Raw genomic sequence first — 57,671 nt, forward strand, 5'->3', positions numbered from 1 at the left:
AAACCGTTGTAAACCACGGCGCGCGGTCAATTTCACTCACTCACCCACTGAGTTGAATTTATTTTTGGTAAATATAATGCGAATACAACCACTTTTACCTGCTTCAATGGCGTTAGATCAAAAGCTGCAAAGGTCTCATTTTCTGGAGGGTATATCACCTTGCCTTGCTGGCGCTCTGTCGCTAAAAAATTCATTAATTCAAGATAATAGCCTTGCTGTTGTTGCTCATTAAACAGCTGCTGCCAATTCGCATATTTCATCTCATACCTACCTATAACCCCTAAACCAATCTACAATTATTTAACAACACATTACTAAAGATGCCTAAATGCAAATTGAAAAGCTCAAAATAACTCAAACTGGGTTTACGCTTATTGAACTGGTTGTCGTCATTATTATACTGGCTATTTTAGCCGTCATCGCTTTGCCTAAGTTTATCAACCTTCAACAAGATGCGCATGTGGCAAATGTAAAAGCCACTGGCGGCAGCTTCGCAACCGGTATCAGCCTCGCGCATATAAAATGGGCTGCGTTAGGCTATTCAGGCCCTGCTGATAATCTGCCAATATTTGAAAATGCCGGTACTGATGGCCAATTAGATATTAATGAGTGGGGATATCCAGCACAAAACTGGCCTCCGTTTGAGCCATCACCAAGGCTAAACAACGTCGCTGATTGTATATCGGTATGGGAAACCGTACTACAAGATGCCCCCAGTGTTTCCACCACTGCCGATGAAAACGTATCAGATTACCAAGCCACCTATATAAATCCTGATCAATGTCGCTATTTTTATAACTCTCTAACGACTTTATCTATTTACTATGACTCTCGAAATGGTCAAGTGATCACTGACTCTGACCCAGACAGTTAAAATGACGTTATTGCTTAATAATTGGATCGAATCCGCAAACTCAATGGTTTTTTACCTGAATTTAAGTTTTAAAGTGGGTAAACTAATTGCAATTAAACCAGTACTAAAAAGTGGAAAATATGTCAGAAGAAAAAACTGAAACAACAATGTACCAAATTGCTGATCAATTTATCGCGCTAGCAAACCAACTTAGCCAGCAAGAAAACGATATTGGCAAAGTCGGTACTGCCCTTCGCTTTGCTGCAGCACGTTACAATGCATTTGAAGCTGCAATTAAGTCTTCAAATTTAGAAGCTGAAAAAGATAATGCCTTAGAGTGGTTTTCTGAGGAGTTCAAAGGAATGTTAAGTGAAAACTTAAATGACCATATAAAGAACCCACCAGGAAGCCAGCAGGCATCAGAAGAGGACGTTGTAGAGAAAGACGATTCAGTACAAGTATTTAAGAACTAACAACTGCTTTAACCAAAAAAAGCCATCGCAAGATGGCTTTTTTGTTCTCTCTATCTGTAATAAATACTATTTAAAATAGATTTATCAACACCCGAACTGCCAGCAAGATAAGTACCACACCCGATAACTTATCAATCAATGCCGCTTTGTTTCGTAACCGATTTAAGATCGGCCCATGGGATAACACCACGGCAATAAGGGTGTACCAAAGCCCATCAACAACCAAGGGCGTTAGCACAATAACGGTTTGACCTGCCATGGTTTCAGCTGCAAGCACAAACTGACTAAATAATGCTAAAAAGAATAATAAAATCTTTGGGTTAAATAATGATATCGCTAAACCGTCTCTTGCAGCCTCAAGTAAAGATGCTGGCACTCCTGCTTGTAGCTTTTGCTCCATACCACCTTTAGAGTTTAGTGCTTGAAACCCCATCCAGGCCAAATAAAGCGCCCCCAGAATCGCAATACCGTTAAACACAATTGGCGACTTTTCTAGCACCACTGCAAGCCCTAATATGGTCACCAAAGCATAAACACCAATACCTATTGAATGTGCCCAGGCACAAACAACACCATGTAATCGCCCACCAGATAAAGTATGTTTTAACACCATAGCTAAACTAGGACCTGGAGACATGGCTCCTAAACAACAGATAGCCAATAGACCTAACCACGTACTAAACGCCATTTTATTTCCCAAATCATTAATGAGTGAATATTCTTACAATTAAATACAGATGATTATATTCATTTAATTATCTGCAGTTTAATAAAGGCGTAACGTTACCATGAATGACCACTGACAACATGGGTTTAACCTCAAATTAAGTAAAACTTGATATAGTCGCCTATATCTTCTGCATAATTAACTGAGAACACATCCTATGGCCTTATTGCTGCCAATATTACTTGGATTACTACTAACCGGTATCGGTTTACTGATTATCCTAAAAATAAAAGGGAATAATATTCCTACTGCGATCATCGTGTTACTTAGTTTTATGACCTTATGTTTTGGCGGGGTGTATGCTTTTTTACAAAAAGATGAAGATTACAATGCTTATAAACGCTTGCAGTGGCAAACGCTTAACCCAAGCCAAATAGCGCCTTTAGTTGAGCAAGGCTATACTGTATTTGTGGATGTATACGCGGACTGGTGCTTGCCTTGTCGAACCAACCAAGCCAATGTCACCCATAGAGAAAAAGTCGTTAATGTACTTACTGCAGATAATATCATTTTAATGCAAGGCAATTGGACTGAACCTAATGCACTTATCGAAACCTATGTAACCAATGAAGGCGGCATGGGTACGCCATTCAATAAAGTTTACGGCCCTAAGTACCCACAAGGGGTTAAGCTGCCAACAGTGCTCACCATTGAATCATTGTTTGATACTTTAGATGCGGTTAACTGATTCGATTAGTGTTTAGCAAGTTCAACTCAATAAATTTATCGCAAAAAAAAGACTGCAGATGCAGTCTTTCTTGTTCAAGTTAAACGCTTAAAAGCTGTAAGTTAACTTACCGTAGTAGAAGCCACCGTTATAATCGAATGGACCACTTTCATAGTAAACTGCACCTAGAGCACCTAAAGTACCGTCTTTAAGCTTTTGAGCTTCTTGGTCGAAGATATTATTCGCACCCACTGAAATAGTTAATGCATCAACTACCGTATAACTCACTTCAAGGTCAACAGTGAAAGCAGAATCTGCCGTTTCAGAACCCCAATCAGACGTATCATCAGCATGGGTTGCATAGTATTCACCAAAGTAATTACCACGTAACGATACGTTTAAATCGTCCCAGGTTTGATTCCACGTTAAGGTCGCACGATGAGCAGGAATACCATCTTCTAAACGACGCACTTTACCTTCGTCAGTAGTATCTGGATCAAACTTATCAACGTTTGTATCCGTCCAGCCATAGGCAAGACTGAACATTGAGTCACCAGACATCAGCTCTGTTTCATACGAACCCACAATATCAATACCTTGAGTTGTAGTATCAAAGTCATTGGTATAATAAGTAACCGCCGAAATTAACTCAGGAAACTCTACTCCCGCCGCTCTTAACGCATCATAATCATCCGCTTGTACTTCAATTTGACTTGACTGCGCCAGACGACCTGTCACTTCAATATTGTAGTAATCAACCGTTAAGAAAAAGTCTTCATACTCAAATACCGTACCTAACGCATAGCTGATGGATTCTTCCGGTTCTAAAACTTCACCACCATAAAATGCCGCTAATGGATCCGTTGGTGGAGCAATAAATGTCTGGATCAAATCACCGTTTACAATCGAGGTTTGAGTGTTAACCACATTCTCTTGACCGACTGTTGGTGCTCTAAACCCAGTGCTGTGTGAGCCACGAATTGACAAGTAATCATTCACTGAGTATTGGGTTGAAATCTTATAATTTAAGGTATCGCCGAAAGTAGAAAAGTCCTCATAACGCAGCGCTAAACCCAATAACCAATCATCAGTTAAATACGCTTCAACATCGGCATAAATACCAATATTGGTTCGAGAGTTTTTACCCGCAGCTTCAGGACCAAAACCTTTAAAGCCATGGGAACCAATATTGAAACCTTGATCTGCGTATGGGCCAGCTAACCAAGAAGCTTCTTCACCTTGAGTAATTTCAAATGACTCTTCACGCCACTCAAAACCCGTTGCAAAGCTAATATCTTCAATTGAGCCAATGGTGAAATAACGCGAGAAGTCGAGGTTGACTGTGGTTTCAACTTGCTCGTAAGCACCGGTATCAAAATCAGTTTGAGTATCTTCAGGGTTAGCCGCTAAACCTAAAGAAGGGTTAAGCGAGTTCCTTAAGCTAAAACTTGCTTTGTTGGCACCGGTACCTGCACTGGCATCATAAGCCCACTCACCAAATTCGCCTTCAAAACCTAAGAAGAAAGACATATCTTCAATGGTCCCAGCAAATTGAGGGGTATAACCACCTGGGCGCACTTGGTTCATTGAGAAACAGTTAGGATCTGCAACCATTGCTGCATATTCAGGGGTATCAAGTACATTAGGTACATTTGCAGGCACAACATCACATGTTGATGGATCGCCATTTACTGCCCCCACTAGCAAGGTTTCGCCGCCATCAAGGGAGTAAACATTGCCACGGTTATGGGGGTTACGGTAATAGAAGCCACCCACAGCATCTCTTGACGATACGTTACCAAATGCATAAAGGCTGTGCTTGTCATTAAAGTCAAAGCCAAGATTCGCAAATACAGTGTAATCATCTTTAATTTCTGGGTTACCCCATATTTGGGCAGGATCATTAACGAATGTGTTTCCTCCCGCAATTAAACCCGCAGCATCAGGGCGCTGTACACTGCGACTGGTTGCATCAGCAGTTTTGTATTGCGCACTAATATTAACGAAGCCAGCATCTGTTAACGGCAATCCGATGTTGCCATCCACGGTTGTCGTTGCACCATCGCCTTCATAATATTCACCGTGAGAAACAGAGACAGAGCCACCTTCAGCGCTATCTTTTAATTGGAAGTTCATTACACCTGCAATGGCATCAGAACCATATTGCGCCGCGGCACCATCACGCAGCACTTCAACTTGCTTTAACGCAATACTTGGAATCACCGAAATGTCAGGCCCTTGAGCACCATCATTTATGCCACCTCCTTGGAATGCAATGACAGAAGCACGATGACGTCGCTTACCATTAACAAGGATTAAAGTACTGTCTGAAGGCAATCCACGTAAATTGACTGGGCGTACAAGGGTTGCAGCATCACTAATCGGCTGAGCGCGCGAGTTAAATGATGGTACTGAGGTGACCAACATATCAATCATGTCGGTAGAGCCATTCTTCCTTAAATCATCAGCGCTAATGATATCGATAGGTACAGGGGACTCACCCACTGAACGAGGTGCAGCGCGGCTACCTACAACAGCAATTTTTTCTACATTGTCTGCAACTTCTTCCGCAGCTGCGACTTGAGTAGACATGACTGAACCAGTCAATGCTACTGTAATTGCGAGGCTTAATGAGCTAAAGCCAAACTTGGTTGTTTTCTTTAGATTGGTCATCATGTGGTCTCTTTATTTATTATATTTTTGCTTGTGACTCATTTTTATTCATAAACATATGATTAAAAATCGTCTCTCCCAAAATGAAATACATCATCTCAGTTACATTTCCATAACAAATGCAAGCTAATTGCGAACAATTTCGATTACCTCTCAAAACAATCTACGCATTTCGAGGTAATAACAGAGTAAAAGACTAAAACACTAACTAAATGAATAGCAAGGCAGTTGATAACGCTGACTTTATACTTACAAACCAATTAACCATGAGGCTCAAGAACACCTTTCTAGTTCAAAAAACCATCAAAACTGAACGAATAGATAATGCTAACCATCAGCCATTATAGAGCAAAAACTCCATACTTTTTAATACTATAATTTTACAAAGCTATAGAATGTTGTTGACCTGTTAACTAAAACCACTCTAATCTAAACGCCTGTTTGAAATGCAGCAAAAAAACAACAAAGGGGATAAGCATGGGGTATGACGCAGATAAAGAACTCAATCTACAGCAATATGATTCATTGGTAGATTTGATCGAACAAACTTGCCAACGTTATGGGGATAATGTGGCTTATGCTTGTTTGGGGAAACAAACCACCTTTAAAGAACTCGAACTTGCTTCACGTCAGTTTGCCGCCTACATGCAAAACCATAGTCAGCTAAAACCTGGGGATCGCATCGCGATTCAGTTGCCAAATATCACTCAATTTGTGATTGCCGCATACGGTGCAATTCGTGCGGGGCTAATCATAGTCAACACTAACCCGCTGTATACTGAACGTGAGCTAATCCATCAGTTTAATGATTCCGGCGCAAAAGCCTTGGTGGTGTTATCTGACTTATTACCCACATTAAATAATGTAGTTGCGAAAACTGATATTGAATTAGTCATCAGCACCCATGCACTGGATTTAATTAATCCTCAGCCTCAAGCCGACACCCCTTTTGCAAAAGTCGAATTTAACCACATGCTCGCCTTAGGTGAACAATCAAGCTTTAGTCCTTACAAACCTCAGCAAGAAGATCTAGCCGCGCTGCAATACACTGGCGGCACCACGGGCTTATCAAAAGGTGCCATGCTAAGTCATCGCAATATGTTGGCTAACTCAGGCCAAGTAAAATCGCGTATTGCCAGCACTATGACTGAAGGCAAGGACATTTTTGTCGCGCCGTTACCGATTTATCATATCTATGCCTTTATGGTGAATTTAGTCCTGTATTTTGAATCTGGCAGCTGCTCAGTGCTAATCCCTAACCCACGCGATATTGCAGGCTTAATAAAGACTATGGCCAGTTATCCGTTTACTGGCTTTGCAGGGCTTAATACTTTATTTGTTGGCCTATGCCACCAACCAGAATTTCAAGCATTGGATTTTAGTAAGTTAACCATTACGCTCTCTGGCGGCACAGCACTGACAAGTGCTGCGGCAAATATTTGGCAAAAAACTACTGGCAGTTTGATATCTGAGGGTTATGGCTTATCAGAAACCGCCCCGGTAGTGAGCTTAAATGCGCCGGGTTACCAAAAGTTAGGCACTATTGGTAAACCTGTATTGGCCACCGAGGTTAAAATATTAGATATAAACGATGAAGAAGTGCCATTAGGTGAAGCTGGCGAACTTGCAGTTAAAGGCCCACAAGTGATGCAAGGCTATTGGCAAAAGCCTGAAGAAACCGCCAAAGTCATGACCCGTAACGGTTATTTTAAAACCGGCGATATTGCAGTCGCTACTGAAGATGGTTTTCACAAAATAGTTGATCGTAAAAAAGACATGATTATCGTTTCAGGTTTTAATGTTTATCCCAATGAAGTGGAAGATATTTTATCCCAAAACGAATTAGTGCTTGAGTGCGCGGTAGTAGGTGTCGAAGATGAAAAATCCGGTGAAGCCGTTAAAGCAGTGATCGTATTAAAAGAAGCATCTGTTGATGAAGCGCAAACTAAACAACAGCTCTCAGATTACTGTCGCAGCCAATTAACCGCCTATAAAATCCCACGCATTATTGAGTTTACCGAACAGTTGCCTAAAAGCACGGTAGGAAAAATCTTACGACGTGAGTTAAGAAAATAGCGCTGCGCAGCAGCTAACTTAACAATAAAAATATATGTAACAACACCAAAATGCCTTCAATATTGAAGGCATTTTTTATCACTAGTAGCGCTTAAATAAGCCGGTTATTTATCAGGGTCTATATCTGTCAATAGCTGTAAACTGGCAAACTGATTATATATATCGCTAGTTTGCATAAGTTCTTTGTGCGTACCAATAGCAACCACTTGACCCTTTTCCAATACCACAATTCTGTCGGCATTAATCACTGTGGCCAACCGATGGGCAATAATCAAGGTGGTTCTGCCCTGCATCAGGTTATCCAAACCTTGTTTTACATACACTTCACTCACCGCATCTAATGCACTGGTGGCTTCATCTAATAATAAAATTGGTCTGTCTGCCAATATGGCTCTGGCAATGGCGATACGCTGTTTTTGACCACCTGAGAGCTTAACGCCTCTCTCACCTAAATAGGTATGATAGCCGTCAGGTAACTCATTAATAAATTCATCAGCTTTAGCTGTTTTACAAGCGTTAATAACCTCATCTTCGCTGGCATCAACCCGGCCATAGCGAACATTTTCAAGTACGTTAGTGGCGAAAATAACTGAGTCTTGTGGCACTAATGCATACTGCTCGCGTAATTGGTTTAAGCTCAACTGCGAGATATCAAATCCATCTAACTTAACAGCGCCTGAGCGAGGTTGATAAAAACGTAGCAGCAATTCAAATAAGGTACTTTTACCGGCGCCGCTTTCTCCTACCAACGCAACTCTTTCACCCGCCTTAATCTGTAAATCAATGCCTTTAATGACATCATCGGCAACACTAGGGTAAGCAAAACGTAACTGCTCTAGACTCAGTTGGCCTTTAACCTCATCAGGTAGCATCTGAGGCGTTGTAACTTGTGGTAAATCAATAGGAGTGTTCACTAACTCAACTAATCGCTCTGCAGCGCCTGAGGCGCGCTGAATTTCACTGAACACTTCACTAATGGTGGCCACTGCACCTGCTGCCATTACCGCATAAAACATAAAGGCGGATAATTCACCAGCGGTAATATTTTGCGCCATCACATCTTGCGCCCCAACCCACAGCACCAAGGCAATAGCGGCAATACTTAAAAACATTACTGAAGATATTAAAATAGAGCGATAGAGAATACGGCTTTTAGCCGCGGTCATCACAGCTTCAACTTGCTCATTGAACACGTAGCGATCTTTACTTTCATGGCCGTAGGCTTGCACGGTATGAATTTCATGGAGGGTTTCATCGATATACGCCCCCAGATCGCCCACTTTATCTTGGCTGGTACGTGAATACTGACGCACTTTTTTACCAAGAAAAATAACCGGAACAAACACCATAGGCACAGCCAGTAACACTAAGCCCGTTAACTTAATACTGGTCAGCGCCATCATCACTATAGCGCCGAGCACGGTAACACTTGAGCGAAACGCCATCGACAAACTACTGCCCACCACACTTTGCAATAACGTGCTGTCAGCGGTAAAGCGTGAAATCACTTCACCAGTGCGCTGCTCGGCAAAAAATGCCGGCGATAATGACAATAAATGGTTATATACTTTCAAGCGAATATCAGCGATAACCCGCTCACCTAGCCAAGTCATTAAGTAAAAGCGACAAAAGACCGCCGTGCCACTTACTGCGGTTATCACTAATATAAACAAGACGATTTCATTGAGCCGGCCAGCGTTATCAGCCACAAAGCCTTCATCGACCATCATCTTCACTCCTTGGCCTAGTGATAACCAAGCAAATGAGCCGATAAATAAAAAGATAATTGCCGCTACCACTCTCATTCGATAAGGCTTAAGAAATGTCATAATCCACGGCAATACTGGAAATGCTTGTTTAGACGATGGCTTTTGTTCAAGTGGCTGTGAAGGCGAGTCAGTAGTCAAAATAGATACCAATAAAAACTAAGTAGCCAAATAGTACCAATAAACAATCAAGCAGATGAAGATAAATATAGCATTGACAATACTGAGCCAATTATTGAACTCAGCATTGTTGCAAAATGGTGCAGGGTTTTACTATTGCTTGCAGTAAAACAAAACAGTAGATTAGCTCAAGCTGTTACTGTCGATGGTTTTCAGTGAGCGTAAAAATATCCCTAAGCCGCCAACACTCAGCACTAAGATAACAATTAATTCGAACGCGCTCATTTGGGTAAAGCGAAAATTAATTGAGCTAATCACGCCGAAGATAAGCGCAACCAGTGAGCCAAAGGTTAGGATCCAGCCAAAAATATTTTTGGCATTGTAAAACATCAAACCTACTCCAAACATAAATGGGATCATGATCATGCCACTGGTCAGGTTCATACCGCCCATTCTGTATAGACTATGCCCCATACCAAATGAACTGGTGATTTTAATGGCATTCAGTAGCATATAAAAACCACCGCACATCATAATCAAACCAATAAAAAATGACCCAATTCCACCTGACGTTCCACCTGCACCTTTCATACAATTCCTTTGTAAATGTTAATGTTATTAGCGCGTTGAGCTTAATCTATTGCCTATGTAATCTAGCATCAGTCACCTTGGCGCTGCAAACCTTATCAGCCTATGTCGAACAAATACGCCACAGGGCAATTTGGGTGTAAGGCGTCATCATTTTAGATATGGCGATTAAACGGGGCGATTAACTGCAGATAAGCCCTGAGTTCCTCTCGCACAATAAACGCTTATCTGCGATAATTATCGGCTATTTTGATGATGTTGATGACAGGTAATTATAATGACGGCAAACCAATTCTCATGTGAAGGAATTGAGTTAACACTTTTTCGCTATCCAAAGCAGCAAGAGTCCAACCTGCAAGCTTGGGATGCCGCCGATGAACACCTGATAAAACATATTATTGAGTCAAGCCAGATTCAGTCAAACACGAGCCCAGTTAATACCGCCATCATTAATGATAATTTTGGGGCGCTGCAATGCGGCCTTGTTGCGATTGAGCCAAGCTGGCCTTTATTTGTGGAAACCGACGCGAAAACCAGTTTACTGGGGGCTGAGTTAAACTTAGCAGCCAATCAACTGCCATCAGATAATATCCAGCGTTTTCATAGCCGTGAGCTATTACCTGACACCTTGCAGCTAGTGTTAATGAAGCTGCCAAAAAACCTCAGTTATTTTGCTCATCAATTGCAGCGCTTATCTCAGGTTTTACCAAAAGGTACTCAGGTACTCATTGGCGCTAAAGCAAAAACCATCAATAAAGCGATTTTAGCCGTCATTGAGAAAAATTTAGGCGCTGCTAATGCTAGCTTAACTTGGAAGAAAACCCGCGTAATCACTTGTATTGCTGACGGTAATAAACGCCAACTTCCACAAGCTGTCAACTGGCCTGTTGATGAGTTATCACTTAACATCAGTAACTTAAGCAATGTATTTGCCGCTAACAAGCTCGATATTGGTGCTCGTATCATGCTAGATAACTTGCCAGAAGGTGAGTTTAATACCGTTATAGATCTTGGTTGTGGTAATGGTATTTTAGGCCTGCGAGCCGGACAACTTTACCCGCAAGCAACTATCCACTTTGTAGACGACTCAGAAATGGCCGTTGCATCGAGTCGTCACAATTGGCAAGCAAATGGCTTTGCTCGTGAAAAAGCGCAGTTTCATTGGGATGATTGTTTAACCCACTTAGATGCTGAAATGGTGGCTGATTTGGTGTTGTGTAACCCTCCTTTTCACCAGGGGGAAGCAATAACCGATCACATTGCATGGCAGATGTTTGTTGATGCCCGTAAACGTTTAGCCCCTGGCGGCATGTTACAAGTCGTGGGCAATCGGCATTTGGCTTACCATGTAAAATTGAAGCGTTTATTTAAAAACTGCAACACTGTGGCGTCAAATGGTAAGTTTGTTATTTTACAAGCAATTAAGTAAACCCTGCCAGACTCAACCTTTGTTCAAGCTTCGATTAAGCCTTTAACTTAAAGGCTTAATCGCGCTAACAGTTAAACGACTAATTCTGGCTAATCAGTGCAGTTAATCTGTGCCGCTAATCTGTGTTAGTCATATCAGGCCCTAGTTTCAATACTTCTCCCCCACAGATACTTTACTCGGCCGAGTCAAAACAGTTAACCGCCAAGACGAGCATTACCACTTAAGTTGTTACTCATGTAAGTTTATTACCAGCTGTAACAATCGAGCTTACCATAACGGCTAATGATCGAAGACTGGCTATAAAATAAAGCGCCTAATAAATCGATATTGATATGACACCCTATAGCAAATTATAACGCTATTAACTAACCCGAGACGCTATTATTCAAGCTAATAAGCTGCCACCAGCCCCTAAATAAAAGCTTAGATAAGGCAATTGAATTGGTAATAACAACAGAAAAAATTGGTATACCAATAGACCAGCTAGATGATCTTCGTAACCAACGCCAAAAATACAAACAAATATCATTCTCAGAAAATTTGTTACAATTTAGTAATAAAAAAACTTTTAAGATAGCAAGGTAATTACATGCTTTTTAAGCACCTATCATCACTTTTTCACTGTAAATCAATAAAAGCTTTTCCCGAAGGTTTAATATAATGTCCAATAAACTGACAATCCTTGTTAATTGATAAGGTAAAATATCACCAGGGTTAGACTCTAGACCAACTCGGCTTAAGTCATTAAATTAGTGATTTGAATTAGCGATTTGAATTAGCGATAAGAGTAAAAAAGACAACCTTTAACCGCAGCCCTTGCTTTGGCCGCTGATTTTGTACAAAAAAACAAACAGAATTCTCTACAACCATAAAAAAAGGACGCTTAGCGTCCTTTAAAGTGTGTATTGATGGTTAACTTAATCTGTTAACCAAGTTATCAATTGAATATAAATCACGCTTCTCACTGTTTTTACGTTTCACTTCTTCAAGTGATTTAGCCTCAACAGTATCAAACAATACATTAATCAAGCGATTAAAGTGTTTGTGCATAGCTGCACGCGCCTCTGAAGCATCTGCTGCGGCGAGAGCCTCATAAATGGCAGTATGTTCATCTAAGGTCTTCTGGTTGTCTTTGCTACAAACGCTATCATAGTCGTCAATAATTTTTGGACTTGATGCCCGCAGTGCCCACAAGCTTTCAAACATTTTGATTAATGCACCGTTACGAGTGGAGCTAGCAATGATATTATGAAACATTTGATCTGCTTCTTCTACATAAGACTTATTTTCCATCATAACCAACGTCTTATTTAACTCTACCAATTCTTCTTCGGTAATAGTATTTGCAGCAAGTGCCGCTATCTCACCTTCAACAAGTGCTCTAGCCTGGGTTAATTCAAAGGCGTTTATTTTGTTTTTTAGCTGGGACTGATTGACTGATTGTAAGACGTAAACACCCGAACCCGTTTTAACTTCAATTTTCTCTCGCACTTCCAGTGCAATAATCGCCTCACGAATGGTTGGACGGCTAACATCAAACTTTTCAGCTAGCTCCCTTTCTGGAGGTAAACGACTACCAGGTACATATTCGCCGCGAGTAATAGACGCTTCAATCTCTTCTACGATGCGCCAAAACATACGTCTATTTTTCATGTTTGGTCCTTCAATATTCTAAAAAATAACAATTTGCATAACCTACATCATATCGATTTAGTCATTCAACGCAAAGCCTATTTATCACTTTAGAGTGCAATTCAGCAATCATACAAGTAGTAATCATTGTTACCTTAATGTTATTGGTAATAACAAAAAAGTAAAGTCAATTTAATATTGGTAACACAAAATGGTTGACACGCACCATGACCATTGGTTAGTTTCTATGCAGCGAAAGGTTGTATTTAAAGATCATGTTTAAAGGATTGTGTTCGCATTTAAATACAATATTTTATCTGGGGAGATAAACGTGAAACTTAATAAAATAAGCGACGCATTAAGGTTAAGTAAGCTTAACTGGCAGCCAAAATATTGTGCCTGATGCAAATCTATTTGGTTTCTCACCACAAGTGGCATCTGCGTCAGTGTATTGGGAAGGTGATTGGGCAACATTCAGAGTACTTTATAAGTACCGAGAATCGTATTTCCAACCTAATAACTTGCCGTTTCCAGATAGTTCAAACCGTTATGTGCAAGATTCTGATTACTTATCTGTATCACTTAAAGCGCTAAACCTGCTAGACGAGCCACAAATCATGACTCGTGGTAATGACACCACAGTTTCTGACTACTCTCGTTCAGAGCCTAAGTACTTCCTTGGCGCGAAAGTTAAGTTTTAATCCGCATTAGAAACTTAGCATTGGCACTCCTACCCCACTATTGAGCTAGGAGTTTATTTACGATTAAAACAACACTAAAACTCAGTATAAAAATAACAATGAGCGTACTAATGCAATATCAATATTTACCTAGCAAGGATAAAAACTTAAAACATATTGCTCTTATGCTGTGTCTATCGGCATTAAGCCCTTTCTTATCGCTCAATGCAGCCACTTACACAGTGAAGACGCCTGTGGAATATAACCAAACAATAAAAAATATTGTCGCAGGTGATGAAATCATCTTGGCTGACGGTATTTGGCAAGACTTTGAAATCAACTTTAGCGGTCAAGGCACAAAAGCGGCCCCCATCACACTGTCAGCGCAAACCAAAGGCAAAGTCATATTATCAGGCCAATCTAATTTGCGTTTATCTGGCCAGTATTTACATGTAAGCGGCTTAGTATTTAAAAATGGCTACAGTCCAAGCCGTGAAGTGATTGCCTTTAGAAGCAGTGATGATGATTTTGCTCATCATTCGCGAGTATCTGAAGTGGTCATCGACAACTTCAATAAGCCAGAGCGATTTGATTCTGATCAGTGGGTGGCGCTGTATGGTAAAAATAACCGCTTCGACCACAATCATTTAGTGGGTAAGCGTAATAAAGGCGTGACCTTAACGGTGCGATTAAAATCGCCGTTAAGTCAGCAAAATAATCATCAGATTGATCATAACTACTTTGGTCCTCGGCCAACCTTGGGATCCAATGGCGGTGAAACAATCCGCATTGGCACTAGCCATCATTCCATGTCGGCATCGCAAACTGTCATCGAAAATAACTACTTTGACCGCTGTGATGGCGAAGTAGAAATCATCTCCGTTAAGTCCGGCAACAACACCATTCGTAACAACACCTTTTTTGCATCCCGCGGCACCTTAACCCTACGTCATGGTAATGCTAACCAAATAAGCAGCAATGTATTTTTAGGTAATGGCGTAGAGCACACTGGCGGCGTTCGGGTGATCAATCGCGATCAAATCGTCACCAACAACTACTTTGAAGGCTTAACGGGTTATCGCTTTGGCAGTGGCTTCACCATTATGAATGGCGTACCTAACTCGCCTTTAAATCGTTATCACCAAGTGGTTAATGCCAATATTAATCACAACAGTTTTATTGATGTAAACCATATTCATTTAGCTGCAGGTAGTGATGCTGAACGCTCTGCTGCGCCGCTAGAAACTAAGTTTTCAAAAAACCTGTTAGTTAATCGCAATCAACTATCACCATTCGCCATATTTGATGATATTTCAGGGATAAGCTTTACTAACAACGTTTCTAATAAGCTTAACAATAACAGCATTACTCAAGGCATTGATGCGCAATCGATTAAACTCGTGCGGGCTGAAAATGGCCTGTTATATCCAAGCAATAACGCCTTAAGCACCTATGGCATATCGACCTCACTCACTCCCACTTTAAAAAGCGCAACTGGCGTGAGTTGGTATCCGAAAACAGAACCAGAAATCGCCTTTGATTCAGGTAACCAAATCGCAGTTTCAACCGCGCAAGAGCTTAAGCAAGCCGTTAACCATGCAAGCGCTGGCGATGTTATCGCACTCAATAACGGCGAATATCAGCTTGAACAAGTGTTACTTATCAATAAGCCGCTCACCATCAAGGCACGAGTAAAGCAACAAGCCAAACTGAGTTTTAGCCAATCCAGCCTATTTGAAATTCAAAATAACGGCAGTTTAAAGCTCGATGGTTTAGTCATTAGCGGTAAAAATAGTACCAATATTGCAGGTAACGATATTGCAGCTAACGATGTTGCAGAAAACAGTGTGGTAAAAACCACCAGCTCCGGCATGTTAACCAATTATCGATTCAGCTTATTAAATAGTGAAATCAAACAACTTGATAACCAGCCTTCATTTCACTTTTTTGACTCAGGTGCGCGAGCTTTTGCCAATAATATTGTCATTAGCAATAATCACTTTATCAATATCAGCGGTGATATTTTAAGGCTCAATAAAGAGACTGATGATAAAGGCATTTATAACGCTGAGTATGTACAAGTAAACAACAATCAGTTTGAGCATATTCAAGGCTCACTGGTTAATTTATATCGCGGCGGTAAAGACGAAAGTACCTTCGGCCCTCACCTTACATTTGTGAATAATCACATCAATCAGGTTGGCCTTGGAAAACGTAATCCCTTCAAAGCCAGCTTATACCTTCATGGCGTGCAAGTGACCGATATGGCTAATAATCAATTTACTGACAGTGCCGCAGTCAAAATAGAACACACCACAGGTGACCCCGTCACTCAACTCAGTCATAACCAATTTACTCATACGCTACTACCAACCATTAGCGCGCTTTATGAAAACCCTAAATTTATCCATAAAAACCAATAACTAAAAATAAGCAGTAGGAGTCACAATGAAACAGAGCGAACATTTTTCATTTGGAAATGAAACAGAAATTGAAGACATTGGCGGCGGTTTAAAGCGTCAAATGCTTGGGTTTAATCAAGAGCTAATGGCAGTAAAAATTTGGTTTGAGAAAGGAGCCATTGGTTACAATCATGCCCACAGACACTCACAAGTTTCATACGTTGTGGAAGGTGAATTTCACTTTAATATCGATGGCGTCACTAAAATTCTAAGAGCGGGTGATAGCTGTATGATCCCGCCTCATGCAGACCATGGGGCCACTTGCCCAACAGGCGGTATTTTAATTGATACCTTTAGTCCCGCAAGAGAAGATTTCATTGAGGGACTAAAATGAAAATAAGAAACTTACGCTGGTGGGTGATTCTACTCATCGCATTAGCTACGGTAATTAATTATATCGACCGTTCAGCGCTAAGCGTGCTTTGGCCTGATATTGTTGAAGATATATTTCCTAATGAAACCGCACTAGAGCGCAAACAGATCTATGCCAATATTTCTATTGTATTCATATTATCTTATGCCTTTGGTCAGGCGATATTTGGTAAAATATTTGACTGGATTGGTACCCGACTAGGCTTTGTGCTCTCAATTGGGGTGTGGTCTATTGCAACAGCTGCGCACGCATTCGCACAGGGCATGCTGAGTTTCAGTATCTTTAGAGCAATTCTAGGTCTGGCTGAGGCAGGTAACTGGCCAGGCGCAGCTAAAAGTAATGCTGATTGGTTTCCTACAAAAGAGCGTGCTTTAGCTCAAGGCATTTTTAACTCAGGCGCTGCGATTGGCGGCATTATATCGATTCCACTTATCGCTTATATGACCGTTTATTTTAGCTGGCAAATGGTCTTCGTTGTCATTGGTTTGGTTGGTTTGTTATGGTTAATCCCTTGGATTATCTTAGTTAAAGCACCGCCTAAGTCTCACCCTTGGATTACCGAGGAGGAGCGACAATACATTTTAACAGGTCAGAAATGCACTAACGCTGACGATGAAGTTGATGCAAAAGAATATAACCCGACCACCACAGAGCTACTTTCTCATAAGCAAAGTTGGGGGGTGATTATTGCGTCTGCAGCAATCGATCCTATCTGGTGGTTGTTTGTTTTCTGGATCCCTATTTACCTCAATGAAGTGTACGCCATGGATGTTAAGTCTATTGGGATATACGGCTGGGTGCCTTATGTGGGAGCAATGCTTGGGGCATGGTTTGGTGGCTTACTGGCACAAAACCGTTTAAAAGCAGGTTGGGATACCAATAAAACCCGTAAGCTGACGATTACCTTAGGTTGTTTGATTATGTTGCCATCGCTTTTATCTATGGCAAACCCAGGTGGGCCAACGACCGCGGTAATGATCATGGCGGTGATCTTGTTCGGCTTTCAAACGGCTATTGGTAATGTACAAACACTGCCCAGTGATTTATTTGGGAAAAAAGCTGTGGGTACACTAGCAGGGGTTTCAGGAATGGCTGCCAAGCTAGGGGCATTAGGGTTAACAGCATTAGTGCCCTATTTAACGGCTGACGGTAACTACACGCCAGCATTTGTTATTGGTGCATCTTTAGCTCTCATTGCCATTGCTGCGGTGTGGATATTGATCCCCAGAATTGAGCCTGTTAGCCCCAAAAGCAAATAGCCTCAGCTCAAGATAGATTAACAACGATTTAGCATTACATTATCTAGCAATAAACCTTATGTTCTGAGCAAACATAAAGTGACTAGTTAATTATCGCTGGGGCTGAACCCAAATAGCCCTTTTTTATTTGGTGAGACCTACTTTTCATGTACTCAACCCCTTCCGAGTATCTGTTAAGTAGGTTAAACCTTTCTTTAAAAATCCGTCATCATTATCGAGTCTGGCTCTGCTCTTCCTCAAGATGGTTAAGGTTTTCAGTATGACTATTGGGCTTAGCATCAACTTGAGCCGGCGGCGACAATAACACCGCTAATCTTTGCTTTAATGTTAACCCCGCCATAGTCACTTCCTTAAACATGTCTCGCCACTCAGCAAAGCTCACGATTATAGGATTAAAACTATTAACCGGCTTGGTAATACCATAAATCACCGTGTCATTTTCAGGCTCAAAGGTGTTAAATAACTTATCCCAAATGATCAGCACGCCTGCATAATTTTTATCAATATATTGTGGGTTACGGCCATGGTGCACCCGATGATGTGACGGCGTATTAAAAATAAGCTCAAGCGGGCCAAGAGATTTAATCGCTTGGGTATGCACAAAAAACTGTAACCCCAAATTAAGCAGTACTACAAATACCACCCAATTGGGGTCAAACCCAATCACCACCAATGGCAGCCAAAACAGCCACATTCCCGCTAAGGGGTACATCAAACTCTGCCTAAAAGCAGTGCTGAAATTCATATTTTCAGAGCTATGGTGAACAACATGAGCCGCCCACATCCAGCGCACACGGTGGCTTGCGCGGTGAAACCAGTAATAACAGAAATCTTGGGCGATCATCAACGCAATAAAACTGCCAATTCCCATTTGAATATCAAGTAGCTTCCAATCAAATACCATCAGGTATAATTTTGCGATAAATAATCCGGCTAAAATGTCAGTTAGTTGATGCATTGCGGCAAGGCAAAAATTACACGCAACTTCCATAGGGGCGTACTTGGCTGATTCGGGTAACTTATTGGCTCTAGTGCCTAGATACCACTCCAGTAAAATGCACAGGAAAAATAGCGGCGCCAGCACCAGTAGCAAGATCTCGGGGTGAGTGATCAGTGTATTCAAATCCATTGAAAACCTTCTTTATTTTTTATTATTGTATTTTATGAATCTATTTATAAATGCATTAACCCATTGGCGCTAACAGGCTTAGGTTCATTACCACTTTGCAAAATGATCTTCGGTTAATCCAAGTTGATTTTGTAACTGATGCACTCGGCCATTATTGTCGGTTATCTGGCCACTAAAATAACCAATATACTGCCTGAAATTACTTTTAAGAAACCCAAGGTTAATCTTCTCACTGCGACACTTTAATGCGCGAAAGCTTAAATCAATTTGGTTGTCGCCCCCGGTGATGTACCAATCATCGTCACTGCGCTGGCGATTAAACTCAAACCTTACCGCGGGCATAAAATGGCGTTCACCATTAATCCATAACACGTTCTCGGTGGCGCCTGTTTCATTAACGCCCGCGGCTAAGTTAAGCCCCAACACACCAGACTCTACTTGAGTATTAATTGACGCCCAGCGCCAGCTGGTTTCTCGGCGCATGTATCCGGCAGAAAAATCATAACTCGCTAAAGCCTGATTCAGCGGCTGCGGTTCATCATTGACCGTTAAACTGCCTGATACTTTTAAACCATTGTGTTTTTGGGTATAGGTCCAACCGTTATAGCCGGTTGGCGTGCATAAACTCATCGGCAAACTTAACATGGGCGCTGTTAATGTAAGCTCAGCCTGAATATTGTCTGCGGCGATATATAACTGCCAGACACCGTCTTTAATAACAAATTCAATCTGAGATTGGCGATGCTTAATGCGCGACTGACCATTTTTAGGTGACTGAGACAGTGACATACCCAGCGCTAACGGTTTTAAGGTTTGCGTCTGTGTTAAGCGATTTTTTTCTATGTCATAGAGGTAACAAAAACTGCTGCCAACATAGCGAATATCGGCAATAGCCACCCCAATGATATAACGAGGGGTAGTAATATTAATAAATTGAAATTGCTTAAAATCGACATGTTTTGCAAACCATGAACTGGGCTTATCCATGTCAGTAAAGTAACTAAATTGCTTAACACCAAGATCTGCGACAATGCCATCAAAATGCCCATATATAGGTTGGCCGTCATTTTTAATTAACGATTCTGGCGCTAATGCCGAAGTGGGTTGTCGATGATGTAAAGCCATTTAGCATCCAATGAATAATATGATTAGACTCTAACCTCTATACTTTCAGGGCTAAAGTCAATGGTTTGTTACCATGGGATATCACCACTAATCTCTCATCATCATGGCGAAATAATCCAGACTAATAAATGAACCAGTGAAACTGATTAACTCAGGTTATTGGGCTGGCAAGGCAGTAAAAATCTGTTATTCTGAGGCCATCATTTTTTACCGTTTTGTGACATGAAATCATTACCTTTGTTGTTATGCAGCTCGTTATTTCTTTCAGCTTGCGCCAGTTACACCCCGACCCATATTGCGCTTAACCCCAGTGTCCCCCAACCACTGAATCAAATCGACCAATATGCCACTGTTGCGGTAAACACCATTGATGTCCGCAAAGCTAACTTTATTGTTCGCTTTAATAAAGAAGGTGAAGCAGCAGAATTAATTAGCCCAAGTGAACCTATCAGGCAGCAACTGGACAATGTATTTAAGCAAGCCATGACCAAGGCGGGCTATCAAGTTGACCCTGCAGCGACCAATTCGGCTGAATTTCAATTAGATTATTTACTGACAGATGTCACCGAGTCGACTTTCGGTTTTGAGGCAAAGACGACATTAACCATCAATGTGGTCGCTAAAAATCAAACCCAAGAATTTACTAAGATATATAACGCTAAAGGTTTATTAAAGGGCCCATTTAGCCCAGATTACGCCACCCTTGAGCTGGATATGAATAAGCTCATCGATGAACTGACCAGCAAAATTATTAATGATGCTGAACTGCACCATTTCTTACAACAATAACCCAGGAAGAAGCCATGCTTAAGTGGATGTTAGCCAGCGTACTTGCATTATCAACCATGGTTGCTCAAGCAGCCGTGGATATTCAGCCCGATACGCTTTACCCAAAAGTTGAGTTTGATACCAGCATGGGCAAGGTCGTGGTTGAGCTAGATAGAACCCGTGCGCCACTCACTGTGGATAATTTTTTGACCTATGTGGTCAAAGGCGATTATGACAATACGATTTTTCATCGCGTCATTGCCGATTTTGTGGTTCAAGGTGGCGGATTAACCTCGGAGTTTGAAGAACTTCCATCGCTAGACCCTATCGTTAATGAATCCGGTAATGGTTTATCCAATGCTATGGGCACCATTGCTATGGCTCGCGATAACGACCCCCACTCTGCCACGCGTCAGTTTTACTTCAATGTAGGCGATAATAAAAACCTCAATCCTTCCAAGCGCCGTTGGGGTTATGCGGTATTTGGCGAAGTCGTAGAAGGAATGGCAGTACTGGAAGCCATGTCATATGTTCCAACTGGCCATAATGCCCAACTCAATTGGCCTGATGTGCCCGTTAAAGAAGTGAAATTGAATAAAGCGACACTACTGAAACGATAAACCTTATAAATTTCATGGTTATAGGTGACTCATTTACGTTACGTAAATTCATCAATTATTTAAAAAAGCGGCGTTAAATATACATTTAACGCCGCTTTTTTGTAGTTTTTTACAATGCCTAGCGATGATTATCTAGTCATAAATACTGAATTTCATTTTACTTTGTAAATCCGAGTGAATGTTCAAGATAACCAACTATACTTTAGTCTATCTTGTAACAAACCTTATTGGTCAATAAATGGAATTATAAGGACGCTTCTCATGCCAATTAAGATAACAACGCCAAAGACGATGACGCCCAATGATTTTATAGAAACCAAAGCCCCTCAACTGGCGTATTATGGAAAAGCCTTCTTAGATAACCAACTAGATCACCATGAAATCAAGCTCTACATGTGGGATGTATTGGAAGAGTGGCAAGCCGTCGACTTAGATAACCCTCCTGAAACTATGACTCCAACTGATACTGAAAAAGTATTTTGGCATTTATTGCACTGTTTTCATGAATGGCCAGCAATGGTTATCCGCGGTAATCAATATTTACGTCAACAAGTTCACGATTGCTGTGATTACATTAATAGCGGTGGTGAAGTACCTCAAGGTTGTGTTGGCATTAGACCCACTATTTAGTGGGTCTTTTTAGTTACAACACAGCTTGTTATAAGCGCTATGCTAATTACTTTTTTATTATTTGAATCATCAATATAACCAATGCTCACTCATAGCAGCGTTGAGCTTAAACTCATGGTTTAACAAACCTGAGTATTACAAATACCCTTGTTTATTGACCAAGCTCAAATTGCTGTACTATTAATAACTTGATAATAACTTGAACCATCTAGCGAGCCCGCTTAAGCTAGAGCCATTCTCCTCTTATCTGTTGTCTTATGTCAGAATTATTTAGTCGAACTCGAGAAGCGCTGTCAGTTTATTATCATAAGCGCGTGGTTATTTTATTGTTACTCGGGTTCTCGGCTGGCCTGCCGTTAATGTTAGTATTTTCAACCTTAAGCTTTTGGTTAAGAGAAGCTGGCGTTGACCGCGCCGCCATTGGTTACTTTAGTTGGATAGCCCTCACCTACGCCTTCAAATGGGCCTGGTCACCACTGGTTGACCGCATGTCTTTGCCTATTTTTACCCGATTTTTTGGCCGCCGCCGTGGCTGGATGCTATTTGCGCAGTTATGTCTGGTGGGCGCCATTGCCGGCATGTCATTTAGCGATCCCTTAGTGGATTTAGAGCGGCTTGCCATTTGCGCTTTCTTACTCGCCTTAGCCTCAGCCACCCAAGACATTGTCATTGATGCATTTCGTATTGAATCTGCTCCAGAAAAAATGCAAGCAGCCTTAGCTGCGGCATATCAAGTAGGTTATCGCGGCGCAATGATTGTCGCCACAGCAGGGGCGTTAACCATTGCCGCTTGGGTTGACCCTGGCAATGATGGCTACAATCTTGAATCATGGCAAACCGCTTACTTTGTGATGGCGTTATTAATGTCAGTGGGTATTATTACCACTCTTTGCAGTAAAGAGCCTGAAGTTGACACCAAAAGCGCTGATGAACAAGAGTTACAACTTAAACAACGCTTTGCACAAAAGTATCCGCCTAAACTTGCAGCGCCATTGGCTTGGTTGTATAGCGCCAGCGTATTGCCCTTTATCGACTTTTTTAAGCGATATGGTAAAACCGCGATACTGATTTTATTACTTATATCTTGCTACCGCATCTCAGACATTGTTATGGGAATTATGGCCAATGTGTTCTATGTCGACATGGGCTTTAGTAAAGAGGAAATTGCTTTTGTTAGTAAAGTCTATGGTTTAATCATGACCTTAGTTGGCGCAGCATTTGGCGGGGTATTATTAGTGCGTTATGGCACCATGAAGATCCTTTTCTTAGGTGCATTATTAGTGGCCATTACTAACCTGTTATTTGCTTGGCAAGCTTACATTGGCTACAACATGCCATTTTTGACCTTTGCTATTTCAGTGGATAACTTCAGCGCTGGTATTGCTACTGCGGCATTTATTGCGTACTTATCAAGCCTAACTAGTAGCGGTTACAGCGCAACTCAATATGCCCTACTCTCCTCTATCATGTTGCTATTCCCTAAGTTTATCGCTGGGTTTTCTGGGGTTTATGTTGATGCCTTTGGCTATGTAAATTTCTTTATCGCCGCCAGTTTAATTGGCTTTCCGGTATTGATTTTAATTAGTTTATTACAACGCTATAGCTCGGTTAAACATCAACAAACTGATGAGCCTATACTGTCAGCTGAGGCCGATAAAAACTAATCTATTTAATTCATCACAAGATATTCAGCATAAAAAAAGCCCAATTACATTGGGCTTTTTTATATTAAGAGGCTTATCGGCAGCACAACTTAATGCAGCAGCATTTTACGCTTCAGAAATTTAATCTCTAAAGTTATTAAATTGGAACGGCTGGCCTAAGTCAGCTTCTTTAGTTAAACGCATGACCGCTTGTAAATCATCACGCTTTTTACCTGTCACTCGAACCGAGTCACCTTGAATCGCGGCTTGCACTTTAAGCTTGCTATCTTTAATCGCTTTGACTAATTTTTTGGCGATAAGTGTTTCAATGCCTTCTTTAAACTTCACTTTTAGACTGAAGGTTTTACCGCTATGTACCGTCTTGTCATCCACATCCATGGCTGATGGGTCAACATTACGCTTACTAAGCTGAATGCGTAAAATATCCACCAACTGCTGACATTGGAAATCATCTTCGGCTTTTAAAGTCACCACATGATCTTTGTATTCGATTTCAGCATCTTTACCGCGAAAATCAAATCGTCCCGCCAATTCACGGCGAGAGTTTTCAACGGCATTACGTAATTCAACTTCGTCAACTTCTGATACGACATCCATAGATGGCATAGTCATTCTCCAATAAATTATTTAGGGTTATTTTAACACTCTAAGCCTGTAGGCAAAGCCTAGACTAAAGAGAAAACAATTAATAGTTGGAATTTAATGACTTTGAACGCTGCTTTTTTTATTATTGATTTACTCAAACGACATTGCATCCAGCTAAGATATGTACAGCATGAAAATGAAATTGTTTTTTAGCGCCGCTTTTGCTTTCGCTGTCATCATCATCAGTTACTTGGTTTTCTCTAAACCTAACTATCCAATGACGTTTTCTAATATGGATAAAGTCGGCCATACCGTCAGTTTTTTGGGCTTAACGTTTTTAGCTTATTTTGCCTTCAAGCCTAAATGGTACTGGATGGGTTTAATCATGACGGCCTATGCAATATTGATTGAGCTAGTACAGTCACAAATTCCCTATCGTAGCGCCTCTGTTGCTGATGTAGTTGCAGATTTAATTGGGGTGGTATTATTTTACTTATTGCTATTTGTGTTTAGAAAATATCAAGCTGCAAAGTTATTCAAAAAGGGACCGCTCAAATCTGCCCTATAGCACTCAAGAGAAACCACATGCCACAGCGCACTAACAGCGACCGCAATATCCTTAACACTACCCAAAAGCCAGTTTTTGATGTTAACGACAACCATGTTAACGACAATCATGTGTACCAGACTGATATTGCGATTATTGGGGCTGGCGCTATTGGCAGCTTGCTGTACTGCCAGTTAGCAGCAATCAAGCAGCCATTACTACTCACACGCAGTCGCTCTGTAGGCGCTACAAGCCATGATGATTGCTCTACAATCACTCTTGAAACTCTTAACGGTGACAGTTTGCATCAGCCCTGTATCCAAGCGAACATAAATCAGCTTAACAAGGCTGCGTTAGCCAATATTAAATTAGTCATTGTCTGCGTAAAGGCTTATCAAGTGACTGATGCTATTGCTTCTATATTGGCGCTTATTCCACAGAGTTGTCATATTCTGCTGCTACACAATGGTATGGGGCCACATTTAGAGGTGTTAGCCCTTCTAAAGCAACACCCTCAACTTAAACTGGGGTTATCTTTAGGCACGACATCTCAAGCGGCGTTAAAACTGGCGCCGATGCAGGTGCGCCATACGGGTAAAGGTAAAAGCATTATTGGCCATTTATCTGGCCCAGTAATGCCTTTAGCAATACAAAACCAATTACTGGCTGCTGTTGAAGATATGTCGGTAGTCGATGATATCGTCACTAGTTTGTGGCAAAAGCTGCTGGTTAATTGCGCCATTAACCCACTGACGGCATTAGCCCAATGTGCTAATGGTGAATTGGCCCAGCCGCAATTTCAGCAGCAAATCGAGGCGATAACGCAAGAGTGCATCATGGTCGCCAAAGCTGATGGGGTTAACCTTTCGCTGCTTGATTCTGTTGCCATCATCAATCAGGTAATTAAACTCACAGCCAACAACTTTTCGTCTATGCATCAAGATATTCATCACAATCGCAAAACCGAGATACTGCAAATTAACGGTTACGTGGTAGCCCGCGCAGCCCATCACGGTTTAACAGCTGCGATAAATCAAAGCATGCTAACTGAAATAACCGCGCTAGAAAGTGCGCTATAAACCCAATAGATGAAAAACCATAGCTATGAAAAAACAAGCCGCTAAACTTATGTTATTGCACCCCAAAGCCTTATTACAGCCTCAAGCCCTGCCGTTTAGTGCTCGAGTCGGTTTATTCTACCTTGTTGCCGTTATCGCCATACTGGTAAGCGTAAGCTACATTGATCGACCTTTGGCACAGCTTTTACATGATAGTAAGCAAAGCGACTTTGGATTAACCTCAGTATTTAAACTACTGGCAAATACTCCATTAGCCTTAGAAGTATTGGCAGGCGTGCTTGTTTTAATTGGCTTATTAGGTCGTAATAACGCATTCAGTCATTTAGTTAAGCCCATTGTCTTGGTCGCTATTAGCGCCACAATGGTCCGTTTTGGGGCTAAAATTATCAGCGGCCGCACCTGGCCAGAAACTTGGGTTAATAATAACCCCTCTTGGATTGAGCATGGCGTGGAGATGTTTGCGCCATTTTCACTGTCGCAAAGCTATCATTCGTTTCCTTCAGGGCATGCGCTATTTACCTTTGCCTTCGCCAGTTTATTTTGGCAATACAGCCCAAAGCTTTACTGGTTGTGGTTAACAGCCATGGTAAGCGTTTTTATCGGTCAATTAGGGCAAAACTACCATTACTTAGGTGACTTACTGGCAGGGGCGGTACTAGGAGTATTGATAAGTCAGTTGGTGAGTCATTATTGCCTTGCCCCAATTGCGGGCACAAAAAATCCATAAATAACTGTCTTTGATTAAGTCATTTTTAACCGCTTAAATGTCGATACCAAAGCCAACCACAAATTGATAGTCATCTTGTTTGGGGATCTCGCCATCTGAGCCTGCTTGTGGTTTGTTAATATGATCCCAAATAAACGATAAATCTAAATCAAAAATATCGGTTAACTCTACTTCTATCGTGGCAATGGCGTGATGAGTATAGCCGCCAGACTTATCATCACCGTATTGAACACGATACGAAGAGACAAAATCGATATCACTGGTTATTTCAGTATCATAAACGGTTTCAATCACTAAGGTTACCGAACTACTGTCAGTGTCTTCACCCGCTTCAACATTATCAAATTTAGTGTAGGTATAGGCTGGACCACCACTGATATTCCACTCGGTTTTATTGTTATCGATGATGGTATAACCTAAACCCGACCCCAAGGTGAGTTTGTAATCAATATTGAGAAATTTATCAGTATATATTTCAGCAAACACCGGGCGTAAATAAAACTGCTTCGATATAAACCAATCAAAGTTGGTATTCATACGGTTATTGTTAATCTTTTCTTCGCTATCTGACTTTGAATAGTTACCAATATAATCAAGATTAAAGCGCGACTCTGTGGTGCGGCGAACGGTTTTAGCAATCGCACTATAATCTATTTGCTTGGTATTTCCTGAGCGTAAGTTGGCCCCTAAAGAAATCTTACTAGACCAATAATTTTCTTCAGACTGTAGCCCTGCAATAATGGTTAAGATTTGAGATTTATCAAACGCTTCACCATCAAGATAGCCGATGCCATTTTTGACCAGTAAGCGACCACTCTGCGTCGATAAGTCTGTAAAGCCAATGCTGACAATGCCCGCACTTTGCAACTCTTTGACATCTTCCCAATCAATATAAACAACATTGAGTTCATCACTATCAAATTCTAGCTTACCGTCATAAAGAGTTTTGATTTCACCTTTTAACAATTCAAGTGAGGTTAATTGCAACCAATCATTCTTACTGTCTTGTGGTATGGCAAGTTGTTCTGGAGAAGTGCTGTTAATGATTGTTTCTGCAGCCATAATTTCACTATATAGCGCTGGACTAAAAAATAACGCTGTCGTGGTGCAGCTAACAAGCAAACCCTTTTTAAGGCCAAGTTGTCGCATAAAACGCTCCCAGAAAGTATTTTCAGTGTTTTATATGCCCATATAGTACGATAAAAGCCATATATTAAAGTCATCAAAATGCATTAATATTGTCAAATGAGTCTAAGCCTCTCTTTAGCTCCACATCACCAACATAGCGGCGACTGCGATTAGCACTAACCCTAATACTTCATTTACCTTAATCTTTTGTTTGAGCCAAAAAACGCTGATGAGCATGGTAAAAAACACTTCAATTTGGCCTAAGGTTTTTACATAAGGCACCGCTTGCAATGACATCGCGCTAAACCAACCAATGGATGCGATACAACTGCAAACACTGATCAAAATCGTCAGCCTTGGTCGCTGCCATAATGCCAATAACGTCAGTCGGTCTTTAATCACTAGATAAGTCACTAGAATAATTGTTTGCAAGCCAATCACTGACAGCAGCACCCAAGCAGCGCGGTGAGTAAAAGGAATAGGAGCAGAAACTGCGGAGTCGACAATTAACAGCAAACTCGCCTCTCGCACCCATAGCGAAGTAAACGCAAACGCAATACCGCTACTAATACCCAGTACTATGGTATTAAGCGATAAACGTTTAACCCCTTTTTGCGTACTCAGAAGCATGACAGCAACAGCACCAATAATAACCCCGACCCAGCCTAATAAGCTCAAACTAGTGCAAAAAAATAACACACCTAAAATCGCCGCTACCAGTGCTTCACTTTTCGCCAGCCCTGCGCCAACCGCAAAGTTTTTAATTGAAATAATTTAACCATTAAACCCGTGGCTAAAATCTGCATCAAGGATGCCCCAATCACAAAGCCATAGAACTGATAATTAAAGCTCGGTAAGCTACTGGGTTGCAGCTGATAGAGGCTGAAGAGATATATCGCAGCAATAGGCCCAGCCCAAATAAACCGCGCCAGCGTAACACCACTGACTTTCACTTGCTGGCTCAGCTCACTTTGAAAAGCATTGCGCCAAGACTGCATAAAAGCGGCAAGAATAGTAAGTGCTATCCACATAGATATATGCCCAATAATTCAGAGGTTTGAGGATTGTTCTGAGAACTAATTTGATGACTATTTTAAAGACTATAAAGTATCACAAACTGAGCAGCGGATTGTTGGTAATTTGTTCTAGCTTAGAGTTTCGATGTTGGCTGTTGCAAACATTTAATATGTTCGCTTGTAAACTCATTAATAGAAGGTAAATGATTTAGTTCTGAAATATTTCTGGACAAAAACATTTTAGCGACAGAGCCCTAATTCGTCTATTTGGGATTAGGAAAATTAACTCTTGATGTCATAGTTGTTATACATTTTTTTCTCGAGCTAAACGCCCCTTCGCCTTGTACTCGAGCATCAGTTCCCCAACCATAAGTTGATAATCAGGGTGACTTTTAAAGCTGTAAGATACGAAAAATACTTTAGTGTTCTCGACTGAACTCAAGTTTCTGATTTCACCAACGTCGTTACCCACAACTAAACTAAATTTAATACCCGGTATGTAGAAAATATGATGGTGGTACCCTAATTTCTTTGATGATGTTGGGAAAGAGATCTTCGGTACAATATCCTCGTCAGAGTCTACATAAACAGCAAGGTATGCATTTTTTGGAAAACCTTGATCCCCCAAAAGATAGCGACGAAATTCTTCTTGGTAATGAACACCAAGTGACTTTTGATTCGCATTTTTTGCTACGGGCCATCCAGATGCACGCCATATTATACTTGCTGCAAAATACAGGTATCTTTCAGTATTGGGAAAATTGCACTTTATGGGGTTAAACCACCTCTCACCACGAATATTTGCAAAGTGCTTTGCTTCATTGACTCGATGTAGAAGAGGAAATTTATCAGTGCCACCGTGACACTCTGAGACAACACTGTTCTCTCCTAGGCGAGAAAACAGTGATTCACACTCAGCACAGAGAAAGTGTGCTGTTATTTGGAAATCAGTATATACAGATGATTTGTCGTGACTTTGGTTTAATACCAAATCATCACCATCAAATGCGCCTTTTAGCTTTTTGTACAGAGCCTTTGGCATTAAATGACTATTTTTAAGCTCTTTATTCTCTAAACAAAGTCCGCATCTATCTAACTTCAAGTTACTACCTTTAATAAAATATGTAACAGTTTCAGCCGTGTTCTCAACTATGATGCCGCCTTTCACTTTTGAATTCAATTTATAATCAATTATTTAGTGATATATAAGATTGAATTCGTAAATGGAGAATATCTATACTGTTAGAGCGCTGCTATCGGATAATTTAGGGTTGGGTAAAAACGTTTACGAGCACTAAATTTATATTGGGACAGTTACGGGAAACCATATCTTCAATCTAATCTATTGCCTGCCGCAGGCTTATGTGCAGATACAACTGCGAGACGCTGCAAGTACGTCCCTGTAAGCTCTGCCAAAACATCCATGTTTTGGAAGCTCGCTGCTGCATCTACACTGGGATTATTATTTCTTCGATTTAACTGCATTTGTGACAATATAAAGAACTAGAAAGATCTTAGTTCTAATTAGCTAGAAGATTCAATTTGAATTGAGGACTTTGAAGAAAATAGCATGAGCCTGACAGGACGTCAGGCTAGCTTTCGTCGGGCCATGGATGGCCCATCGGAAGCGTTAGCATTTTCGAATAAGTCTGAAGCAGTCTACAAACGAAGTCAGAAGCTGGATCAATCCCCATCGAAAATTATGCGCTTTTCAGCATTTTTCGTTAGGGGCGCTGGGGGATATCCAAAAGGGGAACAAGCGCTTTTCCCCTTTTGGTCTGGTGTGGGCGAAGCACCACGACTTTGATCTAATCTCAAAAACTAATAAAAAATTCAACTTAAAACTGACCCCACAAAAAAGCCCTAAACTTAATCATAAAGTTCAGGGCTTTTAAAGAATCTCTTATCTACTTACTGGTATCAATTGGTTCAAACGACTTGACCAAATCATCTACCGCTTTCATTTGAGTTAAGTAGTTTTCAAGCTGGTTAAGTGGCAATGCACATGGGCCATCACATTTGGCATTATCAGGATCTGGATGCGCTTCAATGAACAAACCCGCTAAACCTAATGCCATACCACTGCGAGCAAGTTCGGTTGCTTGAGCGCGGCGTCCGCCTGCACTATCAGTACGACCACCTGGGCGCTGCAGTGCATGAGTTGCATCAAAGATGACTGGGTAACCAGACTGCTTCATTTCATCCATACCCAGCATATCCACTACTAGGTTGTTATAGCCAAAGCTTGAACCACGTTCACACAGAATAATGTTGTCATTACCGGCTTCATTAAACTTCTTAATGATATGACGCATTTCATGGGGCGCTAAGAATTGCGGCTTTTTCACGTTAATGATTGAACCCGTTGCTGCCATAGCAACTACTAGGTCCGTTTGACGGGCTAAAAATGCTGGCAACTGAATAATATCAACCACATCAGCCACTGGCTGGCATTGATGAATTTCATGCACATCGGTGATAATAGGTACATTAAAGGTCGACTTAATCTCTTCGAAAATCTTCAAGCCTTCTTCCATACCTGGACCACGATATGAGTTCACAGATGAGCGATTTGCTTTATCAAATGACGCTTTAAATACGTAAGGAATACCCAGTTTTTGGGTTACTTCTACGTAATGCTCTGCAATTTTCATTGCTAGATCGCGAGACTCAAGCACATTCATGCCACCAAATAAAACAAACGGTTTATCATTCGCAATTTCTAGCTCATTTAAACCAATGATTTTATGATCCATAGTCATTTCTCTTTAATCAATACCATGGGATTAGCCGCTGCTAACCCCATTAAAAAATAATGTTATACCGCAAGTATCTGCAGTAACTGGCCACACATCCAAGCCATATATGTGCCTACAGCATAGCCCAATACCGCCAACAATACGCCAACTGGCGCAAGTGCTGGATGAAACGCTGCTGCAACCACAGGGGCTGACGCTGCGCCGCCAACGTTAGCCTGACTGCCCACCGCCATATAAAACAGCGGCGCTTTAATAATTTTAGCCACGATAAGCATAAAGCTTGCGTGTACCAGCATCCAAATAATACCAATGGCGAAATACCACAGGTTTTGCTCATCAGCGAGTTTGGATACATCCATATGCAAACCAATGGTCGCAACAAGGATATATAAAAATGCCGATGCCACTTTCGAGGCGCCCGCAGCTTCTATCTGCTTTACTGGACTAAAGGATAAAGCTAAACCAATAGTAGTGGCGATAACAACCAGCCAGAAGAACTTGGAGGTTAAGCTGTAGTCTTGAGTCCAAGGGTAATTAACTTCAAAAAATGGTCCTAAAAAGTCTGCCGCAAAATGCGCTAACCCGGTAACACCAAAACCTATGGCCACAATCAGCATTAAGTCACGCAGTGAAGGTATACGGGCATTTTCTGCATGGTACTTTTCAACTTTGGCTTTAAGGGCTTCAAGGGCGGTGGTGTCTGCGCCTGTTTTAGCATCAATCTCTTTAGCACGAGATGCCATCAGCAGTAATACTGCCATCCACAGGTTAGCGACAATTACATCTACAGTCACCATCACGGAAAAGATATCGCCGCCCACTTCATAAATTTCTTTCATTGAGGCTTGGTTAGCGCCGCCGCCAATCCAACTGCCCGCAAGAGTGGTCATTCCGCGCCATACTGCATCAGGGCCATTGCCGCCTAATACGTCAGGGTTAATGGCTGAGATAATCAATAACGCAATGGGACCGCCAATCACAATGCCCACGGTGCCGGTTAAAAACATCACAATGGCTTTAGGGCCTAAACTTAAAATCGCTTTTAAATCGACACTTAAAATCAATAACACCAAACAAGCAGGTAATAAGTAACGCGAGGCAACATAATATAATTTTGAGGTGTCACCATCGACGATACCAAAGGTATTCAGTAGTGATGGTAAGAAGTAACACAGCAATAAGGCTGGGATAAACTTATAGAATTTTTGCCAAAATGGGTGTGCTGACGAACTGGTATAGAAAACAAAGCCGAGAATGACGGCAAGTAATCCCAGTGCTGTTGCGTCATTGGTTACCATGGGTGTGGTGGTCATGAAAAAGCTCCCTTGCAAATGCATTTCATAGTGAATTTATTATTGTTATGAATGTACTTTAAAGTACTTATTATTTTAAATTGGCGAAGTTACTGACAGATTAACTGCTTTGCGATAAACAATTCAGGCTCATAAATGAGCCTGAATTTGAATATTATATTAACCACTTAGTGATAAGTCTGTGGTTGTTGACTTAACTCTTTCAGCTGGATTTTGACAATTTCCGTCACCGGGTCGTGTGGACTGCTGTCGATAAAGTGCTGTAAATCTGAAATGGCCACTTTAATGCACCCCAGTTGCTGGGCAATAAAAGCGCGCTCTCGATTTAAGCTCACATCATCAGGATGCCACTGCAGCAATAAATTGCAGCATTCCATCGCTTGTTCAAATTTCTGGGTTACGATGCAACCCGCTTTTAGCTCATGTAACATACGAGTTATTAAGCGTTTTAGGCTGGCTGTTTTTAAGTACTTAGGCTTAAGCATGGCCGAATTACCTAACTCACCACGCACCAGTATATGCAATTGGTGGCGGCTTAATTGCTGCCCCGTTAGCGGATCGATATAAATGACATTATCATTTATATGGCTTCTCACTACGGTGTGCCCCGGTAATAATACCGCTTCTAAGCTAATATCAAGCTGCTTAGCCAGTAAAATTAATACCGTGGCTAAGGTGGTGCTGTTACCTTGACGGGTCATAATGCAGCGACCAAGATCGGCAGCATCAACACTAAAGTAATCATCACGCACACAAAAGCCTAAATCATCATAAAACCAGTGCAATAAACCTTCAAAGCGCTGTTGCTGATCTTCGACATATAAGCTCATCACTGAGCCGGCAATTTCATACCAAGCCCAAAGCGCTTTCTTCTCTTGAGAAAAGCCAAGATGTTGTGTTATTTCAAATGCAGTTTCAGGGATCTTAACTGCATCTTTCATTTGATGTTTTGCCATTAAACTCTATTAACCCATTAATACAACTTGTTTAAAATGAGCCAGCCTGGCAGCTAATACGAGCCATCCGATAGCACCTAAAAAGGCGAAGATTTTGAATAAATTGTTACGGTTACCTTTAAGTGCCATAACGCCCAATCCAATGTAGGCTAAAACTGCAATTAATTTTTCAGTCATCCACTCATCGACAAATGGATATTGTTTGATCATGAAGCACAAGATTAGCCCTGATAACAATAAGAAGGTATCAATGACATGAGGGGCAACTTTAACAAACTTTTTATCCATGATTGGCGACTTGCGCATGTGTAGTACAAAGCGAGTGACAAAAAAGACCACACTTAAAAAGATGAAGGTTAAGTGCGTGTGTTTAACAGCTGGATATAAACTGTAAAAGGTTTCCATTATTGTTTTTCTCTTTGAGCTACCGATAAAATGGCCGCTAGTTTACTCGATCTGGCGGCTTATTAGCAATGTTGTGAAAATCGCCCCATTAGGCCAGTCACTACATGAGTAAATCAGCAACTAACTCAGTATTAACTGGGCAATTAACGCGATGGATCACTGCCAATGATTAACGAACGAAAAAATGGCGGTTGCAAGTGGCTTAAACCTTGTTCCATTGACCTAAGGTGCAACGGTCATTACTGCCAAAGTCTCGCACGGTTGCGACATTGTCATAACCAAGTTCAATGAGCTTTTGTCTTACGACCAGCGCCTGTTCAAAGCCGTGCTCCAGCAGTAAATAGCCACCTTCAGATAAGTAAGCCCGCGCATAGGTTGCGATATGAAATAAATCAGCAAAACCTGCGTCACCTGCGGTCAATGCACTTGATGGTTCAAAGCGCACATCACCCATGGCTAAATGCTCATCGGCTTCGTCAATATAAGGAGGGTTTGAGACAATTAATTGAAATTGCCGGCCTTCAATTGCACTAAACCAATCTGATTGTAAAATTTCAACTTGAGTGAGATTTAAGTTTTGCCGGTTGGCTTTAGCAAGTTCTACCGCATCAGTGACTTTATCAACGGCTGTGACTTGCCATTGTGGTCGCTCAGATGCCAATGACAATGCTATCGCGCCTGTTCCCGTACCTAAATCCAGTACCTTAGCCGTTTCCGCTACAGGCAAATTTAACGCTGTTTCTACTAAAATTTCAGTATCAGGACGCGGGATCAAGGTGGTGGCGTTAACAATAAATGGCAATGACCAAAATTCACGTTCACCAATAATATGTGCCACAGGCACACCTTGCTGGCGCTTTTCGACCATGGCTTTATAAGCTTTGAATTGATCTGTGGTGAGGACTTTTTCAGGCCAAGTATAAATGAAGCTACGCTGCTTATTGATGCAATGCAGAAGCAAGGCTTCTGCATCGATATTGGCCGATTCAGATGAATCGACCAATAAACTGTAAGCCCATTGCAAAGACTCCGCAATGGTAGAGAAAGAAGACTGTGACAAGGTTACTCCTTAGTCGTCAGCTAATGCAGCAAGCAAGTCCGCTTGTTCCTCTTGCATTAATGGCTCAATAATAGCGTTTAAGTCGCCTTCCATGATTTCATTTAAGCGGTATAGCGTTAAATTAATGCGGTGCTCACTCATACGACCTTGTGGGAAGTTGTAAGTTCGAATACGTTCAGAACGGTCACCACTTGCCACTAGATTACGGCGGGTTGATTCTTCTTCGCTACGACGCTTTTCATCTTCAACCGCTTGTAAGCGCGCTGAAAGCACACTCATGGCTTGGGCACGGTTTTTATGTTGCGAGCGTTGATCCTGACATTCCACCACAATACCGGACGGTACGTGAGTAATACGAATGGCTGAATCGGTTTTGTTGACGTGCTGACCACCTGCGCCAGATGCGCGGAAGGTATCGACTTTTAAATCTGCTGGATTAATTGAAATCTGCTCTGCTTCTGGCACTTCTGGTAATACAACCACGGTAACGGCTGAGGTATGTACACGACCTTGGGATTCAGTTTCTGGTACACGTTGAACACGGTGTCCGCCAGATTCAAATTTCAATTTACCGTAAACGCCTTCACCAGTTACGTGAACGATTAATTCTTTAAAGCCACCATGCTCACCTTCGTTGGCGTTCATGATTTCCATTTGCCACTTATTCGACTCACAAAAACGTGAATACATGCGGAATAAGTCACCCGCGAATATAGCGGCTTCATCACCACCGGCGCCGGCACGGATTTCTACGAAGGCATTACGGTCGTCATTTGGATCTTTTGGAAGCAATAAGATTTGTAATTCATCTTCAAGTTCTGCAATGGCTTTTTTGGCTGCTTTAATTTCTTCTTGAGCCATTTCACGCATTTCTGCGTCATCTTCAGTAAGCATTTCTTGCGCTGACTCAAGATCGGCTTGAGCCTCTTGAAACGCTTTAAAGCTTTTTACAATATCTTCTAACTGAGAATATTCTTTTGATAAGCCGCGAAAGCGGTCTTGATCCGCAATAACTTGTGCATCACTCAGTAATGCCAATACTTCTTCATTACGTTCAAGCAAGCCTTCCAGCTTGCGAATAACCGACTCTTTCATTTAGCTTTATTACCTTAATTTTTATCCAAACCAAGCGTGACACGTAATTGGCCTAAGGTATTCAAGTCCCCTTGACGACTAGCAGAAGTTAACGCTTGTGTCGGTGCATGGATTAAGCGATTGGTTAGCCTATTGGCTAGCTCTAAAATCACTTGTTCATTGTCACCACCTTGAGTTAATTTGTTCAAGGCGCGCTCTACTAATTCATCTTTAATTGCCAAACTTTGGCTTCGGTATTCTCGAATACTGTCTACAGACTCTAACGAACGCACCCATTCCATAAAGATATGAGATTGTTCATCGGCAATTACTTCTGCCTGCTCGGCGGCTTCTTTACGTGAAGCCATGTTCTGTTCAATGATGCTGTGTAAATCGTCCACAGTATAAAGGAAAGCATCGTCTAATTCGCCAACTTCTGCTTCTATATCACGAGGAACTGCAATATCAACCAATAGCATGGGTTGATGACGACGTTGTTTCAGTGCCTTTTCGACCATGCCCTTACCTAATATAGGCAATGGACTGGCGGTAGAGGATATCACGATATCGGCTTTAGGTAGATAGTCTGGTATTTGTTGCAGCGTAATTGCCGTTGCATCAAACTCTTCACACATCGCCTGTGCACGCTCAACCGTTCGGTTAGCCACCACAATACCGGCAACCTCATTGTCTTTTAAATGCTTGGCAACTAATTCAATGGTTTCTCCAGCGCCAATCAATAATACATTGGTGGTACTTAGTGATGAGAAAATATGTTTGGCCATGCTGACAGCGGCAAACGCCACTGACACCGCGGCGGCGCCAATTTCGGTTTCAGTACGCACTTTTTTAGCCACTGAAAAGGTGTTTTGAAACAAACGGTCAATAGTAACTGCCGTTGTGCCTGCCTCTTTAGCTTTCGCAAAGGCTTGTTTAACTTGCCCAAGAATTTGTGGCTCACCTAATACTAGAGAATCTAGACCTGAAGACACGCGCATTAAGTGTTTAACGCATTCCTGATCCTCATAGCTATAAATACAAGGCATGAGATCATCATGACTAAGATTGTGATAATCCTCTAGCCATTCGATTATGTCTTCTTTAGTGCCGTTGTTGCAATAAAGTTCTGTACGGTTACAGGTTGACACGATCACGGATTCACCCGAGCTAGTTCGACTAGCTAGACTCTTCATCGCATCGTGAATCTTATCCGGTGAAAAGGCGACTTTCTCTCGAAGATCGACCGTGGCGGTTTTATGATTTATTCCGATTGCTACTAGGCTCATGTGACTCGTTTTAAGTTCTTCGCAGGATCATTAATTAGGTCATTCTACTTAATTGGTAAAACTAAAAACACAATTGGCTTAACAAAACGGAATAATTATCTATTTTTTTTCTAATAATTCTATCTTGTTAACAAAATCATCCATCATTTGACAAAATACACCAAGAAAAACAGGGCTATGTATATCTACATTAGCTAATATTGTCTAGTATAGGAGTAATAATTAATCAAATCAGTTTTATTTATAAAAGCATTTTTACAATCAGCTTATTGCCCAGTATCATGCCTTATCGCTTTTTTATCCCAGTGAGTCCCTTTGCGAATTTTAACAACTTACCTAAAACACTTACTGTTAATGAGCTGTTTATTGTTAACGGCTTGTTCTATTCGTCCGCCGCACACGCTTTCAGAAACACAGGTAAAGCACCCCAGTGACGCCCAAGCATGGGAATTACAAGGTAAACTGGCTTTTCGTTCTAGCAGCGATAAATTTAGCACCAACTTATTTTGGTTGCACGATCAAAGCAGCCAATATGATCGCGATGAATTGACCCTTACCACCATGATTGGCACAACTGTATTGTCACTTAAGTCTGAAAATGGCCTAGCCAGTTTAGACATTCAAGATAAAACTTACACAGACAACAACCCTGAGCGGCTAATCTACCGCGTCAGCGGCATGACCATTCCCATTAATAAATTACCGCTTTGGATCACAGGTCAAGTCGCCCCTGATGATGAAGTGCTAGAATATAATCCAGATGGCAGCATCAAACGTTTTAGCAGTGCTGATAATGGCGGGGATTGGCTGGTAAGCTTTATGAGTTATCAGCAACAAAGCGGTGCTAAGCTGCCCAGATTACTGCAAATCAATCGCGCTGATGTACAAATAAAAATACAGATAAATCAATGGCAAGCGCTAACAACCAATCTAGCACAAACCAATAACTAATCGATATTGGTTTATCGGCTATTGATGATGCGCTGTTATATAAGTACTTATATAGGCACTTCGACTCAAAATGACAAAACCACTTGAATGGCTTTTACATGACAACAAATAAAGACAATTTGGCAATCTCCACTGAATGGCCAGCTCCTGCAAAGCTCAATTTATTTTTGCATATTACCGGCCAACGAGCCGATGGTTACCACGAGCTTCAAACCCTGTTTCAGTTTATTGACCAATGTGACTATTTAGATTTTCAGACGACTGAGTCGAAACAAATAAGCTTGCATTCAGAATTATCAAAAGTTGTCGCAGAAAAAGATAACTTAATTCTAAAGGCCGCAAAATCTTTACAAGAATATTGCAATTATCAGGGCGGCGCACAAATTTGGTTACGTAAAAACTTGCCTATGGGTGGCGGTTTAGGTGGTGGTTCATCTGATGCGGCCACCACATTAGTGGCATTAAATAAGTTGTGGGGGCTTGATTTACCCCATGCAACCCTAGCAAAAATCGGCCTAGAACTTGGCGCGGATGTCCCTGTTTTTATTAATGGTTTTGCTGCTTTCGCTGAAGGTGTTGGTGAACAGCTTATTGCAGTGCAACCAGCAGAGTTGTACTACCTAGTCATAGTGCCTGAAGTCCATGTGTCAACCCAAGCAATTTTCCAAGCGCCAGACTTAACTCGCGATACACCTAAATTAGCAATCGATACTTTAATGCAGCAAAATTGGTCAAATGATTGCCAAAAGCTTGTCACAGAAAAGCACCCCCAAGTTGCCAATGCCTTAAGCTGGCTGGTAGAATATGCGCCGTCAAGAATGACCGGAACTGGCGCATGCGTCTTCGGTGAATTCGAACAGCAACAATCGGCGCTAGACGCGTTGGCACACCTGCCAACGACCATGAGCGGCTTTGTTGCTAAAGGCTTAAACCTGTCACCTTTGATGACACGTTTAAACCAAGATTAACAAATACCTTCTAGAAATGTTTTTTGCTTATTGATGACAACATCCTTAAGTCACATTTTTAGCCACTAACTTAAAGCCAACACCTGAGGTTCATAAAGTGCCCGATATCAAGCTCTTTGCTGGTAACGCTACCCCTAAACTAGCCAAAAAAATAGCCGACCGTTTATTTTGCAAACTTGGCGATGCAGTAGTAGGCCGTTTCAGCGACGGTGAAATCAGTGTTCAAATCAATGAGAACGTACGTGGTGCTGATGTATTCATCATCCAATCGACTTGTGCACCGACCAACGACAACCTGATGGAACTTATCGTTATGGTTGATGCGCTTCGCCGTGCATCTGCTGGTCGTATTACCGCAGTAATTCCATACTTCGGTTACGCTCGTCAAGATCGTCGTGTTCGTAGTGCTCGTGTACCTATTACTGCTAAAGTTGTTGCAGACTTCTTATCAAGTGTTGGGGTTGACCGCGTATTAACTTGCGATCTTCACGCTGAGCAAATTCAAGGTTTCTTTGATGTGCCTGTTGATAACGTTTTCGGTAGCCCAGTACTGCTAGAAGATATGTTAGGCAAGCAACTTGATAACCCAGTTGTTGTTTCTCCAGACATTGGTGGTGTAGTTCGTGCTCGCGCTGTAGCTAAACTACTTGATGATTCTGACTTAGCTATTATTGATAAGCGTCGCCCACAAGCGAACGTAGCTCAAGTAATGCATATCATTGGTGATGTTCAAGGCCGTGACTGTATTATTGTTGATGACATGATCGATACTGGTGGTACTTTATGTAAAGCGGCAGAAGCGTTAAAAGAACATGGTGCTAACCGTGTATTCGCTTATGCAACTCACCCGGTATTTTCTGGCAATGCTGCGAAAAATATCGCTGAATCAGTTATCGATGAAGTTATCGTTACCGATACTGTGCCATTAAGCCCTGAGATCGCTAAACTTGAAAAGGTAACTCAGCTAACAATGTCAGCAGTACTTGCTGAAGCGATCCGTCGTGTTAGCAATGAAGAGTCTATTTCTGCGATGTTCCGTCACTAATCAATTATTTGAATTAGTCGCTGACTTAAGGTATCTGGCTTAGGTCTTTGAGTTAGGTCTTCGACTTAGCACCGACATCGAAAAAGCGCACTCAATCGAGTGCGTTTTTTATTGGCTGTTATTTGGCATAAATCAATCTAGATTAATAACCCATAACTCAGTACCCTATTGGCTATAAAAATAATTCAACAATAAGTCATTACCCATGTTTAAGCCTTTCTCATTAATCTCACTGTGTTTTGTTGGCCTAATCTTATCCACTCAAGTCACTGCGCAGTGGCATCAAAAGAGCTTTGAAGTCATGGGGACCCAAGCTCATGTTGAATTTTGGCTTTCAGAAGCAGAGAAGAATACAGAGTCAAATGAAAAACAAACTGCAGATAACCTCATCATCGCTGTCGAACAAGAAATGCATCGCATCGACCGATTAATGAGTCCTTATAAAGCAGACAGCGAATTAAGCAAAATCAACCAACTGGCAGGGAAAGAGGCAGTTGTCATTAATCAAGAACTGTTTGATTTGCTGCTTGATTCACACAAGATTGCTGAGCTGACAAACGGTACATTTGATATCACTTACGCCTCAATTGGTTATCAATACGATTACCGCCAAGGACAAAAGCCAGCGAAACCCGAGATAAACCAAGCCCTCGAAGCTATAGATTACCGCGCAGTAACCTTAGACAAATCACAATCTAGTGTTCGTTTTAAAAACCAAGATGTACGGATTGATTTAGGCGGAATAGCTAAAGGACATGCCGTTAAGCAATGCTTAGCCATTTTACAAGCTGCAGGTATTAAGCACGCCTTAGTCAGCGCAGGTGGTGATACAGGACTGCTCGGTGACAGACGCGGCCGCCCATGGTTTGTCGGTATTAAGCACCCTAGAGCCGCTGAAAAAACAGCGGTGCAATTACCACTGGCTAACGAGTCAATTTCAACATCAGGTGATTACGAGCGTTATTTCATCGAAGATGGCGTGCGCTACCACCACATCATTAATCCTAAAACCGGCGACTCGGCCAGAAAAGTGGTCAGCGTATCCATCATTGGTAAAAACTCAACTTACGTTGATGCCCTATCAACAGCCGTATTTGTAAAAGGCTTACAAGAAGGCATGGCGCTAATTAACCAACTACCAGAATATGAAGCGATTATTATTGATAATCAACAGACGTTACATGTATCAGAGGGACTGCAACAGGACTAGATAAGTAATGGATTAATGGTAGGTGCTGGGGGAGCGTTATAAGGATCCACTTATTTTCTCTCACCCAACATATTTTCAGCACCTACTTATTTTATTTTCTTATTCAAAAAATATCAGTCAGGTTATTTGCGACTTAATAGATCTTTTGTTACAACGAGAACCGTCGACTGCACCATTACACCATTATTTTCATGAGAGACAACCACATAATCATCAAGCTCATTTAGCAAAACAACTTTCAAAGGTTTTTCAGAATAAGGGAATTTTAGATATACATATTTACGTAATTTCTTATCAGAATAATCTTTATGATTACCAAATAAATCAAAAGAAGCTGAGTTAATTAATTTTTCAAGAGCAAATTGGGAGTAGTTAATCAGATTGGACGCATTATCCGATGACCAGCTATTCTCACCTGATATAGGGAGTGATTTGCCATTAAAAAAATAATAATCTTTAGTCGATTGAATATCCGATATTGGATCAATAATTCTAACTGTAAGTCTAAATTCAATTTGAGCTAAATTATCAGAATCTAAGATAAGCTTAGCTGATGGTAACAGAATTAAATTTGGTGACTCTGTATCATTTACAATCTTAAGTTCTCTATCAAAAACCTGATTTTGGATAATATCTGTTAATACTTCATCAAACTTTACACTCAATGTTTCATTTTCATTGTCAAATGAAACTGAATTACTTAATTGATCGACTAAGATTCCCAATATACCAAAATGGTTTGATAAATTACTTCTACCAGAAAGAAATACTTGGCTATCAGCTACTAAATAATCACCAGCGGGTATTTCCGTGGTTGTAGATATAGTAGCCGAAGAAGATTGGATTTTTACAGAGCCAGAATATTCAGGGACAATAATAGGCTCATAATGTGTCGCACAGCCAGAAATCCAAAGAAAACAAATAAAGGCAAAAAACCTTTTTATAAACGTATAAATAATATTCATAATAACCTAATATTTGTATTGTGCGCATGCACATTTAATAAACCAAATACTTAAACTTTACTAAAGCAAAGCTATTGATTAGTAAGCACTCTATCAGAGTCCTGTTGGATAAACGAGTATCTATATTTGGAACTGATCAATTGTGATGAAGGTCTATATCATTGCTTCATCTACAAAGTTCTTTTGGATTAAGATTTTAAACCTAGAAAATACCGAATTAGTTGGCAGTTAAACAACCATCACAATGATTAAAAAACAAAAAAGCTCAGAGAATACCTCTGAGCTTTTCAATTTAACCAGCAAAATAAACCGATATTTTAATCAAACTATCGGTTGAAACGCTGTTAGCGAATCTAACATCGCACTGTTGCCCAAACCTTGTCTTGGTGCCACCATATTGAACTGGCCTTGTTCACCATGCAGTGCCATGTAGTTAAGCAACACCGTATCCACCAGCAAGTTCACGTTATTTGCCGATGGGGCTGATGCGGTATCCACTGAGGCATCAGAGCGCATAAAGCCGATTTGTTGGTTTTGTGCCATTTGATCGGCACTTGCGCCCATTAATTGTGGCTTACCCGCAGGGTTATACACCAAGAAGAAAGATGCACCTGTTGACGAGTTATCTCCCGTCCATTCGCCCTTGCCTCGTCCTTCCATTGAGTCATCGATGCGGCCATTACTAGCAACCGAGCCATCACTGAATACATACATCATCAAAGGTTGATTGCGACGAGCGGCATATTCCAAACATGCGCCCATACAACGCCCTGCGCGTAAATCTCGTAACTCACCTGTACCACGCTCACCCGTGTGATAGTCAAAACCACCCATAGTGACAGTGCCAGCACCAGAGAATCCATTAACCACCAGTTTCATAATAGAAGCGGTTTTTTGGAACTCTGATTCTGAATCAAATTCATTAATGGTAAAGATACCGCTTGGGCCCACAATGTCAGGATCTAACACAGGATTAAGCGTCGATGGATCACCAAAGCGATCGGCTAAATCAGCACTTTTCACATAGCCACAATTGACTAAGTCTTTAATCACATCATCACGAGTCACTTGAGTGTTCACCGAGGCCATTTTCTGGGCGCTAATGCGCTGGATGCTTTCCATTACCGTTACGGCATCGCGCTGAGATAATAAGTTAAACAAATCCCCCACATCCACAAGCCCAGTCACATCAGACGGTCGATCGATTTTAGTTGGGCGCATACTCAAATCGACAAAATTAGCCGCTGCCATTGAGTTGCCACCAGAGTCAGTGCTGCGCGAGCCAATGAGTGGCATCAGCGAGCCATTAGCACCAGCCGCCGCAATAGCATACATAGGATTATGTGGGTTATTACCTGTATCGTTATCAGAACGACAAGGGATCACCGCACCATTAATCCGTGATGCGGTATCGGCTGAAACCTTTTCCAATATGCCACGTAAAAACGCTGAATCAGAGTGGAACGCGAGCCCTAAATCAGTGTTAATAAAATCAGACATACCAACATCAGGGTTTGCAATCGATGGTGCCATATCACCAGGTAAACCCAGCTTGTTATAGCCAGCTGTCGATAAGAAATCTTGCTGACCACCTGCGCCACCAACCAGCACATTTGAGCCAGCAATATTGGCGCCGCCCGCTAAATCGAAACTAATAAACGGAATTTTACCCGCCCCTTGTACGCTAATACCGCATGAGTCTCGCAGTGCTTCTAGGTCAGAAGACAACGCAGCATTGGCTTGGTTTGGGTTAGCAAACATGCTCATTAATGATAAACCCGCGACCGCTTGGCCACCTTTTGCCAGGCCCGTTGAGATAAACTCACGCCGAGTCATGGGTTTACGATGATCGGAAAACAATAAAGGACTGTCAGGGTGAAGATGAGTACGTTTAGTCATGTTGAAGTCCTTTTAAACTCTTTTTTACCGCCGCTTGATTGTCGATATTCAATATTGGAAACGTGGTGATCTGTGTGGGTATTTTTATCATCATTACGCTCCTATTGAATCAACATCACAGCACTTGCCAACACTGCTGCACATGAGGCTTTAGCAATAGTTTGGGTTCGCTCTGCATTACAGTTTGTGCCACACACAGACAAATTACTGACTAGTGAATCCAGCTCGTTATAAACCAAGTTAGCATCAGGCTGACTCGATAAATTCAGCGGCATAAGTTGACCAATTAACGGGTTGAGCAAGTTAGGTCTTTCTGCGCTGCTTAATGCCACGTTTGGCTCTTGCGTGAAGTCAATATCAGGGAACCAAGCGCTGCGTAAGCTATCGTCATCAATGGCGACATCGCAATAGGCAATTGCCAGTTGCGTCACCCCCATTTGCTGTGCAGAAATAAAGGTATCGATATTTTCGACACTCGGCAGTTGGCTTTTTACTAGTGCATAGGTATCAAACACTTTGGTTGTTTGCTGAGGTACACCAGTTAACTCACTCATTGAGTGGTTAATTTCAGCAAAGTTTCTTAAGCCTATTTGCGCGGTTTCAGTACTTGCGGGTAACTCATCAGGTGTGATTATCACGCCAGGCACAACCACATTTTCATGTTCACCGATTTGCTCAAAAGTGAGGAAAAACTCATCCTGACTGGCACCTTTTTCGAGACCAATAATAGTGCCTAATGCAGACAGCGACATAGGTTCAGCTAACGCCTGACCGCTTTCAATGGCTAAATCGACGTTGGAATAAGCTTGTCCTTGGGCACTTTCTTTACCATTAATCCCGATACGAACTGAACGCATATCAAATGCTTCAGCCACTGGCGTACCATCGATATTCACCAATGAAGCGCCAGTAAATAAATAGCTGTAATTATCAAATTGGCTGACTTCAAACATCACATAGGTATTGGGTAAATCAATTAAATGACTTACCGAGAACAGCAAGAAGAATTTCTCACCTACACCAACATCATAGTTCTGGCTGATTTGTTCTTGCTCTAGTACGCGGTTATAAATCGCCAACAAACGAATATCACCCTGCCAGACATGTTGGTTTGAAGCCTCTCGTCCTAAAATCAACGCAAAGCTGTCATCCCAAGATGCCAACGGCGCAATATCTTCATCAGCCACTTCAATTAAGTTGCCATTGACGTAAATTTTTCGCCCTTCTGTAGCGTTATAAGTTAATACCACATGCTGCAGTGTCGCTTGCAACACTTCATCGGCATTTGGCGTACTTAAGGCTGGTTCGCCATTGGTGCTTGAAGCTTCAGTGCGCAGCATAAAGTCATAGTTATATTGGCTCTGGCCTAATGTGAAGTTACGTGCATCATCACCTGCTGAATAAGTGACGATTCTTGCAGGCCCTTCTTGGGTGACATTATTTGGTGTTACCCAAGCTTCAACTGAAAACTCACCAGTAGAGGTTATTAAATCATGGAGTTTCTTACTGTTGGCGGTACTGGCCTGCGCTTTACCATTAGTAAAAGATAAGCCCCAACTGCCGAGCCATTCAACATCACCCGTCAGCGATAAATTCGCTTCTGGCGCGATACCAGAGGTATCGTATGCAGTAGAACCCTCGCCAGTTTTGAACTGGTATAAGGCAATGACATCCGTTTCAAATCGACCACCACTTGAAGCGGTAATACCATCCGTTAATCGTAGTGATTTAGACACCACCATTTCTGGTGAAATTTCATCGACAGCAATTGCATCACTCATCGCTGTAACTGCAGCAAGCATTTCATTGCTATTTTCTTGGCAATTTGTCCAACAGTTATGAAACTCACTGCCTAAACGAACCACTAATCTAGACTGAGATGGCTCATCGATGTTGATGACATTTTTAGCCGACTCGTAAGCTTGAGTTATATCGTTACTTGCAAAGAAAGGTGACTGAGCAAAAGTCGCTCCTTCGTTATGACAATCAACGCAGTACTGACTAACAATGGGGTAAACATGTTGGCTAAATAGCGCACTGTCATCTGGGAAACTTTTGCTTGAACCTGGCTCTCGAATGACTGGCGCAGTTAACTCAATTGTATTGGCGCTACTGACCCGTTCATCTGACCACAATTTGATCCACGAAGTCATGGTTTCACCACAGGCACTATCACTGTCTAGCCAACAATTATGGCCACCAGCCACTTTTTCAACTAAGCGAGATGAAGCAGGATCAGTTAAATCAACCAGCGGATTAGTCGCAGCATACGCGTCGTTAACGTCTTCTCGACTGGCAAAATATGGCGCTTGATTTCCTTCAGTATGACAGGCTCCACAGCGATTTTGAGTTGAGATATTGTCCCACAATGAGACTTTATATTTTTGAATGTCTTCAGTGGCAGGTGCAGGACCGGTATACACGCCAGAGTCTGGTTCTTGCTGTTGAGGCGGATTACTTTCTACGTCACCGCCGCCACATGCCGTGAGGGTTAAACATAAACTCAGCACCGAGAGGCTAGATAAGGTTTTTTGAGATAATTTCACCGTTACTCTCCCATGCAGTAGTTGCCAACTTCAGCGAATACACGCTTAAGTTGATATGAGTTTTGTTGAAAAGACTCAGTGGTCGCCGCAATTTGGTTAATATCCTCACTGGACTCTGCATCTCGTAAGCACACGGTTTTAAATACTTTCTTTACTTGGCATTGAGCGAAAGCTTGGCTATTAGCAAACTCCTCACCTAATGACTTAGCACCAAAGCCTTTACCTTCAAGGGTTTCATCCCAGCCAAGCTTTTGGTTAACCCCCTCACGCCAATAGTTATGCCATTCATCATCTTCAGTGACATAACCGTAAGGGAAACTGGTCGAGTTAATATGGTATTTACCTTGCACCCTGGTGCCTGTATCGGGATCAACTTGGCCACTTTGGTTGTAAGCAATAGCCCCATTATCACCAACCGGATCGGCTTCAAGGTTAAAATCATATTGATAAAATGCAAACGCTTGAGCTAATGGATCCATGCCACTGTGGCAACCTAAACAGTTATTGATAAATAAGCGACTATCGCCACCAGGGCTGCGGCTAACATCTTGGCGAATTCTATCGGGTGAACGGGTATTATCTTTTAGGGGCTCTAAATCAGTGCACAAATGATTCATTAAGGTAAAACGCACCATGGCTCTGTTTGTACCTAAATAAAAGAATGCTTTGGCAGCCGCTCTACTGGTTAGAACGCCTGCTGTAGCATCACTTGGCAAACCATTTAAGCTAGACTGACTGGTTCGCTCCAAGCCATCTTTTAAATCAATAAACTGATCTTCTAATGATTGGTAATGTTGGTTATTACTGGTGCTATAGGCTGGTAAATTAAGGCTGTTCTTCCCCACATACACCATATCGGCTTGCAGTACCTGCCTGAAATCAACGTCATCTCGTACCGCACCAATTACAGTTGCACTGTAATCATTTAGTGGTGCAAAACTGTCTTGATCGATATTAGTCCAGGGGGTGGCGAACAATTTTAAAGTCGTGGAATAAAAAGCTGGGGTTTCCATTGCTAAATAAGCCGCTTCTATCGGTTTACTATCGTCGAGTAATTGCGCTATATCATTGAGGGTTTGTTCAGATGCGGGAACACCGGCGATACGATCATGTAACTGCTTTGCTTGCTCTAACGTCCCAGCATGAGACAAAGGAGCAAAAACAATTATTGAACCTAGTGTTAATTTATGCAAAAAGGCTCGGGTTTTATTCAGTGTTAATTGCGTTCTTAGCACATTGAATTTATTTGAAAATCGTTGACTTTTCACCGTACAAAGTTGCCTCTTCATACTGTCTCCTTGTCGTTATTTCAGCCAACAAACGCCTTAAGCGGCAGAGTTATAAAAACGCAGACAATGATAAGTATTTCGGGAATCATAAAGCTTGTTGTTTTTATTTTTGTTAACTTTATTTTTTACTTGGCAAAATAATTTTTATTAAAAAGTATTGAAACACTGAGACTAGGCGGCAATAATGTCAAGAGTTATTACGTTTTAACCATGTAACGATAACAATAATAACAATTATATATTAAGGGTAATAAATGAAGCCATTTTTCGGCTTAAAGGGATTAGGCCGTAAAACTTTTGACAATAAAGTTTTAGGCTATAAAGCTTTTAGTTATCAAGCATTAATGGCGTTTCTTCTTGTTAGCGGTTGTAACACGGATACCGCGCTTAAGGATGAACAGCCTGATCCTGTTTTAGTTGAATACCCTGTGGTTTACATTCAGCGCGATCTCATTACCCAGCCCAGTGATGACAACCCAGAATCCGCTAGTTTTCAAAGTAGAAACCCAAGCCAATTTAATCCTGGCGCACAATTATTTGTAAAACGAAATGCGTTTACTGACTCACCCGTTACCAATATCACCGCCGAACTTTTTGCCGATTTAATCACCGAAGACCCTGACACTATCCAACGCATAGATATTCGTGATTTATCAGTCTCTGATGATGGTCAACAATTTTTAGTCTCTATTCGCGCGCCAGAAATTGCTGATACCGACGAAGATGAACAACCAAGTTGGAATATATGGCGTTACCAATTATCTGACCAATCACTGACCCGATTAATAGACAGTGATACGACTGCCGAACAAGGTGATGACTTGATGGCATCCTTTCTCCCTGATGGACGGATTATATTTGCCTCAACCCGCCAGCGCTTATCACGAGCCATTTTGCTCGATGAAGGTAAACCGCAATACACCGCTCTCGATGAAAGCCGCGATAACGAAACGTTCAACATCCATTTAATGAACGATGATGGTAGCGGTATTGAGCAACTGACCTTCAATCTTAGTCATGATTTCTACCCACTGGTATTGCAAGATGGACAAATCCTCTATAGCCGTTGGGATGACATGGGTAGCGACCATGGTATTAACCTCTACAAAATGAATCCAGATGGCACTGAGAATGAATTAATGTTCGGCTGGCATTCTCATCAAATGACTCTCGATGAGCAAGATGAACAAATTGAGTTTGTTAAACCGCAGCAATTACCAAATGGCAATATACTAATGCTGCTGTCATCACAGGATGAAATGAGTTATCAAAAAAGGCCTGTGACAATCAATATCGATGAGTATATTGATAACCAGCAAGCCACTGCGGTATCGGGCGAAACCGACAACACAACTAACAATGCCATAAGCGATTTACCGCTCAGTTTTGATTTTAAATTTAACTTCGCAGACGCGCTATCTCCTTCTGGGCGCTTAACTCATTTATATCCATTACCTGATAACAGCCAACGTTATTTATTGAGTTGGGATCTTTGTCGGGTTGTTGTTGAAGAACAAATCCGTGCATGTGGTCAATTAACTGATGAACAGTTACTGGATCAAACCTTAACACTTGCCGATCCCTTATATGAGCTTTGGCTACTTAACGATGCCGACGGTACTCAGCAGTTAGTCGCCAATAGCGAAGAAGGTAAAGTGATTACTGAAGCGTTAGTGATGCAGCCTTCATCGCAACCTAAAGCCTTTATCGCCGATCAAGTGGTTGGTAATGAACTTGATCCACAGTTGCACCAAGAACTCGCTGCGGCAATTCACATTCGCAGCGTATATGATTTTGATGGTCAAGACAGCAGCAGTAATCAAGGCGGTATTAGTCGATTAAGCGATCCTTCATTAACCCCAGCCAGTGAATTACCAGCGCGCTTTTTAAAAGTCGTCCGCGGCGTACCTATGCCACCTGATGAAGTTCGAGATATTGCCAATACCGATTTTGGCCGCAGCCGAAATCAATTAATGCGCGAAGTTATTGGCTACACCCCAATTCAGCCAGACGGCTCAGTGAAAATTAAAGTCCCTGCAAATGTGCCATTGGCCATCAGTGTCTTAGATAGCAACGGCCAACGCATTGGTGGTCGCCACAGCCAATGGATAAGTTTACAAGCCGGTGAAACCCTGCAATGTATGGGTTGTCACACGGCTAACAGCCAATTACCTCATGGCCGTTATGATGCCCAAGCAGACAGCATTAACACAGGGGCGATTGGTGGCTCTGCATACCCTAATGCCAGCAGCAATATTATTCCAATACAAGGTCAAACCATGGCGCAGGCCGATGCCATGGTCAATGGCATTGCAGAGCTATCGGCGAGCCTACGTTACGATGATATTTGGACTAATCCAGCTATCTCAGCGCCAAACCCGAGTATGAATCTGAGTTATGAAAACTTAACAACCCCTGCACCAAATGGCAGTGAATGTTTTAATAATTGGACCCCATATTGCCGCATTCAAATCAACTATGAAGAACATATTCAGCCCCTTTGGGATTTACCTCGTTTAGCCATAGACGAAGACACCTTAGAGGTCCTTGCGGATAACACTTGCACCGTGTGCCATAGCAATGTCGATGATAATAACCTTGCCCAGGTGCCAGCTGGTCAGCTTGAATTGATTGCAGCTCCATCAATAGATCAAATCGCTCACCTAACGAGTTATCGTGAGTTATTTTTTAATGATGTCGAACAAGAAGAAGTGGATGGGATCGTTATCGACAAACTAGTCGAAGTGCTAGATGCCGATGGTAACGTGGTTTATCAACTGGATGCCGATGGTGAATTGATACTCGATGCCGAAGGTAATCCAATTCCTGTATTAACCACAGTGAATGTACCAGCAATTATCTCGACTAATGGTGCCAGAGCCAGTAGCAGGTTTTTTAATACCATGAATGATGAAACCCATCAAAATATGCTGACAGCCGACGAACTTAAATTATTAAGCGAATGGATAGATATTGGGGCTCAGTATTACAACACCCCTTTTTACGCTCAAGATTAGTCGAAAAGACTTTTGATAACAGCCGCCATAATAAGAGCAACCTTGGTAAGAGACGGCTTGATAAGAAAAACCTTGATAACAACAAAGTTAAAAGCCAAATAAAAACAACAATAAACAAGGACTGATGATGTTACAAAAAGGAAACTATGTTTAATTTCGCCTGCCCATTCAAATTCATGTTGGCAGGTACATTACTCTGTTTAACGTTATTGAACTCCAACCTTGCTCACGCTGAATCCTCGGCGGCGCAGTTAACCATTGATGTTCCCTTTGTTGAGCTTCATTCAGGCCCAAGTGCAGGCTATCCCGTCGTACATGTTGTTGAGCAACATGAACAGGTCAGTGTACTACTCAAACGAACATCTTGGCTCAAAGTCCGTGATAAGCGTGGCATTGAAGGTTGGTTTCATGAAGATGACTTACGCGGACTCAGCCAACATGGTGAAGCGGTTAACCAGCATGTCATTGGCACTGAAGCCTTTATGCAAAGAGACTGGGAATCGGGCGTAATGTATGGCGACCTTGAAGGCGCTAACTTTTATAACGTGCACTTAGGCTATGTTTTCACCCCTGTTTTTAGTGCTGAAATATCTGCAGGTAAAGCCTTAGGTAGCATTTCTGATAGTGACTTATTTGAAGCCATGCTTTACAGCCATCCTTTTCCTGAATTTACCTTGGTCCCTTACATTGGCATAGGTGGCGGCATTATCAACACTAAGCCTCACAGTGTTATCGCGGATTCTGAATCACGTCAAAGCACCTTAATGAGTGCAGCGGCTGGGGTTAAATACCATCTCGCACGTAACTTTATCTTACGCGCCGAATATAAACTCTCGTTGGCCTTAACCGACAGAGATGAAAATGAACAACTTCAATCTTGGAAAGTCGGCTTTAGCGTCTTTTTCTAATGGGCATGGGAATAATGAAGGCAATGATGAAAACAGCGATAACAACAAAAATAAGCATTAATACCATGGTAAAAAACGCAATTAAATCTTGTTTAACCCTAAGTATCGTCACTTTAGGCATGGGCTATAGCGCCATTGCACTTTCAGCTGAAGCTAGCCAATCAAATACCGTTGGAGTTAAAGCCGATGTTGAGCGCCGCGAAGTACTCGATGATGTATTGGATACCGAAAATTTCGAGGTCGGTATTCAAGGTGGCTTGATGTCAATTGAGGACTTTGAAAATAGCCCTTGGATTAGTGCACATCTGGGGTATCACATCAGTGAACACTTTTATGTCAAAGGCAGATATGCAGTCGCTGAAGGCGGATATACCAGTTTTGAGAAGCTTGCTAATACCGCGCCTTTACTGACAGATGAAGAGCGCGAAATGACCTACTACGGCCTCAATATTGGTTATAACCTTCTGCCTGGTGAAATATTTTTCAGTGAAGATTTAGTCTTTAACAGTGTGTTCTCCATTGAAGTCGGTGGTGGTAACACTGAGTTTGCCGGTGATGAACAATTTACGGTGAACTTAACCGCTAACTACCGTGTTTTTCTCAATGACTGGGTTGCATGGGATCTGGCGATGAGTGACTACATCTTTGACACTCAAATAACAGGCTCATCAAAAACGACGCACAATTTAACCTTTTCTACCGGTATTGCTGTTTATTTTTAATCTATAGCCGTTGGTCACAACCTAGCTCGAAAAAGAGTTAAACAAAAATTAAATAGTAAGAAAAAAAGGATTATCAATGATGTTATTTAAGCGTGGGTTCATTGCCCTGTTTACCCTATTTACTTTAAGTGTATCGATTCAAGCCAATGCGTTATCAGAAGGCGATATGGCACCAGATTTCACCTTAAAAAACATGCAAGGTGAGAACCTTAAACTCTCTGAGCAGCGCGGCAATATCATCCTGATTAACTTCTGGGCATCTTGGTGTGGACCTTGTAGAAAAGAGATGCCAGTACTGCAAAAGCTTGAAGACAAATATCGAGATTTAGGCGTTGCCGTTTGGGGCGTCAATGTTGAGCAAGAAAACCAAGCAGGTAAAGACTTTCTAGCCGATCTTAATTTAAGTTTTGACATCTTTTTTGACGAAACAAACAGCCTATCTGAGACCTACGATGTAAAAGCCATGCCAACGACAGTGATTGTCGATCGCGACGGCAAAGTGCGATATGTGTTCTTAGGTTATCAAGACGGTTACGAGAAAAAATACGCCGCTGCGATTAAAAAGCTGATCAGAGAGTAACCCTATGATGAATCCAATCAAAAAAATGCTCATGCTCATAACGGCCCTGTCGTCACTATTCATAATATCGGGCTGCTCAAGTTTAGACATAGAACCTTGGGTAAAACCTTATGAACGCCAAAACCTTGCCGATCCTATTATGCGATTTGGTAGGCACCCCATTGCCAATATGCACGTAGCGCATGTATTGGAGGCCCGTGAGTCTGCTCGCGGAGCAGAAGGAACTGGAGGCGGTGGCTGTGGTTGTAACTAAGATGCTCAAGTGCTTATTAAAGACAGCCACACTGACAGGATTAATTCTCTGCTCGCCACTCAGCCTAGCAGCAGTGCTAGAGCCTGATCGCGCTGATGTGCTTTATCACAGCTATGAAGGCGGCGGGATGAAAATTGACGGTCCTTCGGTATTGCTTCGAAAAAAGACCTCAGAATCATTGGCGTTTACTGGCTACTACTACCTCGATAGCATTTCTTCGGCCTCTGTAGATGTGCTCAGTACAGCAAGTCCATATAGCGAAAAGCGCCATGAAGGCCAAATTGGGGTCGAATACCTCAACGATAAGACCTTAATGACCTTTAATGCCCGCCAGAGTGATGAAGACGATTACCTCGCACAATCCTTTAGTGTTAATGTATCTCAAGATACCTTTGGCGATTTAACCAATTTAAGTCTTGGTGTGTCATATGGTGATAATGAAATACGCCGCAATGGCGATGACCAATTTGAAGAACAAAGCCAGCAGTACCGTATTCGCGCAGGCATAAGTCAAATTTTAACTCGCAACTTAACCGCGCAACTTAACTTTGAAGCCATTGCTGACGAAGGTTACCTCAATAACCCATACCGTACGGTACGCTACATAGATACAACTAACCCATCCGGTGTTGGCTATCAGTCTGAAATCTATCCAGAGACTCGTAACTCGTTTTCAACCAAATTATCGGCAAGCTACTTTCTGCCCTATCGCGCGGCGTTATTTTTTCATTATCGCTACTTCAACGACAGCTGGGAAATTGATGCTAATGATGTCGAACTCGGATACCGCCACCCTATTGGTGACTTCTTAGAACTTGAATTTAAAGTGCGTTACTACCAGCAAACTCAAGCTGAATTTTATAGTGACTTATTCCCTTATCAAGATGCACAAAACTACCTAGCCCGCGATAAAGAGTTAAGTGACTTTAATGACTTAACCTTAGGCCTAGGTGTCACTTATTTAATGCCTGAAAGCTTATCTTTTGGAGATACTCGTTCAGAAGCCAGTATTCAATGGGACTACATCACCTTCGACTACAACAACTTTAGAGATCCCACTGCTGATGGTGGCGTAGGTAACGAACCGTTTTACAATTTTTCCGCTAACGTCATCCGCGCTTTTTATAGCGTTTACTTTTAATCATTTTGCGTAATGTTAGCGATTTAGCCCATTTTCAAGGTAGGAATATGAACAACACAGATCAAGGTACTGGACAAGGTACAGCGCAGGGTAACACTGTTAAGTCATCTACAAATTTTAAAATATGGCTCACTTTGGGGCTATTTATAACCGTGTTCTGGAGCGCGATGCAGCCAAGTGCCGCGTTAGCCAATACTAATAGTGACGCGAGTGCTAATGCAATGACTAATGGTAATGGTAGCGCTGATAGTCAGAGTCAGGTAGCAAGCGATCTTGAAAACATCAAAAGCCAAGTCATTAAATTAAATCGTGATTTATTCATTCTTGAAGAAGACTTATTGTTCCCCGCAAGCACTCAAATAGCTGTATTTGTGTCAGTGGATATTGGACGTTTTTTTACCCTAGACAGTGTCGAGCTAAAAATTAATCAGCAAAATGTAGCCGGTTTTTTATATACCCAACGCCAACGTCGTGCACTGGAAAAAGGCGGCATTCAAAAAGTCTATATGGGAAATTTGAAAATGGGACAGCATCAGCTTACCGCTATTTTTACCGGTGTTGATGCAGAAGGTCGCACCGTACAAAGAGCAGTGACTCATCAATTTGAAAAGACAGATGAAACCGTGATGGTGGAATTGAAACTTGAAGATAATGAATCCAGTTATCGTGCAGATGTGAAAGTTGAAGAGTGGGTTTTATAACGGTTATGCCAGTTAATATGAACCAAGCTTTCCGTGACTTTAGCCGCTATGCAGTAGCAACGCCTCAGCTAAAAGCGATATTACTGCTTATCGTTAGCGGCTGTTTTTCAACTGCAGCTATCAGTGCTGATATGCCCACTGATGTCTCAACTGATGAACTAAATAAGCAACCAACTGAAGTTGCTAATGCAACGACTGCAACTAATTTAACCCTTGCTCAGCAAGCTAACCTGCGCAATAAACTTTATCGCCAAGCCTTATACTTTTATTTTGAAGGTGATTACAACGCCGCATTAAGCCAAGTTAGCCTAAACAGACAGCGCTTTGATGCTGATACCGCAAAAAGCCATTTGTTTGAAGCTGGCTTACAGGTATCCATCGGTTTACATCATCAAGCTACAGAGACGTTGGCCACGTTCGAGAAAGCATTAATTCAACAACAAGCAGACGATAAGTTGGCAGGTATTGAGCCACCAACCGAAGATAAACAAGGCAATAAAACTGCCACCTCTGCTGATGAGCTAAAGCTTATCGCGCTACTACAGTTGTCAGAACAACAAATAGAGCAAGGTAAACACAGTGCTGCCCAGCAAACCCTCGCTAATATCACTCAACTGCCTGCTTCATATGCTGAGCAATATCAGATCCTACATCAATTGGCATATTGGCCTGCATCTGTGACTCCTTCAGCGAAAATACTTGATGAGTCAGCCGCGGGATCAAACCAAGCAGATACTGAATTAACTGCAAAGTCAGCATTATCTGCTTACGTCATGCTTAACCAAGCACTGCAATTGATGCAAGCAAAGGATTATCAACGCGCAGAAACACTGCTGGTACGCATTAAAAACATAAACTTAGCAGCAACTGAAACGAATTTCTGGCAAAGCTTATTTACCGAAAAGAGTCCACAACAACGAGCTCAAGTTTCTAGTAAAAATGTTATTAAAGAAATCACTGACATAAGCATAATGACAGCTGATGAATTAAAGGCAGACAAACAAATCCAGCAGCAAGCCATTAATGATTATGCTCAATTATTGTTAGCCCAAATGTATGTTAAACAAGGTCTATACCAAGCAGCATTCGATCAATTACAAGATTTTCCTGAGCACAGTCCTTACACTGAGTCTGCACTATTTCTATTTGCCTTCTCAGCTCAGCAGATCAAGCGATATGACACTTCACTGGCATTGCTTGATTTATTAAAACGTGACTATCAATACTCCCAGCTCGGTTGGCAATCAGCATTACTCATTTCTGCTCAAATCAAACAGCAAAACACACTTTCTGAGAGCCTATATAGCTATCAACAAGCCGAGCAACTCTATGTTGAACAATTAGCTGACTTAGCACGCTTTCATACCGATATTAAGCAAACAGAATTAACGCCATTATTGTTCAACAGTAATGTAAACGCTCAAACGGGAGCTAATGGTCAATGGCTGCAAAAAGCCTTAGAAAATCCAGAGCTGAAACACGATATCGATACCTTATCTGAGTTATCACTGTTAACGAGCAATATTGACCGTCAGCAGCAAAAAAATGCCTGGATAAAAGAGAGCTTAACACTCAATAAACAGCGTCAAGCTCGCATCATCGAACAGCAAAGCCAAACCCAGTATCCTGAATTGATTCAGCAGTTAACCAATCAAAAGCAGCTGTTAGCACAAATGATTACTGAGGCTGAGGCACAAGAAAACGCAGATATTTTTGCCAATGACGCAGAGCAAGCATGGCTTAAACGCGTCAATGAAAGTGAAAACGTTATCAAGGCTATTCGTGGTCAGCGCAGCACTGAAGAGTATCAACAAAGACTAAACCGCG

The 57,671-nt window shown here is 41.7% G+C and carries 50 protein-coding genes and 1 pseudogene (1 of these 51 running past the window's edge); 28 read left to right on the plus strand and 23 right to left on the minus strand.

Annotation, left to right across the window (positions count from 1 at the left end):
• Nucleotides 1-32 precede the first annotated feature (32 nt).
• Complete coding sequence (locus tag Q4557_RS15250) at nucleotides 33-260, minus strand: hypothetical protein (protein ID WP_303413756.1); 228 nt, start codon at nucleotides 258-260, stop codon at nucleotides 33-35.
• 68 nt (nucleotides 261-328) lie between these two features.
• On the opposite strand from Q4557_RS15250, the gene Q4557_RS15255 reads away from it, so the two are divergent.
• Both Q4557_RS15255 and Q4557_RS15260 read left to right on the plus strand, forming a co-directional pair.
• The gene (locus Q4557_RS15255; RefSeq protein ID WP_102475570.1) at nucleotides 329-874 is read left to right on the plus strand and encodes a prepilin-type N-terminal cleavage/methylation domain-containing protein; all 546 of its coding nucleotides are present in this window, start codon (nucleotides 329-331) and stop codon (nucleotides 872-874) included.
• A gap of 119 nt (nucleotides 875-993) precedes the next feature.
• On the plus strand, nucleotides 994-1,326 hold the full coding sequence (locus Q4557_RS15260; RefSeq protein WP_303413759.1) for a DUF3144 domain-containing protein: 333 nt from the start codon (nucleotides 994-996) through the stop codon (nucleotides 1,324-1,326).
• A 70-nt stretch (nucleotides 1,327-1,396) separates the two neighbouring features.
• On the opposite strand, the gene Q4557_RS15265 is transcribed toward Q4557_RS15260, so the two are convergent.
• Nucleotides 1,397-2,014, minus strand: coding sequence for a LysE family translocator (locus tag Q4557_RS15265; protein WP_303413761.1), 618 nt, complete (start codon nucleotides 2,012-2,014; stop codon nucleotides 1,397-1,399).
• Between the two features lie 196 nt (nucleotides 2,015-2,210).
• Here Q4557_RS15265 and Q4557_RS15270 point away from each other — a divergent pair, with 196 nt between their 5' ends.
• Complete coding sequence (locus Q4557_RS15270; RefSeq protein WP_102519357.1) at nucleotides 2,211-2,741, plus strand: thioredoxin family protein; 531 nt, start codon at nucleotides 2,211-2,213, stop codon at nucleotides 2,739-2,741.
• Nucleotides 2,742-2,828: 87 nt separating this feature from the next.
• Here Q4557_RS15270 and Q4557_RS15275 read toward each other — a convergent pair whose 3' ends face one another.
• Complete coding sequence (locus Q4557_RS15275; RefSeq protein WP_102438881.1) at nucleotides 2,829-5,396, minus strand: TonB-dependent siderophore receptor; 2,568 nt, start codon at nucleotides 5,394-5,396, stop codon at nucleotides 2,829-2,831.
• A 474-nt stretch (nucleotides 5,397-5,870) separates the two neighbouring features.
• Here Q4557_RS15275 and Q4557_RS15280 point away from each other — a divergent pair, with 474 nt between their 5' ends.
• On the plus strand, nucleotides 5,871-7,469 hold the full coding sequence (locus Q4557_RS15280) for an AMP-binding protein (protein WP_303413765.1): 1,599 nt from the start codon (nucleotides 5,871-5,873) through the stop codon (nucleotides 7,467-7,469).
• 104 nt (nucleotides 7,470-7,573) lie between these two features.
• Here Q4557_RS15280 and Q4557_RS15285 read toward each other — a convergent pair whose 3' ends face one another.
• Both Q4557_RS15285 and Q4557_RS15290 read right to left on the minus strand, forming a co-directional pair.
• Nucleotides 7,574-9,310, minus strand: a complete 1,737-nt coding sequence (locus Q4557_RS15285; RefSeq protein WP_303413825.1) for an ABC transporter transmembrane domain-containing protein — start codon at nucleotides 9,308-9,310, stop codon at nucleotides 7,574-7,576.
• Nucleotides 9,311-9,538: 228 nt separating this feature from the next.
• On the minus strand, nucleotides 9,539-9,946 hold the full coding sequence (locus tag Q4557_RS15290; protein ID WP_102475573.1) for a hypothetical protein: 408 nt from the start codon (nucleotides 9,944-9,946) through the stop codon (nucleotides 9,539-9,541).
• A 274-nt stretch (nucleotides 9,947-10,220) separates the two neighbouring features.
• Between Q4557_RS15290 and Q4557_RS15295 the strand changes: the two genes are divergently transcribed.
• Nucleotides 10,221-11,372 (plus strand): methyltransferase, encoded by a 1,152-nt coding sequence (locus Q4557_RS15295; RefSeq protein ID WP_102532196.1) that lies wholly within the window; start codon nucleotides 10,221-10,223, stop codon nucleotides 11,370-11,372.
• A 912-nt stretch (nucleotides 11,373-12,284) separates the two neighbouring features.
• Here Q4557_RS15295 and Q4557_RS15300 read toward each other — a convergent pair.
• Complete coding sequence (locus Q4557_RS15300) at nucleotides 12,285-13,025, minus strand: FadR/GntR family transcriptional regulator (protein ID WP_303413769.1); 741 nt, start codon at nucleotides 13,023-13,025, stop codon at nucleotides 12,285-12,287.
• Nucleotides 13,026-13,399: 374 nt separating this feature from the next.
• On the opposite strand from Q4557_RS15300, the gene Q4557_RS15305 reads away from it, so the two are divergent.
• The 4 genes from Q4557_RS15305 (at nucleotide 13,400) to Q4557_RS15320 (ending at nucleotide 17,778) form a co-directional block, all read left to right on the plus strand.
• A complete protein-coding gene (locus Q4557_RS15305) occupies nucleotides 13,400-13,705 on the plus strand; it encodes a hypothetical protein (RefSeq protein WP_303413771.1) in 306 nt (101 codons plus the stop codon).
• A gap of 110 nt (nucleotides 13,706-13,815) precedes the next feature.
• Nucleotides 13,816-16,107: a polysaccharide lyase 6 family protein gene (locus Q4557_RS15310; protein WP_303413773.1), complete on the plus strand. Its 2,292-nt coding sequence runs from the start codon at nucleotides 13,816-13,818 to the stop codon at nucleotides 16,105-16,107.
• 25 nt (nucleotides 16,108-16,132) lie between these two features.
• Nucleotides 16,133-16,480, plus strand: coding sequence for a cupin domain-containing protein (locus Q4557_RS15315; RefSeq protein ID WP_102438895.1), 348 nt, complete (start codon nucleotides 16,133-16,135; stop codon nucleotides 16,478-16,480).
• Entirely contained in the window at nucleotides 16,477-17,778 is a 1,302-nt protein-coding gene (locus Q4557_RS15320; RefSeq protein ID WP_102475577.1) for an MFS transporter, read from the plus strand. The genes Q4557_RS15315 and Q4557_RS15320 overlap by 4 nt, the downstream gene beginning before the upstream one ends.
• A gap of 211 nt (nucleotides 17,779-17,989) precedes the next feature.
• Here Q4557_RS15320 and Q4557_RS15325 read toward each other — a convergent pair whose 3' ends face one another.
• Nucleotides 17,990-18,907 (minus strand): sterol desaturase family protein, encoded by a 918-nt coding sequence (locus Q4557_RS15325; RefSeq protein WP_303413776.1) that lies wholly within the window; start codon nucleotides 18,905-18,907, stop codon nucleotides 17,990-17,992.
• Nucleotides 18,908-18,994: 87 nt separating this feature from the next.
• On the minus strand, nucleotides 18,995-20,032 hold the full coding sequence (locus Q4557_RS15330) for a DUF2804 domain-containing protein (RefSeq protein WP_102438901.1): 1,038 nt from the start codon (nucleotides 20,030-20,032) through the stop codon (nucleotides 18,995-18,997).
• A gap of 222 nt (nucleotides 20,033-20,254) precedes the next feature.
• Here Q4557_RS15330 and Q4557_RS15335 point away from each other — a divergent pair, with 222 nt between their 5' ends.
• The 4 genes from Q4557_RS15335 (at nucleotide 20,255) to Q4557_RS15350 (ending at nucleotide 23,714) form a co-directional block, all read left to right on the plus strand.
• Nucleotides 20,255-20,821, plus strand: coding sequence for a YajG family lipoprotein (locus tag Q4557_RS15335; RefSeq protein WP_102438903.1), 567 nt, complete (start codon nucleotides 20,255-20,257; stop codon nucleotides 20,819-20,821).
• A gap of 14 nt (nucleotides 20,822-20,835) precedes the next feature.
• A complete protein-coding gene (locus Q4557_RS15340; RefSeq protein WP_102475580.1) occupies nucleotides 20,836-21,420 on the plus strand; it encodes a peptidylprolyl isomerase in 585 nt (194 codons plus the stop codon).
• Nucleotides 21,421-21,711: 291 nt separating this feature from the next.
• The gene (locus tag Q4557_RS15345) at nucleotides 21,712-22,050 is read left to right on the plus strand and encodes a hypothetical protein (RefSeq protein ID WP_102475590.1); all 339 of its coding nucleotides are present in this window, start codon (nucleotides 21,712-21,714) and stop codon (nucleotides 22,048-22,050) included.
• Nucleotides 22,051-22,307: 257 nt separating this feature from the next.
• Nucleotides 22,308-23,714 carry an MFS transporter gene (locus Q4557_RS15350; RefSeq protein WP_102475581.1) on the plus strand — a complete coding sequence of 469 codons (1,407 nt, stop codon included), beginning with the start codon at nucleotides 22,308-22,310 and terminating at the stop codon, nucleotides 23,712-23,714.
• A gap of 120 nt (nucleotides 23,715-23,834) precedes the next feature.
• On the opposite strand, the gene Q4557_RS15355 is transcribed toward Q4557_RS15350, so the two are convergent.
• On the minus strand, nucleotides 23,835-24,320 hold the full coding sequence (locus Q4557_RS15355) for a YajQ family cyclic di-GMP-binding protein (RefSeq protein WP_102438909.1): 486 nt from the start codon (nucleotides 24,318-24,320) through the stop codon (nucleotides 23,835-23,837).
• Nucleotides 24,321-24,489: 169 nt separating this feature from the next.
• Here Q4557_RS15355 and Q4557_RS15360 point away from each other — a divergent pair, with 169 nt between their 5' ends.
• Genes Q4557_RS15360 through Q4557_RS15370 form a run of 3 tightly spaced genes read left to right on the plus strand, consistent with a single transcriptional unit; the run spans nucleotide 24,490 to nucleotide 26,652 of the window.
• Nucleotides 24,490-24,867, plus strand: a complete 378-nt coding sequence (locus tag Q4557_RS15360; protein WP_303413780.1) for a VanZ family protein — start codon at nucleotides 24,490-24,492, stop codon at nucleotides 24,865-24,867.
• A gap of 17 nt (nucleotides 24,868-24,884) precedes the next feature.
• Nucleotides 24,885-25,925 (plus strand): ketopantoate reductase family protein, encoded by a 1,041-nt coding sequence (locus Q4557_RS15365; RefSeq protein WP_102475582.1) that lies wholly within the window; start codon nucleotides 24,885-24,887, stop codon nucleotides 25,923-25,925.
• 25 nt (nucleotides 25,926-25,950) lie between these two features.
• Nucleotides 25,951-26,652, plus strand: coding sequence for a phosphatase PAP2 family protein (locus Q4557_RS15370; RefSeq protein ID WP_303413784.1), 702 nt, complete (start codon nucleotides 25,951-25,953; stop codon nucleotides 26,650-26,652).
• Nucleotides 26,653-26,685: 33 nt separating this feature from the next.
• Here the strand turns inward: Q4557_RS15370 and Q4557_RS15375 are convergent, their stop codons facing one another.
• From Q4557_RS15375 to hemA, 10 genes and pseudogenes are all read right to left on the minus strand, one after another.
• The gene (locus tag Q4557_RS15375) at nucleotides 26,686-27,801 is read right to left on the minus strand and encodes a DUF481 domain-containing protein (protein ID WP_303413786.1); all 1,116 of its coding nucleotides are present in this window, start codon (nucleotides 27,799-27,801) and stop codon (nucleotides 26,686-26,688) included.
• A 114-nt stretch (nucleotides 27,802-27,915) separates the two neighbouring features.
• Nucleotides 27,916-28,811 (minus strand): annotated as a pseudogene (locus Q4557_RS15380) (multidrug transporter).
• Between the two features lie 289 nt (nucleotides 28,812-29,100).
• Nucleotides 29,101-29,964: a hypothetical protein gene (locus Q4557_RS15385; protein WP_102438919.1), complete on the minus strand. Its 864-nt coding sequence runs from the start codon at nucleotides 29,962-29,964 to the stop codon at nucleotides 29,101-29,103.
• Nucleotides 29,965-30,703: 739 nt separating this feature from the next.
• Nucleotides 30,704-31,552 (minus strand): 3-deoxy-8-phosphooctulonate synthase, encoded by an 849-nt coding sequence (gene kdsA, locus Q4557_RS15390; RefSeq protein ID WP_102438923.1) that lies wholly within the window; start codon nucleotides 31,550-31,552, stop codon nucleotides 30,704-30,706.
• 62 nt (nucleotides 31,553-31,614) lie between these two features.
• Nucleotides 31,615-32,868 (minus strand): DUF819 domain-containing protein, encoded by a 1,254-nt coding sequence (locus Q4557_RS15395; RefSeq protein ID WP_076543123.1) that lies wholly within the window; start codon nucleotides 32,866-32,868, stop codon nucleotides 31,615-31,617.
• A 167-nt stretch (nucleotides 32,869-33,035) separates the two neighbouring features.
• The gene (locus Q4557_RS15400) at nucleotides 33,036-33,824 is read right to left on the minus strand and encodes a SirB1 family protein (RefSeq protein ID WP_102438925.1); all 789 of its coding nucleotides are present in this window, start codon (nucleotides 33,822-33,824) and stop codon (nucleotides 33,036-33,038) included.
• 9 nt (nucleotides 33,825-33,833) lie between these two features.
• Entirely contained in the window at nucleotides 33,834-34,229 is a 396-nt protein-coding gene (locus tag Q4557_RS15405) for a SirB2 family protein (RefSeq protein ID WP_076543121.1), read from the minus strand.
• A 202-nt stretch (nucleotides 34,230-34,431) separates the two neighbouring features.
• Nucleotides 34,432-35,289 (minus strand): peptide chain release factor N(5)-glutamine methyltransferase, encoded by an 858-nt coding sequence (prmC, locus tag Q4557_RS15410; protein ID WP_102438929.1) that lies wholly within the window; start codon nucleotides 35,287-35,289, stop codon nucleotides 34,432-34,434.
• Nucleotides 35,290-35,298: 9 nt separating this feature from the next.
• Nucleotides 35,299-36,384, minus strand: coding sequence for a peptide chain release factor 1 (gene prfA / locus Q4557_RS15415; protein ID WP_076543119.1), 1,086 nt, complete (start codon nucleotides 36,382-36,384; stop codon nucleotides 35,299-35,301).
• Between the two features lie 14 nt (nucleotides 36,385-36,398).
• A complete protein-coding gene (gene hemA / locus Q4557_RS15420; RefSeq protein WP_102438932.1) occupies nucleotides 36,399-37,649 on the minus strand; it encodes a glutamyl-tRNA reductase in 1,251 nt (416 codons plus the stop codon).
• A gap of 315 nt (nucleotides 37,650-37,964) precedes the next feature.
• Here hemA and lolB point away from each other — a divergent pair, with 315 nt between their 5' ends.
• The 4 genes from lolB to Q4557_RS15440 all read left to right on the plus strand — a co-directional run bounded on the left by lolB (nucleotide 37,965) and on the right by Q4557_RS15440 (nucleotide 41,823).
• Entirely contained in the window at nucleotides 37,965-38,600 is a 636-nt protein-coding gene (gene lolB, locus Q4557_RS15425; RefSeq protein ID WP_241900962.1) for a lipoprotein insertase outer membrane protein LolB, read from the plus strand.
• A gap of 98 nt (nucleotides 38,601-38,698) precedes the next feature.
• Nucleotides 38,699-39,568 (plus strand): 4-(cytidine 5'-diphospho)-2-C-methyl-D-erythritol kinase, encoded by an 870-nt coding sequence (gene ispE / locus Q4557_RS15430; RefSeq protein ID WP_303413793.1) that lies wholly within the window; start codon nucleotides 38,699-38,701, stop codon nucleotides 39,566-39,568.
• Between the two features lie 97 nt (nucleotides 39,569-39,665).
• Nucleotides 39,666-40,613, plus strand: a complete 948-nt coding sequence (locus Q4557_RS15435; protein WP_076543115.1) for a ribose-phosphate pyrophosphokinase — start codon at nucleotides 39,666-39,668, stop codon at nucleotides 40,611-40,613.
• 205 nt (nucleotides 40,614-40,818) lie between these two features.
• Nucleotides 40,819-41,823: an FAD:protein FMN transferase gene (locus Q4557_RS15440; protein ID WP_102438938.1), complete on the plus strand. Its 1,005-nt coding sequence runs from the start codon at nucleotides 40,819-40,821 to the stop codon at nucleotides 41,821-41,823.
• Nucleotides 41,824-41,945: 122 nt separating this feature from the next.
• Here the strand turns inward: Q4557_RS15440 and Q4557_RS15445 are convergent, their stop codons facing one another.
• The 4 genes from Q4557_RS15445 to Q4557_RS15460 form a co-directional block, all read right to left on the minus strand.
• On the minus strand, nucleotides 41,946-42,788 hold the full coding sequence (locus Q4557_RS15445) for a hypothetical protein (protein ID WP_303413797.1): 843 nt from the start codon (nucleotides 42,786-42,788) through the stop codon (nucleotides 41,946-41,948).
• 321 nt (nucleotides 42,789-43,109) lie between these two features.
• Nucleotides 43,110-44,687 carry a general secretion pathway protein GspF gene (locus tag Q4557_RS15450; protein ID WP_102438942.1) on the minus strand — a complete coding sequence of 526 codons (1,578 nt, stop codon included), beginning with the start codon at nucleotides 44,685-44,687 and terminating at the stop codon, nucleotides 43,110-43,112.
• Between the two features lie 101 nt (nucleotides 44,688-44,788).
• Complete coding sequence (locus Q4557_RS15455) at nucleotides 44,789-47,233, minus strand: LamG domain-containing protein (protein WP_303413801.1); 2,445 nt, start codon at nucleotides 47,231-47,233, stop codon at nucleotides 44,789-44,791.
• Between the two features lie 2 nt (nucleotides 47,234-47,235).
• The gene (locus Q4557_RS15460; protein WP_303413803.1) at nucleotides 47,236-48,522 is read right to left on the minus strand and encodes a hypothetical protein; all 1,287 of its coding nucleotides are present in this window, start codon (nucleotides 48,520-48,522) and stop codon (nucleotides 47,236-47,238) included.
• A gap of 254 nt (nucleotides 48,523-48,776) precedes the next feature.
• On the opposite strand from Q4557_RS15460, the gene Q4557_RS15465 reads away from it, so the two are divergent.
• The 8 genes from Q4557_RS15465 to Q4557_RS15500 form a co-directional block, all read left to right on the plus strand.
• Nucleotides 48,777-51,539: a hypothetical protein gene (locus Q4557_RS15465; protein ID WP_303413805.1), complete on the plus strand. Its 2,763-nt coding sequence runs from the start codon at nucleotides 48,777-48,779 to the stop codon at nucleotides 51,537-51,539.
• A 146-nt stretch (nucleotides 51,540-51,685) separates the two neighbouring features.
• Nucleotides 51,686-52,447 (plus strand): SH3 domain-containing protein, encoded by a 762-nt coding sequence (locus Q4557_RS15470; protein WP_102477101.1) that lies wholly within the window; start codon nucleotides 51,686-51,688, stop codon nucleotides 52,445-52,447.
• A 65-nt stretch (nucleotides 52,448-52,512) separates the two neighbouring features.
• Nucleotides 52,513-53,169: an outer membrane beta-barrel domain-containing protein gene (locus Q4557_RS15475; protein WP_241901126.1), complete on the plus strand. Its 657-nt coding sequence runs from the start codon at nucleotides 52,513-52,515 to the stop codon at nucleotides 53,167-53,169.
• Nucleotides 53,170-53,245: 76 nt separating this feature from the next.
• Nucleotides 53,246-53,749 carry a TlpA disulfide reductase family protein gene (locus Q4557_RS15480; protein ID WP_102528065.1) on the plus strand — a complete coding sequence of 168 codons (504 nt, stop codon included), beginning with the start codon at nucleotides 53,246-53,248 and terminating at the stop codon, nucleotides 53,747-53,749.
• A 31-nt stretch (nucleotides 53,750-53,780) separates the two neighbouring features.
• Nucleotides 53,781-54,002 carry a DUF4266 domain-containing protein gene (locus tag Q4557_RS15485; RefSeq protein ID WP_368506495.1) on the plus strand — a complete coding sequence of 74 codons (222 nt, stop codon included), beginning with the start codon at nucleotides 53,781-53,783 and terminating at the stop codon, nucleotides 54,000-54,002.
• Complete coding sequence (locus Q4557_RS15490) at nucleotides 53,947-55,143, plus strand: DUF3570 domain-containing protein (protein ID WP_241901125.1); 1,197 nt, start codon at nucleotides 53,947-53,949, stop codon at nucleotides 55,141-55,143. Before Q4557_RS15485 ends, Q4557_RS15490 begins: the two co-directional genes overlap by 56 nt.
• 47 nt (nucleotides 55,144-55,190) lie before the next feature.
• Nucleotides 55,191-55,844 carry an AraC family transcriptional regulator gene (locus Q4557_RS15495; RefSeq protein WP_303413813.1) on the plus strand — a complete coding sequence of 218 codons (654 nt, stop codon included), beginning with the start codon at nucleotides 55,191-55,193 and terminating at the stop codon, nucleotides 55,842-55,844.
• 5 nt (nucleotides 55,845-55,849) lie between these two features.
• Nucleotides 55,850-57,671: the 5' portion of a CDC27 family protein gene (locus Q4557_RS15500; protein WP_303413815.1), read on the plus strand. Its footprint extends 380 nt past the window's final position; the window shows 1,822 of its 2,202 coding nt (coding positions 1-1,822); it begins with the start codon at nucleotides 55,850-55,852; its stop codon lies off the right edge, out of view.

It is taken from the genome of Shewanella sp. 5_MG-2023, assembly GCF_030547465.1.
GTDB lineage: Bacteria > Pseudomonadota > Gammaproteobacteria > Enterobacterales > Shewanellaceae > Shewanella.

Excerpts from the sequence above, each read along its gene's own strand:
- Q4557_RS15470 (WP_102477101.1), top strand. The coding sequence starts at position 51,686 with ATGTTTAATTTCGCCTGCCCATTCAAATTCATGTTGGCAGGTACATTA.
- Q4557_RS15315 (WP_102438895.1), top strand. The coding sequence starts at position 16,133 with ATGAAACAGAGCGAACATTTTTCATTTGGAAATGAAACAGAAATTGAA.
- Q4557_RS15265 (WP_303413761.1), bottom strand. The coding sequence starts at position 2,014 with ATGGCGTTTAGTACGTGGTTAGGTCTATTGGCTATCTGTTGTTTAGGA.
- kdsA (WP_102438923.1), bottom strand. The coding sequence starts at position 31,552 with ATGGATCATAAAATCATTGGTTTAAATGAGCTAGAAATTGCGAATGAT.
- Q4557_RS15365 (WP_102475582.1), top strand. The coding sequence starts at position 24,885 with ATGCCACAGCGCACTAACAGCGACCGCAATATCCTTAACACTACCCAA.
- Q4557_RS15355 (WP_102438909.1), bottom strand. The coding sequence starts at position 24,320 with ATGCCATCTATGGATGTCGTATCAGAAGTTGACGAAGTTGAATTACGT.
- Q4557_RS15360 (WP_303413780.1), top strand. The coding sequence starts at position 24,490 with ATGAAAATGAAATTGTTTTTTAGCGCCGCTTTTGCTTTCGCTGTCATC.
- Q4557_RS15375 (WP_303413786.1), bottom strand. The coding sequence starts at position 27,801 with ATGCGACAACTTGGCCTTAAAAAGGGTTTGCTTGTTAGCTGCACCACG.
- Q4557_RS15450 (WP_102438942.1), bottom strand. The coding sequence starts at position 44,687 with ATGACTAAACGTACTCATCTTCACCCTGACAGTCCTTTATTGTTTTCC.
- Q4557_RS15465 (WP_303413805.1), top strand. The coding sequence starts at position 48,777 with ATGAAGCCATTTTTCGGCTTAAAGGGATTAGGCCGTAAAACTTTTGAC.
- hemA (WP_102438932.1), bottom strand. The coding sequence starts at position 37,649 with ATGAGCCTAGTAGCAATCGGAATAAATCATAAAACCGCCACGGTCGAT.
- Q4557_RS15325 (WP_303413776.1), bottom strand. The coding sequence starts at position 18,907 with ATGGATTTGAATACACTGATCACTCACCCCGAGATCTTGCTACTGGTG.
- prfA (WP_076543119.1), bottom strand. The coding sequence starts at position 36,384 with ATGAAAGAGTCGGTTATTCGCAAGCTGGAAGGCTTGCTTGAACGTAAT.
- Q4557_RS15280 (WP_303413765.1), top strand. The coding sequence starts at position 5,871 with ATGGGGTATGACGCAGATAAAGAACTCAATCTACAGCAATATGATTCA.
- Q4557_RS15485 (WP_368506495.1), top strand. The coding sequence starts at position 53,781 with ATGCTCATAACGGCCCTGTCGTCACTATTCATAATATCGGGCTGCTCA.
- Q4557_RS15310 (WP_303413773.1), top strand. The coding sequence starts at position 13,816 with ATGCAATATCAATATTTACCTAGCAAGGATAAAAACTTAAAACATATT.
- Q4557_RS15495 (WP_303413813.1), top strand. The coding sequence starts at position 55,191 with ATGAACAACACAGATCAAGGTACTGGACAAGGTACAGCGCAGGGTAAC.
- Q4557_RS15395 (WP_076543123.1), bottom strand. The coding sequence starts at position 32,868 with ATGACCACCACACCCATGGTAACCAATGACGCAACAGCACTGGGATTA.
- Q4557_RS15440 (WP_102438938.1), top strand. The coding sequence starts at position 40,819 with ATGTTTAAGCCTTTCTCATTAATCTCACTGTGTTTTGTTGGCCTAATC.
- Q4557_RS15275 (WP_102438881.1), bottom strand. The coding sequence starts at position 5,396 with ATGATGACCAATCTAAAGAAAACAACCAAGTTTGGCTTTAGCTCATTA.
- Q4557_RS15295 (WP_102532196.1), top strand. The coding sequence starts at position 10,221 with ATGACGGCAAACCAATTCTCATGTGAAGGAATTGAGTTAACACTTTTT.
- Q4557_RS15480 (WP_102528065.1), top strand. The coding sequence starts at position 53,246 with ATGATGTTATTTAAGCGTGGGTTCATTGCCCTGTTTACCCTATTTACT.
- Q4557_RS15250 (WP_303413756.1), bottom strand. The coding sequence starts at position 260 with ATGAAATATGCGAATTGGCAGCAGCTGTTTAATGAGCAACAACAGCAA.
- Q4557_RS15400 (WP_102438925.1), bottom strand. The coding sequence starts at position 33,824 with ATGGCAAAACATCAAATGAAAGATGCAGTTAAGATCCCTGAAACTGCA.
- Q4557_RS15370 (WP_303413784.1), top strand. The coding sequence starts at position 25,951 with ATGAAAAAACAAGCCGCTAAACTTATGTTATTGCACCCCAAAGCCTTA.
- Q4557_RS15260 (WP_303413759.1), top strand. The coding sequence starts at position 994 with ATGTCAGAAGAAAAAACTGAAACAACAATGTACCAAATTGCTGATCAA.
- Q4557_RS15340 (WP_102475580.1), top strand. The coding sequence starts at position 20,836 with ATGCTTAAGTGGATGTTAGCCAGCGTACTTGCATTATCAACCATGGTT.
- Q4557_RS15300 (WP_303413769.1), bottom strand. The coding sequence starts at position 13,025 with ATGAAAAATAGACGTATGTTTTGGCGCATCGTAGAAGAGATTGAAGCG.
- Q4557_RS15335 (WP_102438903.1), top strand. The coding sequence starts at position 20,255 with ATGAAATCATTACCTTTGTTGTTATGCAGCTCGTTATTTCTTTCAGCT.
- Q4557_RS15350 (WP_102475581.1), top strand. The coding sequence starts at position 22,308 with ATGTCAGAATTATTTAGTCGAACTCGAGAAGCGCTGTCAGTTTATTAT.
- Q4557_RS15290 (WP_102475573.1), bottom strand. The coding sequence starts at position 9,946 with ATGAAAGGTGCAGGTGGAACGTCAGGTGGAATTGGGTCATTTTTTATT.
- ispE (WP_303413793.1), top strand. The coding sequence starts at position 38,699 with ATGACAACAAATAAAGACAATTTGGCAATCTCCACTGAATGGCCAGCT.
- Q4557_RS15270 (WP_102519357.1), top strand. The coding sequence starts at position 2,211 with ATGGCCTTATTGCTGCCAATATTACTTGGATTACTACTAACCGGTATC.
- Q4557_RS15255 (WP_102475570.1), top strand. The coding sequence starts at position 329 with ATGCAAATTGAAAAGCTCAAAATAACTCAAACTGGGTTTACGCTTATT.
- Q4557_RS15475 (WP_241901126.1), top strand. The coding sequence starts at position 52,513 with ATGGTAAAAAACGCAATTAAATCTTGTTTAACCCTAAGTATCGTCACT.
- Q4557_RS15445 (WP_303413797.1), bottom strand. The coding sequence starts at position 42,788 with ATGAATATTATTTATACGTTTATAAAAAGGTTTTTTGCCTTTATTTGT.
- Q4557_RS15320 (WP_102475577.1), top strand. The coding sequence starts at position 16,477 with ATGAAAATAAGAAACTTACGCTGGTGGGTGATTCTACTCATCGCATTA.
- Q4557_RS15460 (WP_303413803.1), bottom strand. The coding sequence starts at position 48,522 with ATGAAGAGGCAACTTTGTACGGTGAAAAGTCAACGATTTTCAAATAAA.
- Q4557_RS15345 (WP_102475590.1), top strand. The coding sequence starts at position 21,712 with ATGACGCCCAATGATTTTATAGAAACCAAAGCCCCTCAACTGGCGTAT.
- Q4557_RS15405 (WP_076543121.1), bottom strand. The coding sequence starts at position 34,229 with ATGGAAACCTTTTACAGTTTATATCCAGCTGTTAAACACACGCACTTA.
- Q4557_RS15330 (WP_102438901.1), bottom strand. The coding sequence starts at position 20,032 with ATGGCTTTACATCATCGACAACCCACTTCGGCATTAGCGCCAGAATCG.